Source organism: Actinomycetospora chlora (assembly GCF_039542135.1).
GTDB lineage: Bacteria > Actinomycetota > Actinomycetes > Mycobacteriales > Pseudonocardiaceae > Actinomycetospora > Actinomycetospora chlora.
Map to the genome: position 1 here is coordinate 1 of NZ_BAABHO010000034.1, position 56379 is coordinate 56379.

At 74.1% G+C, this 56379-nt stretch carries 59 protein-coding genes, 2 tRNA genes and 1 pseudogene (1 of these 62 only partly in view); 33 read left to right on the forward strand and 29 right to left on the reverse strand.

Annotation, left to right across the window (positions count from 1 at the left end):
* Positions 1–1046, forward strand: a 1046-nt coding sequence (locus tag ABD994_RS19875; protein WP_345418960.1) for an HAD-IC family P-type ATPase, incomplete at its 5' end; no start/stop codon positions are given.
* Here ABD994_RS19875 and ABD994_RS19880 read toward each other — a convergent pair.
* Complete coding sequence (locus ABD994_RS19880; RefSeq protein ID WP_345419140.1) at positions 1010–1693, reverse strand: response regulator; 684 nt, start codon at positions 1691–1693, stop codon at positions 1010–1012. The two genes, ABD994_RS19875 and ABD994_RS19880, sit on opposite strands and share 37 nt — an antisense overlap.
* Positions 1694–1885: 192 nt before the next feature.
* Positions 1886–2641: pseudogene (locus ABD994_RS19885) on the reverse strand (sensor histidine kinase); the annotation flags it as partial.
* A 240-nt stretch (positions 2642–2881) separates the two neighbouring features.
* Between ABD994_RS19885 and ABD994_RS19890 the strand changes: the two are divergent.
* A complete protein-coding gene (locus ABD994_RS19890; RefSeq protein ID WP_345418963.1) occupies positions 2882–3214 on the forward strand; it encodes a DUF6223 family protein in 333 nt (110 codons plus the stop codon).
* A gap of 463 nt (positions 3215–3677) precedes the next feature.
* On the opposite strand, the gene ABD994_RS19895 is transcribed toward ABD994_RS19890, so the two are convergent.
* Positions 3678–3977: a hypothetical protein gene (locus ABD994_RS19895; RefSeq protein WP_345418966.1), complete on the reverse strand. Its 300-nt coding sequence runs from the start codon at positions 3975–3977 to the stop codon at positions 3678–3680.
* 656 nt (positions 3978–4633) lie between these two features.
* On the opposite strand from ABD994_RS19895, the gene ABD994_RS19900 reads away from it, so the two are divergent.
* The 3 genes from ABD994_RS19900 (at position 4634) to ABD994_RS19910 (ending at position 7329) form a co-directional block, all read left to right on the forward strand.
* Entirely contained in the window at positions 4634–5863 is a 1230-nt protein-coding gene (locus ABD994_RS19900; protein ID WP_345418969.1) for a rep family protein, read from the forward strand.
* 98 nt (positions 5864–5961) lie between these two features.
* Positions 5962–6342, forward strand: coding sequence for a DUF6313 family protein (locus ABD994_RS19905; RefSeq protein WP_345418972.1), 381 nt, complete (start codon positions 5962–5964; stop codon positions 6340–6342).
* A 369-nt stretch (positions 6343–6711) separates the two neighbouring features.
* Entirely contained in the window at positions 6712–7329 is a 618-nt protein-coding gene (locus ABD994_RS19910) for a YegP family protein (protein ID WP_345419143.1), read from the forward strand.
* Positions 7330–7422: 93 nt separating this feature from the next.
* On the opposite strand, the gene ABD994_RS19915 is transcribed toward ABD994_RS19910, so the two are convergent.
* Both ABD994_RS19915 and ABD994_RS19920 read right to left on the reverse strand, forming a co-directional pair.
* Positions 7423–7905: a GNAT family N-acetyltransferase gene (locus tag ABD994_RS19915; protein WP_345418975.1), complete on the reverse strand. Its 483-nt coding sequence runs from the start codon at positions 7903–7905 to the stop codon at positions 7423–7425.
* A 35-nt stretch (positions 7906–7940) separates the two neighbouring features.
* The gene (locus ABD994_RS19920) at positions 7941–8726 is read right to left on the reverse strand and encodes a GntR family transcriptional regulator (RefSeq protein ID WP_345418978.1); all 786 of its coding nucleotides are present in this window, start codon (positions 8724–8726) and stop codon (positions 7941–7943) included.
* 119 nt (positions 8727–8845) lie between these two features.
* Between ABD994_RS19920 and ABD994_RS19925 the strand changes: the two genes are divergently transcribed.
* Genes ABD994_RS19925 through ABD994_RS19960 form a run of 8 tightly spaced genes read left to right on the forward strand, consistent with a single transcriptional unit; the run spans position 8846 to position 12844 of the window.
* Positions 8846–9124, forward strand: a complete 279-nt coding sequence (locus ABD994_RS19925; RefSeq protein ID WP_345418981.1) for a WhiB family transcriptional regulator — start codon at positions 8846–8848, stop codon at positions 9122–9124.
* A gap of 21 nt (positions 9125–9145) precedes the next feature.
* The gene (locus ABD994_RS19930; protein WP_345418984.1) at positions 9146–9556 is read left to right on the forward strand and encodes a hypothetical protein; all 411 of its coding nucleotides are present in this window, start codon (positions 9146–9148) and stop codon (positions 9554–9556) included.
* Entirely contained in the window at positions 9556–9834 is a 279-nt protein-coding gene (locus ABD994_RS19935; protein ID WP_345418987.1) for a hypothetical protein, read from the forward strand. Before ABD994_RS19930 ends, ABD994_RS19935 begins: the two co-directional genes overlap by 1 nt.
* Positions 9831–11078 carry a hypothetical protein gene (locus tag ABD994_RS19940; protein WP_345418990.1) on the forward strand — a complete coding sequence of 416 codons (1248 nt, stop codon included), beginning with the start codon at positions 9831–9833 and terminating at the stop codon, positions 11076–11078. Before ABD994_RS19935 ends, ABD994_RS19940 begins: the two co-directional genes overlap by 4 nt.
* Positions 11078–11308: a hypothetical protein gene (locus ABD994_RS19945; protein WP_345418993.1), complete on the forward strand. Its 231-nt coding sequence runs from the start codon at positions 11078–11080 to the stop codon at positions 11306–11308. The genes ABD994_RS19940 and ABD994_RS19945 overlap by 1 nt, the downstream gene beginning before the upstream one ends.
* A complete protein-coding gene (locus tag ABD994_RS19950) occupies positions 11305–11514 on the forward strand; it encodes a hypothetical protein (protein WP_345418995.1) in 210 nt (69 codons plus the stop codon). The genes ABD994_RS19945 and ABD994_RS19950 overlap by 4 nt, the downstream gene beginning before the upstream one ends.
* Positions 11515–11519: 5 nt before the next feature.
* Entirely contained in the window at positions 11520–11708 is a 189-nt protein-coding gene (locus tag ABD994_RS19955) for a helix-turn-helix domain-containing protein (protein ID WP_345418998.1), read from the forward strand.
* Positions 11708–12844 carry a tyrosine-type recombinase/integrase gene (locus ABD994_RS19960; RefSeq protein ID WP_345419001.1) on the forward strand — a complete coding sequence of 379 codons (1137 nt, stop codon included), beginning with the start codon at positions 11708–11710 and terminating at the stop codon, positions 12842–12844. Before ABD994_RS19955 ends, ABD994_RS19960 begins: the two co-directional genes overlap by 1 nt.
* 38 nt (positions 12845–12882) lie before the next feature.
* On the opposite strand, the gene ABD994_RS19965 is transcribed toward ABD994_RS19960, so the two are convergent.
* Together ABD994_RS19965 and ABD994_RS19970 are read right to left on the reverse strand one after the other, a co-directional pair.
* A tRNA-Ala gene (locus ABD994_RS19965) sits at positions 12883–12955 on the reverse strand.
* An 8-nt stretch (positions 12956–12963) separates the two neighbouring features.
* Entirely contained in the window at positions 12964–13077 is a 114-nt protein-coding gene (locus tag ABD994_RS19970; protein WP_345419004.1) for a DLW-39 family protein, read from the reverse strand.
* 169 nt (positions 13078–13246) lie between these two features.
* Here ABD994_RS19970 and ABD994_RS19975 point away from each other — a divergent pair, with 169 nt between their 5' ends.
* The 4 genes from ABD994_RS19975 (at position 13247) to ABD994_RS19990 (ending at position 16269) form a co-directional block, all read left to right on the forward strand.
* Positions 13247–14458, forward strand: a complete 1212-nt coding sequence (locus tag ABD994_RS19975) for a Tm-1-like ATP-binding domain-containing protein (RefSeq protein ID WP_345419007.1) — start codon at positions 13247–13249, stop codon at positions 14456–14458.
* On the forward strand, positions 14455–15300 hold the full coding sequence (locus ABD994_RS19980; protein WP_345419010.1) for a phosphoenolpyruvate hydrolase family protein: 846 nt from the start codon (positions 14455–14457) through the stop codon (positions 15298–15300). Before ABD994_RS19975 ends, ABD994_RS19980 begins: the two co-directional genes overlap by 4 nt.
* Entirely contained in the window at positions 15300–15743 is a 444-nt protein-coding gene (locus tag ABD994_RS19985; RefSeq protein WP_345419013.1) for an SRPBCC family protein, read from the forward strand. The genes ABD994_RS19980 and ABD994_RS19985 overlap by 1 nt, the downstream gene beginning before the upstream one ends.
* Positions 15744–15858: 115 nt before the next feature.
* Positions 15859–16269, forward strand: coding sequence for a histone-like nucleoid-structuring protein Lsr2 (locus ABD994_RS19990; protein ID WP_345419016.1), 411 nt, complete (start codon positions 15859–15861; stop codon positions 16267–16269).
* Positions 16270–16343: 74 nt separating this feature from the next.
* Here ABD994_RS19990 and ABD994_RS19995 read toward each other — a convergent pair.
* From ABD994_RS19995 to dnaA, 9 genes are all read right to left on the reverse strand, one after another.
* Positions 16344–16417: transfer RNA gene (locus ABD994_RS19995), tRNA-Ile, on the reverse strand.
* A gap of 63 nt (positions 16418–16480) precedes the next feature.
* Positions 16481–17239, reverse strand: a complete 759-nt coding sequence (locus ABD994_RS31705; RefSeq protein WP_425550092.1) for a DUF3566 domain-containing protein — start codon at positions 17237–17239, stop codon at positions 16481–16483.
* 358 nt (positions 17240–17597) lie between these two features.
* The gene (gene gyrA / locus ABD994_RS20005; protein WP_345419019.1) at positions 17598–20108 is read right to left on the reverse strand and encodes a DNA gyrase subunit A; all 2511 of its coding nucleotides are present in this window, start codon (positions 20106–20108) and stop codon (positions 17598–17600) included.
* A 191-nt stretch (positions 20109–20299) separates the two neighbouring features.
* Entirely contained in the window at positions 20300–22321 is a 2022-nt protein-coding gene (gene gyrB, locus ABD994_RS20010) for a DNA topoisomerase (ATP-hydrolyzing) subunit B (RefSeq protein ID WP_345419022.1), read from the reverse strand.
* A gap of 226 nt (positions 22322–22547) precedes the next feature.
* Positions 22548–23084: a DciA family protein gene (locus ABD994_RS20015; RefSeq protein ID WP_345419025.1), complete on the reverse strand. Its 537-nt coding sequence runs from the start codon at positions 23082–23084 to the stop codon at positions 22548–22550.
* Between the two features lie 178 nt (positions 23085–23262).
* Positions 23263–24441, reverse strand: coding sequence for a DNA replication/repair protein RecF (gene recF / locus ABD994_RS20020; protein WP_345419028.1), 1179 nt, complete (start codon positions 24439–24441; stop codon positions 23263–23265).
* A gap of 8 nt (positions 24442–24449) precedes the next feature.
* Positions 24450–25361 (reverse strand): phosphogluconate dehydrogenase (NAD(+)-dependent, decarboxylating), encoded by a 912-nt coding sequence (gene gnd / locus ABD994_RS20025; RefSeq protein WP_345419031.1) that lies wholly within the window; start codon positions 25359–25361, stop codon positions 24450–24452.
* Between the two features lie 42 nt (positions 25362–25403).
* The gene (dnaN, locus tag ABD994_RS20030; protein ID WP_345419034.1) at positions 25404–26642 is read right to left on the reverse strand and encodes a DNA polymerase III subunit beta; all 1239 of its coding nucleotides are present in this window, start codon (positions 26640–26642) and stop codon (positions 25404–25406) included.
* A gap of 730 nt (positions 26643–27372) precedes the next feature.
* Positions 27373–29064 (reverse strand): chromosomal replication initiator protein DnaA, encoded by a 1692-nt coding sequence (gene dnaA, locus ABD994_RS20035; protein ID WP_345419037.1) that lies wholly within the window; start codon positions 29062–29064, stop codon positions 27373–27375.
* Between the two features lie 419 nt (positions 29065–29483).
* Here dnaA and rpmH point away from each other — a divergent pair, with 419 nt between their 5' ends.
* Positions 29484–29627, forward strand: a complete 144-nt coding sequence (gene rpmH, locus ABD994_RS20040; RefSeq protein ID WP_345419040.1) for a 50S ribosomal protein L34 — start codon at positions 29484–29486, stop codon at positions 29625–29627.
* 115 nt (positions 29628–29742) lie between these two features.
* On the forward strand, positions 29743–30108 hold the full coding sequence (rnpA, locus tag ABD994_RS20045; RefSeq protein WP_345419042.1) for a ribonuclease P protein component: 366 nt from the start codon (positions 29743–29745) through the stop codon (positions 30106–30108).
* Here the strand turns inward: rnpA and ABD994_RS20050 are convergent.
* Positions 30098–30886, reverse strand: a complete 789-nt coding sequence (locus tag ABD994_RS20050; protein WP_345419045.1) for an FkbM family methyltransferase — start codon at positions 30884–30886, stop codon at positions 30098–30100. The two genes, rnpA and ABD994_RS20050, sit on opposite strands and share 11 nt — an antisense overlap.
* 156 nt (positions 30887–31042) lie before the next feature.
* On the opposite strand from ABD994_RS20050, the gene yidD reads away from it, so the two are divergent.
* The 7 genes from yidD to ABD994_RS20085 all read left to right on the forward strand — a co-directional run bounded on the left by yidD (position 31043) and on the right by ABD994_RS20085 (position 37332).
* Positions 31043–31453, forward strand: coding sequence for a membrane protein insertion efficiency factor YidD (yidD, locus tag ABD994_RS20055; protein WP_345419048.1), 411 nt, complete (start codon positions 31043–31045; stop codon positions 31451–31453).
* Positions 31447–32727 carry a membrane protein insertase YidC gene (gene yidC / locus ABD994_RS20060; RefSeq protein WP_345419051.1) on the forward strand — a complete coding sequence of 427 codons (1281 nt, stop codon included), beginning with the start codon at positions 31447–31449 and terminating at the stop codon, positions 32725–32727. The genes yidD and yidC overlap by 7 nt, the downstream gene beginning before the upstream one ends.
* A 164-nt stretch (positions 32728–32891) precedes the next feature.
* On the forward strand, positions 32892–33440 hold the full coding sequence (locus ABD994_RS20065; protein WP_425550091.1) for a Jag family protein: 549 nt from the start codon (positions 32892–32894) through the stop codon (positions 33438–33440).
* 64 nt (positions 33441–33504) lie between these two features.
* Complete coding sequence (gene rsmG / locus ABD994_RS20070) at positions 33505–34245, forward strand: 16S rRNA (guanine(527)-N(7))-methyltransferase RsmG (protein WP_345419054.1); 741 nt, start codon at positions 33505–33507, stop codon at positions 34243–34245.
* A 142-nt stretch (positions 34246–34387) separates the two neighbouring features.
* Positions 34388–35272, forward strand: coding sequence for a ParA family protein (locus ABD994_RS20075; protein ID WP_345419150.1), 885 nt, complete (start codon positions 34388–34390; stop codon positions 35270–35272).
* Entirely contained in the window at positions 35269–36423 is a 1155-nt protein-coding gene (locus ABD994_RS20080) for a ParB/RepB/Spo0J family partition protein (protein WP_345419057.1), read from the forward strand. The genes ABD994_RS20075 and ABD994_RS20080 overlap by 4 nt, the downstream gene beginning before the upstream one ends.
* 231 nt (positions 36424–36654) lie before the next feature.
* Positions 36655–37332 (forward strand): GNAT family N-acetyltransferase, encoded by a 678-nt coding sequence (locus ABD994_RS20085; RefSeq protein ID WP_345419060.1) that lies wholly within the window; start codon positions 36655–36657, stop codon positions 37330–37332.
* 12 nt (positions 37333–37344) lie between these two features.
* On the opposite strand, the gene ABD994_RS20090 is transcribed toward ABD994_RS20085, so the two are convergent.
* From ABD994_RS20090 to ABD994_RS20130, 9 genes are all read right to left on the reverse strand, one after another.
* Positions 37345–38505, reverse strand: a complete 1161-nt coding sequence (locus ABD994_RS20090; protein WP_345419063.1) for an N-acetylmuramoyl-L-alanine amidase — start codon at positions 38503–38505, stop codon at positions 37345–37347.
* A 191-nt stretch (positions 38506–38696) separates the two neighbouring features.
* Positions 38697–39023 carry a thioredoxin gene (trxA, locus tag ABD994_RS20095; RefSeq protein WP_345419066.1) on the reverse strand — a complete coding sequence of 109 codons (327 nt, stop codon included), beginning with the start codon at positions 39021–39023 and terminating at the stop codon, positions 38697–38699.
* A 42-nt stretch (positions 39024–39065) separates the two neighbouring features.
* A complete protein-coding gene (trxB, locus tag ABD994_RS20100) occupies positions 39066–40181 on the reverse strand; it encodes a thioredoxin-disulfide reductase (RefSeq protein WP_345419069.1) in 1116 nt (371 codons plus the stop codon).
* A 49-nt stretch (positions 40182–40230) separates the two neighbouring features.
* Positions 40231–40854 carry a hypothetical protein gene (locus ABD994_RS20105; protein ID WP_345419071.1) on the reverse strand — a complete coding sequence of 208 codons (624 nt, stop codon included), beginning with the start codon at positions 40852–40854 and terminating at the stop codon, positions 40231–40233.
* Positions 40851–41480: an RNA polymerase sigma factor SigM gene (sigM, locus tag ABD994_RS20110; RefSeq protein WP_345419074.1), complete on the reverse strand. Its 630-nt coding sequence runs from the start codon at positions 41478–41480 to the stop codon at positions 40851–40853. Before sigM ends, ABD994_RS20105 begins: the two co-directional genes overlap by 4 nt.
* Positions 41481–41559: 79 nt before the next feature.
* Positions 41560–43527, reverse strand: coding sequence for a protein kinase family protein (locus tag ABD994_RS20115; RefSeq protein ID WP_345419077.1), 1968 nt, complete (start codon positions 43525–43527; stop codon positions 41560–41562).
* A 109-nt stretch (positions 43528–43636) separates the two neighbouring features.
* Positions 43637–45571: a murein biosynthesis integral membrane protein MurJ gene (gene murJ, locus ABD994_RS20120; RefSeq protein ID WP_345419080.1), complete on the reverse strand. Its 1935-nt coding sequence runs from the start codon at positions 45569–45571 to the stop codon at positions 43637–43639.
* Positions 45572–45972: 401 nt separating this feature from the next.
* On the reverse strand, positions 45973–48264 hold the full coding sequence (locus ABD994_RS20125; RefSeq protein ID WP_345419083.1) for a DUF6049 family protein: 2292 nt from the start codon (positions 48262–48264) through the stop codon (positions 45973–45975).
* The gene (locus tag ABD994_RS20130; RefSeq protein WP_345419153.1) at positions 48261–48689 is read right to left on the reverse strand and encodes an NUDIX hydrolase; all 429 of its coding nucleotides are present in this window, start codon (positions 48687–48689) and stop codon (positions 48261–48263) included. Before ABD994_RS20130 ends, ABD994_RS20125 begins: the two co-directional genes overlap by 4 nt.
* 181 nt (positions 48690–48870) lie before the next feature.
* On the opposite strand from ABD994_RS20130, the gene ABD994_RS20135 reads away from it, so the two are divergent.
* Positions 48871–50337 (forward strand): CCA tRNA nucleotidyltransferase, encoded by a 1467-nt coding sequence (locus ABD994_RS20135; RefSeq protein ID WP_345419086.1) that lies wholly within the window; start codon positions 48871–48873, stop codon positions 50335–50337.
* A 510-nt stretch (positions 50338–50847) separates the two neighbouring features.
* On the opposite strand, the gene ABD994_RS20140 is transcribed toward ABD994_RS20135, so the two are convergent.
* Positions 50848–52308, reverse strand: coding sequence for an MFS transporter (locus ABD994_RS20140; RefSeq protein ID WP_345419089.1), 1461 nt, complete (start codon positions 52306–52308; stop codon positions 50848–50850).
* 190 nt (positions 52309–52498) lie between these two features.
* Between ABD994_RS20140 and ABD994_RS20145 the strand changes: the two genes are divergently transcribed.
* Entirely contained in the window at positions 52499–53089 is a 591-nt protein-coding gene (locus tag ABD994_RS20145; protein ID WP_345419092.1) for a YqgE/AlgH family protein, read from the forward strand.
* Between the two features lie 128 nt (positions 53090–53217).
* Complete coding sequence (locus ABD994_RS20150) at positions 53218–53706, forward strand: DUF427 domain-containing protein (protein WP_345419095.1); 489 nt, start codon at positions 53218–53220, stop codon at positions 53704–53706.
* A gap of 3 nt (positions 53707–53709) precedes the next feature.
* Here the strand turns inward: ABD994_RS20150 and ABD994_RS20155 are convergent, their stop codons facing one another.
* Positions 53710–53922, reverse strand: a complete 213-nt coding sequence (locus ABD994_RS20155) for a hypothetical protein (protein ID WP_345419098.1) — start codon at positions 53920–53922, stop codon at positions 53710–53712.
* A gap of 4 nt (positions 53923–53926) precedes the next feature.
* On the reverse strand, positions 53927–54598 hold the full coding sequence (locus tag ABD994_RS20160; RefSeq protein ID WP_345419101.1) for a sigma-70 family RNA polymerase sigma factor: 672 nt from the start codon (positions 54596–54598) through the stop codon (positions 53927–53929).
* A 150-nt stretch (positions 54599–54748) separates the two neighbouring features.
* On the opposite strand from ABD994_RS20160, the gene ABD994_RS20165 reads away from it, so the two are divergent.
* The 4 genes in view from ABD994_RS20165 to ABD994_RS20180 are tightly spaced (at most 34 nt apart) and all read left to right on the forward strand, a layout consistent with a single transcriptional unit that may run on beyond the window.
* Positions 54749–55186 carry a helix-turn-helix domain-containing protein gene (locus ABD994_RS20165; RefSeq protein ID WP_345419104.1) on the forward strand — a complete coding sequence of 146 codons (438 nt, stop codon included), beginning with the start codon at positions 54749–54751 and terminating at the stop codon, positions 55184–55186.
* Between the two features lie 3 nt (positions 55187–55189).
* On the forward strand, positions 55190–55621 hold the full coding sequence (locus ABD994_RS20170; RefSeq protein WP_345419107.1) for a hypothetical protein: 432 nt from the start codon (positions 55190–55192) through the stop codon (positions 55619–55621).
* Positions 55622–55655: 34 nt separating this feature from the next.
* The gene (locus tag ABD994_RS20175) at positions 55656–56249 is read left to right on the forward strand and encodes a hypothetical protein (RefSeq protein WP_345419110.1); all 594 of its coding nucleotides are present in this window, start codon (positions 55656–55658) and stop codon (positions 56247–56249) included.
* Positions 56246–56379 carry the 5' portion of an MAB_1171c family putative transporter gene (locus tag ABD994_RS20180; RefSeq protein WP_345419112.1) on the forward strand. It continues 988 nt past the right edge of the window, so 134 of the gene's 1122 nt are visible here — the first part of the coding sequence; the start codon lies at positions 56246–56248; the stop codon falls past the right edge of the window. The genes ABD994_RS20175 and ABD994_RS20180 overlap by 4 nt, the downstream gene beginning before the upstream one ends.

The following is a 56379-nucleotide window of genomic DNA, read 5'->3' on the forward strand; positions in this document are numbered from 1 at the left end:
GCACCGTGGACACCGTGGTCTTCGACAAGACCGGCACGCTCACCCGCGGCGAGCCGACCGTCGTCGACCGGCACGCCGTCGCCGGCCGGGACGGCGACGAGCTCCTCGCCCTCGCCGCGGCCGCCGAGGCCGACAGCGAGCACCCGCTGGCCCGCGCCGTCGTCGCCGCCGCCACCGGGCGCGGGCTCGACCCGCCCGCCGCGACGGACTTCACCTCCGCGCCGGCCGTCGGGGTCTCCGCGGACGTCGACGGCCGCCGGGTCCGGGTCGGCGGTCCCCGCCTCCTCGACGAGACGGGCCTCGACGAGCTCGACGCCGCCCACCCGTGGGGCGAGGACGGCGCCACCGTGCTGCACGTCGTGGTCGACGGCCGGGTCGCCGGCGCGCTGGCCCTCGCCGACGCCGTCCGCCCCGAGTCCCGCGACGCGGTCGCGGCGCTGCACCGCCGCGGGCTCCGGGTCGTCATGGCCACCGGGGACGCCCCCGCGGTGGCGCACGCCGTCGCCCGCGAGCTCGACATCGACCGCGTGTTCGCCGGCGTCCGTCCCGAGGACAAGGCCACCACCGTCGCCACTCTCCAGGACGAGGGACACCGCGTCGCGATGGTCGGTGACGGCGTCAACGACGCTCCCGCCCTGGCCCGGGCGGACGTCGGGCTGGCCGTCGGTGCCGGCACGGACGTCGCCATCGGCTCCGCCGGCGTCGTCCTCGCCGGCGACGACCCGCGTGCGGTCACCTCCGTCATCGACCTCTCCCGCGCCACCTACCGGAAGATGGCCCAGAACCTGTGGTGGGCGGCCGGCTACAACCTGGTCTCGGTGCCGCTCGCGGCCGGTGTGCTCGCGCCGCTCGGGTTCGTCCTGCCGATGTCGGTCGGAGCGATCCTCATGTCGGTCTCGACCGTCGTCGTCGCCCTGAACGCTCAGCTCCTGCGCCGCCTCGACCTCCGGCCGCGCTCCGCGGACCGTGGTCGCGAGGAGCCCCCGGTCGCGTCGCCGGCGGGCGGTGCTCACCGGGCCGGCGGCGAGACCAGGTGGCTCCGGTAGGCGATGACCACGAGCTGGGCGCGGTCGTGGGCGTCGAGCTTGACCATGGCCCGGCCGACGTGGGTCTTCACGGTGGCGTGGCTGATGGTGAGGGCCCCGGCGATCTCGGCGTTGCTCAGCCCGTGGGCGACGAGGGCGACGATCTCGCGTTCCCGGGCGGTGAGCTCGGAGAGCGCGCGGCCGTCGACCGGGGGTGCGCCTCCGGGTCGCTCGACGAGACGTGCGACGAGCCGGCGCGTCGGGCCCGGGGACAGGAGGGCCTCGCCGCCGGCGACCACGCGGATGCCGTGGAGGAGCTGGCGGGGTTCGGTGTTCTTCACCAGGAACCCGGCCGCACCGGCCCCGAGCGCGTCGACGACGTACTCGTCGTGGTCGAAGGTCGTCAGGACCAGGACGTGGACCGCGGCGAGGTCCGGATCGGCGGCGATGCGGCGGGTCGCCGTGAGGCCGTCGACGTCGGGCATGCGGATGTCCATGAGCACGACGTCCGGGCGGGTCCGCCTCGCGAGCTCGACGGCGCCGGCACCGTCGGCGGCCTCGCCGACCACGGCCATGTCGGGCTCGGCGTCGACCAGCACGCGGAAACCGCTGCGGACGAGGGCCTCGTCGTCGACGACGAGCACCCGCACGGGGTCGTCGGCGGTCATCCGGGCGCCGGGAGCTCGGCGCGGACCTCGAACGATCCGGTAGGCGGCGAGGTCGACCGGGGCGGGCAGCGGGGGCCCGTGGCGATCGACGTCCACCTCGACCCGCAGGCCGGCGCCCTCGACGCCGGCAAGCAGGGACGCCAGCCGGTCGAGCCCGGACGGATCCGGCTCGTCCGGGGTGTCGGTGCGCAGGACCCCGAGCACGGACTTCACGTCGGTGAGCCCGGTGTCGCTGAGCTGCTTGACGGCCGCGAGCGCCTCGCGGGCCCGGTCGGGCTGCCGGTCGATCACGTGCAGGCCCATCCCCGCCTGCACGCTGATGGTCGCCAGCGAGTGCCCGACGACGTCGTGGAGCTCGCGCGCGATGCGCAGGCGCTCCTCGGCGACGAGGCGGCGGGCGCGCTCGTCACGCATCGCGGTCTCGCGGGCGAGCTCCGCCCGTGTCGCGACCAGCAGTGCGCGGTAGTAACCGACGGCCGTACCGGCGCTCGCGGCGGTGGCGGCGAGCAGGACGGCGAGCGGCACCACGGCGACGGTGTCGACGTCGTGGAGCACGACGCGGATCGCGACGATCTGGGTCAGCGCGGTCAGGGCCGCTCCGGCCAGTCCCCAGCGCCACCCCCGGGCCGCGGCGAGGGTGTAGCACCCGAGCAGCGGGACCACCGCGACGAGCCGTCCGGGGTAGGGACCGGCGAACCAGGCGAGGACCACCGCGTCGAGCACCACCAGCGACGTGACCGGGTGGCGACGACCGAGGGCGACCGCGGCGGCGACCGTCGCGGCGAGGGCGATCGCCCCGACGTCGAGCGGTCGGGGGGACGGCGCCGACGGCGGACCGATCTCCACGGCCGCGGCGGCGGCGACGAGCACCGCGACGGCGAGACCGGTGACGGCCGGGAGCGGGCGCGCGCCGTCGGGTCGCGCGGCCTCGCGCACGGTGCCGACCATCTGTCCGCCTCCCGGTCCGGGCCCGGGACCCCTGGCGCCCCGCGGCCATCCTGCGCGCCGCCCGCGCGGTGGCGCGTCCGCCCCGCGACGTCTCCCGGCCTACCTCCGCCGCCGTACGAGATACACCGGCGAGCCGACCGTACGACCGCCGCAGCAGCCCGGACAGACGTCAGCCGCCGGACGCCGTCGCGCCCGTCGGCGCCCACGCTGGGCGTCGTCGCACCCACGGGAGGTCCACCGATGCTCACGCAGTCCGTCGCCATACCCGTCGCCGTCGGCGTCTACGAGCTGGGGGTCGGGCGCACCGTCCCGTCCGTCGCCGCCGTCCTGGGGCTCCTCGGGGTGGTCGTCGGCGCCCTGGCCCTGGCTCGTCGGGTCGCGCGGGCCGGCTCGATCGTGGCCCTGGGCCTCGGTGTGCTCGCGGCGGTCGTCGGCGGGCTGCACGCCGCCAACGCCGAGGGTGGCCTGGGGACGGGCAACGGGCTGGCCGGAGCCGTCGTCGCCGTGGCGCTGGGCCTCGTCGCCGCGGCTCTGGGCGTCCTCGCGCTGGCTCGCACGCGAACGTCCGCCTGATCTCGGCGTCGGGACGTCCCGGTCCGAGTGGACGGCGGCTCGAGCGGAAGAGCACCGCTTCGTTCTCGCGCCACGTCCGGATTCTGACGATCTACTCAGCGAGTGTTCCTGTTGGTCACAGCGGTGGAGACGAAGGGAATCGAACCCTCAACCCCCGCCTTGCAAACTCGACAAGCGCGCTGCAGCACGCAGGCCTAACGCGGTAGGCGTACCCCATGAGCAGGTCATCCCGCGCTGCTCGGTGTCAGCCCGTGCCACCTGGTCGTCGCCTCGGTGTGCCCCAGGCGTGCCCCAGGGAGAGAGGTCAGCTCCAGCCGCGAGCGACGGCCCAGAGACTCAGTCCGCGTCCCTGACGTCGGAGTTCGCGCCACGTCCTGATCGTCCGCATGGGCGCGGAGAGTGCCTGCCGAACGCGAGTGCGTCTATCGAACAGGTGTACGACAGAGGATGCAGGGCGCCCGCATCACGATCCGGGCGGGTTGATGGGCGGAAACGGGCCCAGCGTGAAGGTGAAGCTGCTCGTTGTAGGCGCAGGCCGGCCGGGAAAGAAGGTGGTTGTCGTCGTGGCAGCGGGGCCTCCCGGCACCGGGGCGACCGACGGGCCGAAGTTCGCTCCACAGAAGGGCGCGACGATCACGTTGTTGTCCCCGGAGTTGTTGCAGTTGCCATCGCCTTCCGCGGCGGATGCGACTCCGAAGCTGGCGGCGAGCCCAAGCGCGATCGAACTGCCCGCGAGCGCGAGAGCAGCGACTCTCCGGTTCATGTAGCCCCCTCATCTGGTTCTAACCCAGATGGACCAACGACGCGTCTCTCCCCTGAGATACGCGAAGCGGACATCGGACCTGCGATCGGCACTCTCAACACGGCGAACTTCAGGGTCTCTCCCTCGGCGGCGCGGGCTCTGCCCTGCCGGGCCGCCCGTGCGGGTGCAAGCGCTCCCCTCCTCGACAACCGCCGCCTGTGCTGCCTGGTGGCGCTTGCGGCTGTGCGGGCGGTCTGGCAGCCCTCAGGCGCGTCGTCGTGGGTGAGGCCCCGCCCCGACCACCACCACTCCCCCGTCCCGGAGCTCGTCGCAGTCGTGGGCTCTCCTGAGGTCGGTGCCCTGGTCCAGGGCGGAGCGCCTGGCCGCCGGAGGCCGAGCCTGGTCCTGCTCCTGGTCGCCGCCGTGGTCCAGGTCGTCGCTGTCGCTGCCCGGCTGGTGGCCTGGCCCGCCCGGGTCCGCCGCCCCGCCCCCGACGCAGTCATTGGGGGTGCGGGGAGGCGTGGCCCGGCAGGGCCGGGCCACGCCGGCGCGCCAGCGCCGGCTCTGACCGCTGGTGGTGCCCGGTGAGCGGGCGGGTTCTCGGTAATGGGCGAACAGGTCTTCACCAGACCAGGCAACGTCGGGGAGCCAACAAGCGGCTGAGCCCGGGTGAGCGGGTGGCGCAGGCCCAGCACCGACGCGAGACCCGCTGGCAGCGTCGCGGCCAGCTTCGGAAGGTCACGAGCCTGCGGCGGGTGCGGAACTGCGGGGTGCCGCTGGACCCCGAGGGCGGGGTGACGCTGGCGGTCACGAGCAACGCCGACGGCACGAGGACGGCCGGCTACTCGGGGCTGGCATCGTGCGGGTCGGTGTGGTGCTGCCCGCAGTGCGCCGCAAAAATCGCCACCCGGCGAGCCGACGAGTTGTCGACGGTGATGCGCGCGGTCGACGAGGCTGGCGGCTCGGCGTTCCTGCTGACCCTGACGATGCGCCACGACCGGGGCGATCGGCTCGGGCTCACCAAGGACGAGCGCAAGCGACTGCGCCAGCTCGAGGACAACCGCGCCGGCTACGAGGCCGCGAACGCCAACTGGTGGGACTTCGACGAGCACCAGGCCGAAGCCGACGCCATCGAAGAGAACACCCTGCGCCAGCGCAGGGGCTGCTGGGACGTCCTGTCCGACGCCTGGGCTCGGGTCACGTCGGGCGGGGCGTGGAAGGCCGATCAGGAGCTGTTCGGCGGACTGCTCGGCTGGGCGCGGGTCGTGGAGGTCACCGACGGCGACAACGGCTGGCACGTCCACATCCACGCCCTGCTCTGCTTCGGCGCTCAGGTCTCCGCCGAGCTCGTCGCCGGCTCGGTCGGTGCGCGGATGTTCTCCCGCTGGCGCGCGGCGTTGGAGCGCAAGGGCTTCAACGCGTCCGAGGAGCACGGGTGGGACCTGCGCCGGGTGCAGCTCGGCGACGGCGACCTGGCGGACTACTTCACCAAGATCGCCTACGAGGTCACCGGCTCCCACCGCAAGGAAGGCCGCCGAGCCGGCGGCCGCACCCCGATGCAGCTGCTCGCCGACGCCGTCGACGCCCAGGAAGAGACAGCAATGGCGCGCTGGTGGGAGTGGGAGCAGGCCAGCGAAGGCCGACGGCAACTCACCTGGTCCATCGGAGGCCGGGACTTGCGGAAGCTCGCCGGGCTCGGCGCAGAGGTGACGGATGATGAAGTCGTGGCTGAGGACCTAGAAGGGGAGGTGACTCTCGAGTTGACCTCGAACGATTATTGCGTCTTACAACGGACGCAGAGGGAACCTGAGTTGCTGGCCGTCGCCGAGATGGGCGGGCTGATGGCCGCAAGAGGCTGGCTCAGAGCCCTTGGGCTTGGGCGATCGGATGAAGTAGACCGGCTGTAGGTGCTTTATACAGTCGGCCCTTGCCGTCGTGACGGCTACCAACGGTTAAGATCTAGCTCCGCCACAGCCGTAGCCATCACGACGCAGGGACCACCAGCATGGATGACGACGAGGTGGGTCCGCCTCCGAAGGAGAGGGCTCCCGCCGCTGTCCGTCGCTGGTGGAGATCTCAAGGTCACCGTGAGGCGTTCGGTGTTTGGATCATCCGGACAGCAGCACCTCTCTTGATCGCGTTCGCGTTGCTCTACGTCGCAGGCGGGCTATTTCTTGGTTGGGCAGCGGCGTTTGATGTCACGACAGGGATAAAGTCGCCGAGCGAGGCTTCGTTTCCACCTCTTGCCTATCCGCTAGCCGTAGCTGGGTGGCTGTTCGCTCCAGGACTCTCGGGCGCCGTTGCTGGCTACATCGTCACCAACGCCATCAGCACCCGGAGAAAGAGAAGCCTGACGAAAATCTTTCCTGACCGGGATAGCGAATGAGCAAGAGTCTCATTCCGTTGCTCTCAGACCTCTGTTTCCGCAACCCGCACGGGATTACGAGATCATTCCCACTCAAGCTTGTCCAATTGCACGGCGGTTCTTGGGACGATGCACAGAATCACTGGGAACTCCTGATGCAGGAGGTATTGAACTCGGACGCCGTCGAAGAAAATGCGACGGGCGTAGACAAGCTGTTCGTGCAGCCGTCTTGGTAGTAGACTATCCACAGTTCAATGAACTCTGCCCCATGTGTGCACTCGAGCGACGCCGAGAGAAAGGGGGTTCGCCATGAACGACGATGACATCCCAACTTCGACCGAGGCGCCCGATCTCCGCGCTCCCGGGACTTTTAAGAGTCTTGTTTGTGAGATGCTTTCTGGTGCTTTTCCCGAACGCGAGGACAGATGGGTAGACCGAGAAGCGACGGAGCTCGTTGACGTCGTCCGTAGAGCGGCTGCTCGCGCACGGCGCCGAGGGGAGCGGCAAGCTAGCCCTTCAAACCGTCCGGTTCGAGCTGCTGCGCGGGGTCGGGCGGCCGAGACCACCCAGGCTCCTCGCCCAGCCGGCGAAGCTCGTCGGCGGCGTGCAGGAAAGTTCGAGGTGTACGAAGATAAGTCCGGGAAATTTCGCTTTCGTCTCAAGGCATCCAATGGGCAAATTGTGGCGAGCGGCGAAGCCTATGAGAGCATGGCAGCCGCGCGCAGGGGCGCCGAGGCCGTAGCACACGCAGCAGAGACCGCCCCGAGCATTCCGGACTCATCGGGAAACGAAACGCGCGGACCTGAGCCGCGAAGCGGTGTTGGTCGATTCGAGGTTTACCAAGATCGAGCCGGGAAGTACCGCTTCCGGCTCAAGGCTAGTAACGGTCAGATCATCGCCTCGGGTGAAGCGTATGAGACACGTGCTGCCGCGATCAAGGGTGCGGAATCCGTGAAGAACGCTGCTACGGGCGCAAAGTCTCAACGAAACCAGCGCAGAAAAGCTTGACACCACGCCACCGTCGCTCCCTGCAACGTGTTCCGCTCGCGAGGTCCTGGTCGTGCAGGTAGAAGGTCGGCAGCACGAGGCCCTAAGGCGTTGTCATTCCTCGGACGGCACGACGTTCGACCTCGAAACAGGCCGCTGAAAGAGGGTTCCCGACGGTCGCCAGGGAGCGTCGACGGTCCGGACATGGGTCCAGCCGTGCGTCTTGTAGTAGCGCTGGAGACCGATGTTGGAGCGGTAGCAGTCGAGGCGGACATGGTCGTAACCGAGAGCGCCGGCGAGCCGCTCGACCCATCTCGTGAGCTCCTCGCCTAGTCGTCGGCCAGCGTGTTCCCTGGCGACGATCATGCGATGGACGTAGAGGGCGCTGTCCGGGTCGTCCTCGGGTCGCCAGAAGTCGGGGTCGGCGAAGGTGTCGACTGTGACGGTGGCGATGATCCGGCCGCTGTCGTCCTCGCCGACGAAGACGTTGCCCTGCTCGATGTCGCCGCGGACCTGCTCAGCACGGGGCTCCCACTGCCACTGGTCCACGCCCTTTCCTGCGAGCCAGCGGGAGGCCTCGCGGAAGAGGTCCAGCACGGCGTCAAGGTCATTGGAGCCGGCGCTACGGACGATCACCGTTCAGTGTCTCTCTCGTGCTTGGTCGGGCGGGTGCGTTCGAAGGCGATGAGGTGGCGGTCGCCGGGGAGCACGTTGCGGACGACCCGGACGGGCCGGCCGTCGTCGGTGTAGCCGGTGACGCGGTGCATGGCGACCGGGACACCCAGGCCGATCTCGAGTCGGCTGGCTTCGTCCGGGGTGGGCATGCGGACCTCGATCTCGTCCACGGCGTGGGTCTGCTCCGCGCCGAGCTCGGCGAGCACGACGTTGGCGCCGCGGCCGATGTCGGCGGGGTGCATGATCTCGCTGCCCTGCACCAGCTCGAGCGGGAAGTACGAGTCGTTGGTGTTGAACGGGGTGCCGTCGAGGTAGCGCACCCGCTTCCGGATCACCACGGTGTCGGTCTCGCCGAGCCCGAGGCGCGCGGCGACGTCGGCAGGCGGGGTGGCCAGCTCGACGGCGATGGTCTGCGAGGGCTTGCGGCCCAGCTCGACCTGCTCGTCCATGAACTGGTCCAGCTCACGGTGCAGGGGGCGCTCCCGCCACTCCTTCTGCGGGCGGTAGGTCAGCCGCTCGATCTGGCGCACGAAGTGCCCGCGCGGGCGCTCGGACACCACCAGGCCCTCGTTGACCAGGACCTGCATGGCCTGGCGCACGGTGGCGCGGGTGACGCTGTAGTCCGTGGTCAGGGACTGCTCGGTGGGCAGCTTTGCGCCGGCGCCCAGCTCGCCGCTCTGGATGCGGGCGCGCAGGTCGTCGGCGATCCGCTGGTAGATCGGGCCGGCGCCTCTGCTGGTCATGCCGCCAGTCTGGCCCTGTTACCGAACATTGTCTAGGCAATCTGCTCCGTCTACTTGACGTGAGCGAAGTGGCACACCAGGCTCTCCAACGTCTGCATTGTCTAGTCAATGAGGTCGACATGGAGCCCTGGACCGACCGGGCGGCGTGCCGAGACGCCGACCCGGACCTGTTCTTCCCGGTCACCGAGGACCGGACCCGCCGCGCCATCGCCGGCCAGGTGGCCCGCGCCAAGACCGTCTGCGCCCGCTGCCCGGTCTGGAGCACGTGTCTGTCCTACGCGGTCGAGACCCGCCAGGACCACGGCATCTGGGGCGGACTGACCGCCACCGAACGCCGCCGCCTCGCCCGCGGCGGCACCGAGACCCGCACCCGCCAGCAGCCGCCCGACGCGGCCTGACCCATCGAAGGAGCACCACCGATGTACGAGCTGAACGCCCCCATCAACGCCACCCGGATGAAGGCCGTCGCCACCGGCTACTGCCAGCAGCTCGAGCGCTGGGAGGACGGCCCCACGGGCCGACGCAGCACCGGCCTGCCGCTGCTCGACGACGCCAGCGGTGCCCCGATCACCATCCACGACGTCATGCTCCCGACCGGGCGCGACGGGCGCCTCGAGCTGCACGGCGTCCGCGTCATCGGCCACGAGGTCCCCGACCTCGAGCCCTACACCGAAGTCGAACTCGAAGACCTCAACGCCCGCGTGCGGCCCGCCCGCAACGGCGCCAAGGGCATCGAGGTGTCCTTCTCGGCCACCGCCATCCGCCCTGCCAACACCGGAGGCGTCCGCCCGGCCCGTAGGACCGGCGGCGACGAGACGGCGGCGGCCTGATGGCCGCCCCCGCCCGACCTCCGCGCGCCCGTGTCCAGGTCCGCACCGCTGCCCTGCTCGACGAGCTGGTCCTGACCTGCCGCGCGGCCAGCTGCGTCGAGCAGTGGACCCCGGCCCCCATCGGCGACGACTCCGGCGACGGTGTCGTGCAGCTCTCCCTCGAGCGCTGCCCCGTCTGCGGCTCCTCGACCTGGGAAGTCACCCAGGTCCAGGTCGCCGCCTCCCCCTCCCGCGCCCGCCGCCAGCGGGCCCGCACCCACCGGAGCAGCCGGTCATGACTACCAAGACTCTCGACCGCACCCGCCCACCTGCGGCCGGCCGCTGTCGCCCACCCGGCTTCGTCGCACGCTGGCGCGCCCGCCGCGCCGAACGCGACGCGTGGGCCGCGCACCACGTCTTCGCCCAGGGCATCACCGCCGAGTTCCGCGAAGCCTGCACCGCGCTGCGCCTGTGCCAGTACGTCTCCGTCGCCGCGGGGCTGACCGTGCGCACCCCCCGCGTCGGCGCCGTCCACGGCGGGCCGCCCATCACGCTGACCGTCGAGCTGATGGCCGGCCAGGAACCCGCCGACTTCACCAGCAAGGAGAACGGTCCTCGGCTCGCGCACTCCCTCGGCGGGCACGGCCTGCGGGTCGAACCTCTCGCCGGGCGGTGGGTCCGGCTCATCGTGCTCAACCACGACCCGCTGCGCGACGGCTTCGGGCTCCCCTCGCTGGCCGTCGCGTCCGGCGCGGAGCCGGTGATCCTCGGGCGCACCGAGGACGGCACCACTCTCGGCCACGCCTTCACCGAGGCCGGGCATCTTGGGGCTCAAGGTCAGAACGGGTCGGGCAAGTCGGCGCTGTTCTACGGGCTGCTCTCCCAGGTCGCTTCCGCTCCCGACGTCCTCGTGGCCGGCTCGGACATCACAGGGCTGCTGCTCGGCAAGGCGTGGGACGGCACCGCGCACCGCGCTCATCAGGTCGTCGGCACGCACGACCTCGACGCGCACGCGGTGCTGCTCGAGGACCTGGTGGCCGAGATGGACCGCCGGCTGGCCACGATCCCGGCGCGGCGGGACAGGATCGAGCCGACCCCGGCCACCCCGACGGTGCTCGTGGTGCTCGAGGAGTTCCCCGGCCTGCTGCGCGCCGCCGACGGGCTCCCCAAGCCCAAGCGCGGCGAGGGCGTCCCAGTCGGTGAGCGCATCCGCTCGGCGGTGCTGCGGCTGCTCTCGGAGGGCCGCAAGGCCGCATTCCGGGTCCTGATGCTCGCCCAGCGCTTCGAGGCCACCGCCGTCGGCGGCGGCTACGCCCGCGACCAGTTCGCCCTCCGGCTGTCGTTCCGGGTGCCGGCCGATTCCCTGGAGATGCTCCACGGCGCCGAAGCCCGCGCGCTCGGGCCCGAGCACGCCAACGCCGCGCCCGGGATCGCCTACCTGTCAGGTCTTGGCAGGGATTGCGAACGCATCCGGGTGCCCTACCTCGGTGAGTATGGCGACTACGTCGACCGGATCCGGGCCCACGGACGGCGGGCCGCCTGATGAACCTCATCGCCATCGTCATCATCGCGGGCCTCGTCACAGTGCTGCTGGTCAAGAGCCACAAGGCCGCGCCCGCGCTGGTCTCCGGGGTCGTGACCCTCGTGCTGCTATTCGCTGCCTTCCCGACCCTCGGACCGGCTGTATCCAGCAGTGCCGGCGAGTTCGCCCACCAGCTCGGCGGCGCCGCCGACCGGGCCGCCAACGTTCCTGACGACGGACAGCAGCCGTGACCGCCCGCGAGGACGTCGCCGCCTTCGGCAGGAACGTCGACGCCCTGGTGCGGCCGCTGGCCGGGCTCGACCTCGGCCGCGAGGAGCGCCGCGCCATCACCGCGGCTGCCTGCCTCGACTCGTCCACCGCCACCAACCTCGCTGGGCTGCTGTGCCGAGCCCGACAGGCCCGACCACTCCGTACGACCACCACGGCAAGGAGCTGAGAGATATGGAGCCACTGACCTACACCGTGGACGATGTCGCCGCTCTGCTCGGTGTCGCCCGGGGCAAGGCGTACGAGCACGTGCGCTCCGGGGCGATCCCGTCGATCCGCATAGGCAAGCGGTACCTGATCCCGCGCGAGCGCTTCCACGCCTGGCTCAACGGAGAGACGTCCTCGCCCAGAGGCGCAGCCTGATGGCCGACATCGACGACCGGTGGCACCGCAAGACACAGGACGGGCCGGTGCGGACCGACCGCTACGGCCGCGGCTCCCGCTGGCTCGTGCGGTGGCGCGACCCCGACGGCTCCCAGCGCAAGAAGGCCTTCCGCCGCAAGACCGACGCCGAGGGCTACGCCGCGTCCGTCGAGCACGACATGCGGTCCGGCTCCTACATCGACCCGGGAGCCGGTCGGCTGCTCGTCGGTGAGTGGGCTCGCGACTGGCTCGCTGCTCAGGGGCACCTGACGCCTTCGACCTACGACCGGTACCGCGGCGCGATCGAGAACTACATCGTGCCGCGCTGGGGCACGACCCGGCTCTCGTCGGTGCGCCACGCCGAGGTGCAGAAGTGGGTGACCCAGCTCGGCGCCACGCTCTCGCCCAGCTCGGTCGACAAGGTGCATCGCGTCCTCTCGCAGGTCATGGCGTGGGCGGTCACCGACGACCGGATCACGAAGAACCCGGCGGCCGGCATCCGCATTCGTCGGCCGGCGCTGCCGGACCACCGCTACCTCGACCACGCGTCGGTCGCAATGCTCGCGAAGGCGTGCGAGGACTACGCGCCGCTGGTGCGTCTGCTGGCCTACACCGGGCTCCGCTGGGGTGAGGCGGCTGCACTCCGGGTCAGGCGGGTCGACCTCGGGCGCCGGCGCCTGGCCGTCGCGGAATCCGTCACCGAGGTCAACGGCCGACTGGTCTGGGGCGCGCCCAAGACCCACGCCCGCCGCACGGTCCCGCTGCCGCGCTTCCTCGTCGCGGACCTCGAGCCGCTCGTGGAGGACAAGGAGCCGGACGGCCTCGTCTTCACGGCGCCGGCCGGTGGCGTTCTGCGGGGACGGAACTTCCGACGCAACACCTTCGACCCGGCCGTGCGGCTCGTCGGTCCGGCCGGCTTCCACCCGCACGAGCTCCGGCACACCGCGGCGTCCTTGGCGATCGCCTCGGGCGCGGACGTGAAGGTCGTCCAGCAGATGCTCGGCCACAAGACGGCGACGCTGACGCTCGACCTCTACGGCCACCTGTTCCCGGACCGGCTCGATGACCTCGCCGACCGGATGGACGCCGCCGTGAGTGCCCCAGATGTGCCCCACCAGGGGAAGGAGGACGGTTGATGTTTCCCGTGGAACACATCAGTGCAGGTCAGGATGGGTGGAGACGAAGGGAATCGAACCCTCAACCCCCGCCTTGCAAAGGCGGTGCTCTGCCAATTGAGCTACGTCCCCGAGGGGTGTCAGGACGAGGTGGTCGCCTCGTGCCAGACGTCGCGGGTGGGTCGCTGATCGCGTCGGCGCCGCAGCACCACGGCGGCCCCGGCGGCCAGGGCGAGCGTGACGAGTGCCTTCACCGCACCCCTTCCCGTGTCGACGCGGCCCACGGTACCGCAGCACCGGCACGCGCCCGACGTCGTCGCCGGCGAGGGGCGCCCCCGGCCCGGTAGATCGACCGAGGGTGCCCCTCGCTCGAAAGCGCGGTAGGACTCACGCGGACGACGGCATCGAGGACGGGAGCGACCGATGGGCTCGACCGGCCGTGCCTACGTGGTGGGCACGTTCGACACGAAGGGCGAGGAGCTGCGCTACGTCGCGGGGCTCCTGCGGGACGCGGGCCACGCGGTGACCACCGTGGACGTGGGCACGAGCGACGGCGCGGCGAGCACGGCGGACGTCGGACCGCACGACATCGCCGGAGCGGACGCCTTCACCGGCGACCGCGGCAGCTCGGTCTCGGCGATGAGCGCCGCGCTCGAGCAATGGCTGCCGACCCGCGACGACGTCGCCGGCGTCATCGCGCTCGGCGGCTCGGGCGGCACCGCGCTGGTGACGCCGGCGCTCCAGCGCTTGCCGGTCGGGACGCCGAAGCTGGTGGTGTCCACGGTGGCCTCGGGCAACGTCGCGCCGTACGTCGGGTCCGTCGACCTGACGCTCATGTACTCGGTCACCGACGTCGCCGGGCTGAACCGCATCAGCCGGACGGTGCTCGCCAACGCCGCGCACGCGCTCGGCGGGATGATCGGCGCCGAGGCGCCGGCCGCGCAGGAGAAGCCGGCGCTCGGGCTGACGATGTTCGGGGTGACCACGCCGTGCGTCACCGCCGTGACCGACGCGCTCGACGGGCAGTGGGACTGCCTCGTCTTCCACGCCACCGGCACCGGCGGGCGGGCGATGGAGAAGCTCGTCGACGACGGGCTCGTGGCGGCCGTCGTCGACGTCAGCACCACCGAGATCGCGGACATGGTCGTCGGCGGCGTCATGGCCGCCACCGAGGACCGGCTCGGGGCGATCGCGCGGTCGGGGATCCCCTGGGTCGGGTCGGTCGGCGCGCTGGACATGGTCAACTTCGGGGCACCGGACACCGTGCCCGAACGGTTCCGCGACCGGACGCTCTACGAGCACAACGCCCAGGTGACGCTGATGCGCACGACGCCCGACGACTGCCGGGCGGCCGCGACGTTCCTCGCCGACGGGCTCAACGCCTGCCCCGGCCCGGTCCGCCTCGTGCTGCCGACCGGCGGGGTGTCGGCCCTCGACGCCCCGGGCATGCCCTTCGCCGACCCCGAGGCGGACGCCGCGCTGTTCGACACCCTGCGCGAGCGGTTCCGGACCACCGACGACCACCGGCTCGTCGAGAGCCCGCACCACGTCAACGACCCCGAGTTCGCCGCCACGCTGGTCGCCGCGCTCGGCGAGATCACCGAGATCACCGAGAACACCGGAGGACGCCCGTGACCCGCGCCGAGATCCTCGAGCGCCTGCGCGCCAAGGTCGAGCGCGGCGAGCCGATCGTCGGCGGCGGCGCCGGCACCGGCCTCTCCGCGCGCTGCGAGGAGGAGGGCGGGATCGACCTCATCGTCATCTACAATTCCGGCCGCTATCGCATGGCGGGACGCGGTTCGCTCGCCGGCCTGCTCGCCTACGGCAACGCGAACGACATCGTCGTCGAGATGGCGCGCGAGGTCGTCCCCGTCGTCGACCACACGCCGGTCCTCGCGGGCGTGAACGGCACCGATCCCTTCCTCATCCGGCACCGCTTCCTGCGCGAGCTGCGGGATCTCGGGTTCGCCGGCATCCAGAACTTTCCGACCGTCGGGCTCATCGACGGCACCTTCCGGGTGAATCTCGAGGAGACCGGGATGGGCTTCGACCGGGAAGTCGAGCTCGTCGCCGCAGCGCACGAGGAGGATCTGCTGACGACGCCGTACGTCTTCTCCGCCGACGACGCCCGCGCGATGACGCAGGCCGGCGCGGACATCGTCGTCTGCCACATGGGACTGACCACCGGCGGATCCATCGGCGCGCAGACCGCGAAATCGCTCGACGACTGCGTCGCCCTCACCGACGAGTGGGCCACGGCCGCCCGCGAGGTGCGCGACGACGTCCTCGTGCTCGTCCACGGCGGGCCCGTCTCGTCGCCCGACGACGCCGCGTACGTCCTGTCCCGGGCGCGCACCTGCCACGGCTTCTACGGCGCCAGCAGCATGGAGCGCCTGCCCACCGAGCGGGCCCTGACCGCCACGACCCGCGAGTTCGTCGAGCTCCGCCCCGCATCCGCCCAGCAGGAGGACCACTGATGCCCGAGACCATGGCCAGCGCCGTCATCCCCGCCGACCCCGGCACCGTGTGGCGGGTGATCCGCGACTTCGACTCGCTGGCGTCCTGGGTGCCGGCCATCTCGGCCAGCGAGCTCGAGGGCGGCGCCCGCGCCGACCAGGTCGGCGCCGTGCGCAAGCTGACCCTCGGCGACGGGGGCATCGTGCGCGAGCAGCTGGTCGCCCTCGACGACCGCACGCACACGCTGACCTACGCCATCCTCGAATCGCCGTTCCCGGTCCAGGACTATCGCGCCACCAGTCGCGTCTACCCCGTGACGTCGACCGGAGAAAGCTTCGTCGCCTGGTCGGTCGTCTTCGACTGCGACCCGGCGGAGGCCGAACGGCTCAGTGAGTTCTTCGCCACGGATGTGTTCGCCAGCGGACTGGAGGGACTGGTCGCCCATTTGTCGTCCGGGTCGTGACGCCGAACGCCACGATTCGGGTCCCCCGCGTCCGGGGCGCGATTTCTTTGCTAATCTCGCAGCGAATGGACGACACATCGTCGGTTCGATGACGTAGTGAGGAGTCACGCCCGCCATGGCGCAGAAGACCATCGTCACCCTGGTCGACGACCTGACCGGGGAAGAGGCCGAGGACATCACCACGGTCGAGTTCGCACTCGACGGCGTGACGTACGAGATCGACCTCGACGACAAGAACAGCTCGAAGCTGCGCGACGCGCTCGCCGACTACATCGCGGCCGCGCGCCGTACCGGTGGCCGCCGGTCGGCCGGTGGCGGCCGTCGCCGTTCCGGCGGCGCAGGCACGGGCACCCCGCGGGCCACGTCCCCGGGCGGCTACGACCGCGAGACCTCGAAGCAGATCCGCGAGTGGGCCAAGGCCCAGGGCTTCGAGGTGTCCGACCGCGGCCGCGTGCCCAACAACGTCGTCGAGGCGTGGGAGGCCCAGCGCAAGGGCTCCGACCAGGCCGCCACCTTCTCGGGCTGAGCCGGGCACGCACGACGACGGCCCCGGAGCGCGACGCTCCGGGGCCGTTCGTGTCTGCTGTGGTGTCCGGGGAGTGGGCCCAGCTGGATTTGAACCAGCGACCTCGTCGTTATCAGCGACGCGCTCTAACCAACTGAGCTATGGGCCCCGCGAGGTGTGGACGTCACGGTACCCGACCGTCACCGGACGACCCGCACCCGCCCCGGGCCCATCAGTCGCGCTCGGAGAGCGTGACCTCGATCCCGCCCGCCACGTCGGCGGAGATGTTGTAGATGAACGCCGAGACGCTGGCCAGCGCCGTGAACAGGATGATGTTCACGACCCCGATCACCGCCGCGACGCCGAAGACGCCGCCCGCGGTGATCAGCTCGCCGTTGCCGCCGGCGTCGGACGTCAGGTCCTGGTACGTGCCGTTGAGCTGCGCCCAGACGCCCATGCCGTCGAGCACCGCGTAGAGCACGCCGACCGCGAACATCCACACGAAGAACAACGCGACACCCAGCACGAGGGCGAGCTTGAGCACCGACCACGGGTCGAAGCGGCGCACCTGCAGGCTCGCGCGCCGCGGCGCCTTGCCGGTGCGGGGACGACCGGCCGAGAGCTCGGCGACGTCGTCGGGCTCGCGGCGCGGCTCCTCCTCGTCCCGCCCGCGCAGGCCCAGCTGCTCGGGCGAGAGCTGGTTGGTCGGGGCGTCGATGCCCGACGCGGTGGTCGCCCCCGTGCGGCCCGCGGGACCGCCCTCCCCGGTGCTCGTCGGCCGGGCGGTGCCGGACGCGGGACCCATGCGGACCGACATCGGGATGCCGCCCGACGGCGGGCCGACCTGGCCCTCCGCCGGCCGACCCTGCGGACCGGGGCCGCCCGGACGCGGGAAGGGACCCGACGGCGGGTGCGGCCCGCCCGGGCCACCCGGACCCGACCGGGACGGACCACCGGCGGGCGGCCCGGCCGGGCGCCCCCCGGCGGGCAGGGGACCCGACGGCGGGCCCGTGGGCCCGGAGGACGCCCCACCGCGCTGCCACGGCGGAGGCGGGCCGGCGGGGCCGGACGACGACCCGCTCGCCGCGCCCGAGCCCGACCCGGACCCCTCGCCGGACTCCCGGGACTCCCCGGCCCCCGGCCCGTCCGGGGCCGCCTCGCCGTCGTCCTCGACGGCCGCGACCCGCGTCGTCGACGATCCACCCGACTCCGCGGGACGGGCGACCTCCTCCGTGCTCGTCCGGGTGCCGCCGGTGCCCGACGACTCCGAGTCGCTCGCGGGGTCCGGGTCGTCCGGCTTACTCGGTGTGCTCACGGCTGGACTCGTCTCGTCGGTCGGTGACGGTCGGTCACGGCTGGGGCTGGGTGGTCGACCCGCCGGCGTCGGGGTCGGCCGCGTTCTCCGCGTTGCGCGCGATGGCGAGCAGCGTGCCACCCTCGCCGAGGTTCATCAGACGCACGCCCTTGGTCTGGCGGCCCGCCTTGCGGACCTCCTTGGCGGTCGTCCGGATCACCCCACCGCTCTCGGTGATCGCGTACAGCTCGTCGTCGAGCTCGACGATGAGTGCGCCGACCAGCGTGCCGCGACGACGGTCGTACTGCAGCGTCAGGACGCCCTTGCCGCCCCGGTTCTGCACCGGGTACTCCTCGATCGGCGTGCGCTTGGCGTAGCCGCCGCCGGTCGCGACCAGCAGGAACGTCCCGTCGCGGACCACGCCGAGCGAGAGCAGCTCGTCACCGCTGTTGAACCGCATGCCCGTGACACCCGACGTCGCCCGGCCCATCGGCCGCAGGGCGTCGTCGGTGGCGGTGAAGCGGATCGACTGGCCCTCGGCCGAGACGAGCAGGAGGTCGTCGTCGCCCGAGCACAGCACGGCGCCGACCAGCTCGTCGTTCTCCCGCAGGTTGATGCCGATGAGCCCGCCGGAGCGGTTCGAGTCGAAGTCGACCAGCCGCGACTTCTTCACCAGGCCGGCCTTCGTCGCGAGCACCAGGTACGGCGCCGCGGTGTAGTCCTGGATGTGCATGACCTGGGCGATCTGCTCCTCCGGCTGGAACGCCAGGAGGTTCGCCACGTGCTGGCCGCGGGCGTTGCGGTTGGCCTCGGGAAGCTCGTAGGCCTTCGCCCGGTAGACGCGGCCCTTGTTGGTGAAGAACAGCAGCCAGTCGTGCGTGGAGCAGACGAAGAAGTGGGAGACGATGTCGTCCTGCTTCAGCGTCGCGCCCTGCACGCCGCGGCCGCCGCGCTTCTGGGTGCGGTACAGATCGGTCTTGGTGCGCTTCGCGTAGCCGGTGCGCGTGATCGTGACGACGATGTCCTCGACGGCGATGAGGTCAGCGTCCGCGACCTCGCCGTCGTAGCCCACGAGCCGCGTCAGGCGGTCGTCGCCGTACTTCTCGACGATCTCGCCGAGCTCGTCGCGGACGATCTGCCGCTGCCGCTCGGGCCGGGCGAGGATGTCCTCGAGGTCGCGGATGGTCTCCTCGATCTCGGCCAGCTCGTCGAGGATCTTCTGGCGCTCGAGGGCGGCGAGGCGCCGCAGCTGCATGTCCAGGATCGCCTGCGCCTGGACGTCGTCGATGTCGAGCAGCTCGATGAGGCCGGCGCGGGCGACGTCGACGGTCTCCGACGCGCGGATCAGCGCGATGACCTCGTCGAGCGCGTCGAGCGCCTTGGCCAGACCGCGCAGGATGTGGGCCCGCTCCTCGGCCTTGCGCAGGCGGTAGCGCGTGCGCCGGACGATGACGTCGATCTGGTGGCGGATCCAGTGCCGGATCATCTGGTCGAGGCGCAGGGTGCGCGGCACGCCGTCGACGATCGAGAGCATGTTGACGCCGAAGCTGTACTGCAGCTGCGTGTGCTTGTAGAGGTTGTTCAGCACGACCTTCGCGACGGCGTCGCGGCGCAGCGTGATGACGATGCGCCGGCCCACGCGGTCCGACGACTCGTCGTTGATCTCCGAGATGCCCTGGATGCGCCCGTCGCGCACCAGCGTCGCGATCGACTCGATGAGCGAGTCCGGGTTGACCTGGTACGGCAGCTCGGTGACGACCAGGATCGTGCGGCCCTTGGCGTCCTCCTCGGCCTCCACCACCGAGCGCATGCGGATCGAGCCGCGGCCGGTGCGGTAGGCCGCCTCGATGCCGTCGGTGCCGACGACGAGGCCGGCGGTGGGGAAGTCGGGGCCCTTGATGCGCTCCATGAGGGCCTCGAGGGTCTCCTCCTCCGAGGCCTCGGGGTTGTCTAGGGCCCACGTGGCGCCGGCCGCCACCTCGCGCAGGTTGTGCGGGGGCATGTTGGTGGCCATGCCGACCGCGATGCCGGCGCTGCCGTTGATCAGCAGGTTGGGCACGCGGCCCGGGAGCACCGACGGCTCCTGGGTGCGGCCGTCGTAGTTGTCCGCGAAGTCGACGGTCTCCTCGTCGATGTCGGCGAGCATCGACATCGCGAGCGGGGTGAGGCGGCACTCCGTGTAGCGCATGGCGGCCGCCGGGTCGTTGCCCGGCGAGCCGAAGTTGCCCTGGCCGTCGATCAGCGGGTAGCGCATCGACCACGGCTGCGCGAGGCGCACGAGGGCGTCGTAGATCGCGGAGTCGCCGTGGGGGTGGTAGTTCCCCATGACGTCGCCGACGACGCGGGCGCACTTGACGTAGCTGCGGTCCGGCCGGAAGCCGGAGTCGTACATCGAGTACAGGACGCGGCGGTGCACCGGCTTGAGCCCGTCCTCCACCAGCGGCAGCGCCCGGCCCACGATGACCGACATCGCGTAGTCGATGTAGGAGCGCTGCATCTCCTGCTGGATGTCGACCGGCTCGATGCGGTCGCCGGACCCACCGGGAGGCAGGGTCGTCTCGGTCACGCGCTCACCTTCCTGGGCGCCCTCACCCGGGCGCCGGACTCAACCGATGCTATCGGGGCCGGGGGTCTCCCCCCGGCTCCCCCGGGCCACCGAGACCGGCGTGTTCCCGCCGGTCAGCGGGTGTGCCCGGGGTTCGGGACGAAGCGGGCGGTTCCACGGGAAACCACGCCGCTCGCGTCCCTGGACCTCGACTAGACGTCGAGGAACCGCACGTCCTTGGCGTTGCGGGTGATGAACGAGCGGCGGGACTCGACGTCCTCGCCCATGAGCACGCTGAACAGCTCGTCGGCGGTGGCCGCGTCGTCCAGCGTGACCTGCAGCAGCATCCGGGTCGACGGGTCCATCGTCGTCTCCCACAGCTCCTTGGCGTTCATCTCGCCGAGGCCCTTGTAGCGCTGGACGCCGTCGTCCTTGTTGATCTTTTTGCCGGCCGCGCGGCCGGCCTCGATCAGGCCGTCGCGCTCGCGGTCGGAGTACGCGAAGTCGGGCTCCGCGTTGCGGCCACTCCACTTGATCTTGTAGAGCGGCGGCTGCGCGAGGAACACGTGGCCGTTCTCCACGAGCGGGCGCATGAACCGGAAGAGCAGGGTCAGCAGCAGCGTGCGGATGTGCTGGCCGTCGACGTCGGCGTCGGCCATCAGCACGATCTTGTGGTAGCGCAGCTTGCTGAGGTCGAACTCGTCGTGGATCCCGGTGCCGAGCGCCGTGATGATCGACTGGACCTCGTTGTTCTTGAGGACGCGGTCGATGCGGGCCTTCTCGACGTTGATGATCTTGCCGCGGATCGGGAGGATCGCCTGGAACATGGAGTCGCGACCGGACTTGGCCGAGCCGCCCGCCGAGTCGCCCTCGACGATGTAGACCTCGCTGCGCTCCGGGTCGTTGCTGCGGCAGTCCGCGAGCTTGCCGGGCAGGCCGCCGAGGTCACCCGCCGTCTTGCGGCGCACCAGCTCGCGCGCCTTGCGGGCGGCCAGCCGGGCCTGGGCCGAGCCGACCGCCTTGTTGATGATGGTCTTGGCCTCGGCCGGGTTCGCCTCGAACCAGTCGGAGAGGTGCTCGTTGCAGACCTTCTGGACGAACGAGCGCACCTCGGTGTTGCCGAGCTTGGTCTTGGTCTGGCCCTCGAACTGGGGCTCGGCCACCTTCACCGAGACGATCGCGGCGAGGCCCTCGCGGATGTCGTCGCCGGTGAGCGCCGGGTCCTTGTCCTTGATGAGCTTCTTGTCGCGCGCGTAGCGGTTGACCGTCGCGGTCAGCGCGGAGCGGAAGCCCTCCTCGTGGGTGCCGCCCTCGGTGGTGTTGATCGTGTTGCAGAACGTGTAGACGGACTCGGAGTAGCCCGCGTTCCACTGCATCGCGACCTCGACCTGGTGGCCGGTGCCGTCGGCCTGGAACCCCACCGGCTTGCGGTGGATCGGCTCCTTGGCGTGGTTGATGTGGGCGACGAAGTCCTCGAGGCCGCCCGGGTAGTGGAACGTGCGCTCCTTGACCTTGGACACGTAGCCCTCGGCGTCGGGCGCCTCGTCGAGCTCCGCGCCCTCGGGGTCCTCGCCCTCGGGCTTGCGCTCGTCGCGCAGCACGATCGTCAGGCCCTTGTTGAGGAAGGCCATCTCCTGGAGGCGCCGCGAGACGGTCTCCAGGTTGTAGGTCGTGGTCTCGAAGATCGTCGGGTCGGCCCAGAACGTGATCGAGGTGCCGGTCTTGCGGGTCTTGCCGGACGCGACGAGCTCGCCGGGCACCGAGTGGTCGTAGTGCTGCGTCCAGATCTGGCCGTCGCGGTGGATCTCGACGTCGAGCGCCGTCGACAGGGCGTTGACCACCGAGATGCCGACGCCGTGCAGACCGCCGGAGACGGCGTACGACTTGTCGTCGAACTTGCCGCCCGCGTGGAGCATGGTCAGCACCATCTCCACGGCCGGCTTCTTCTCCACCGGGTGGGTGTCGACCGGGATGCCGCGGCCGTCGTCGACCACCGAGATGCCGCCGTCGGCGAGCAGCGACACGTGGACGTAGGTGGCGTAGCCGGCCATCGCCTCGTCGACGGAGTTGTCGACCGCCTCCCAGATGAGGTGGTGCAGACCCCGCTCGCCGGTCGATCCGATGTACATGCCGGGCCGCTTGCGCACGGCCTCCAGGCCCTCGAGGACGGTGATGGACGAGGCGCTGTAGTCCCCGTTGTTCTTCTTCTGGGCCGAGTTCTGTGCGGCTGCCACGAGCTCTGGTGTCTCCCTCGCGTGGACGCGACCCCCCGCGCGTCGCGCGCGCGGGCGGTCCAACTGCCTCCATTCTACCGGGTCGCTCCCCGCAGAACGGCCCGGGCACGCGGCTCAGCGCGTCACAGCGCGGCGAAATCGACATCGGGAGGGTCCGACCGCCCGCGAGGCACCCCCGACGGCCCTCGCGCGGGTCTCCGGGAGCCGTGAGACGCCCTGCGCGCGCTCAGCCGTACGTGTCGCGTGGCCCCCGGCCGGAGACGTGCCGCGGCCCGCGACGCCAGCTCGGGGCCGCCGGTCCGTGGATGCGCATGGTCGTCACCACGCCGTCGCCGAGCCCGGCGGCGAGCCGGCCGATCAGCTGGCGCTGCAGCAGGCGCAGCTGGGTCGCCCAGGCGGTGGAGTCGGCCGCCACGGTGAGCACCCCGTCGCGCAGGGACTCCGGACGGGCGTGCTCGGCGACCTCGGCGCCGACCAGCTCCACCCAGCGCCCGAACACCGCACCGCCGGCCAGCTGCGGGGCCCAGCCCCGGTCGCCGGAGAGCCGCGACGCGAGGCGCCCCAGCGTCTGCGGGTCGCGCTCGTCCGCGCCGGCCCCCGACCAGCCGCGCCGCCGGGGCCGTCCCAGCCCTCCGCCGCCACGGCGCACGGGCTTGCGGACGCCCGCCGCCCTGGCCGCGGCCCGGCGCGCGGCCGTCGCCTCCCGGGCGGCCGCCAGGGCGTCGCGGGCGAGGTCGGCACCGCGTCGCGGCGGGTCGGACACGGCCGGTGACCCCTTCTCGCCGGCGTCCGGATCGTCCCGATCGGGGGTGTGGACAGCGTCACGCGGGCGCCCTCCCTGCTCCGGCGCCGGATCCGGGGACGGAGGACCGCCCGCGACCGACCTGTCGACCGAGTTGTCCACAGCGTCCACAGGTCTGTCCCCAGAACCCCCTGCAACATCACGCGTCCGGCTCACCAGAACCACCCCCTGTCGTCCGTAACGCCGGCGCCATCTCACGCACGGTGCCCGATTCGACCACGTAGCGTGCACCCTGCAGGTCGTCCGGGACGTCGTCATCCACCGCGGCCGTGACCAGCACCTGCTCGGCACGGGCGGCCGTCCTCGCCAGGGCCCGGCGACGGCGGACGTCGAGCTCCGCGAACACGTCGTCGAGCACGAGCACGGGCTCCGAGCCCTCCCCGCGCAGCAGCTCGAAGCCCCCGAGGCGCAGCGCGAGCGCGAGCGACCACGACTCGCCGTGGCTGGCGTAGCCCTTGGCCGGGCCCTCGCCGAGCGTGAGCTCGAGGTCGTCGCGGTGCGGCCCGACGAGGCAGACGCCGCGCTCGATCTCCTGGTGCCGCCGGCGGCGCATCTCCTCGAGGAGCATCTCCTCGACCGCCGCCGCGTCCGGGGTCGCGACGTCCGGGGCGCCCAGCGCGTCGATGTCCCCGACCTTGGAGCGGTACCGCGCGGCGACGGGCTCCGACTCCGGGGCGACCTCGGCGTAGGCGGCGGTGACGTGCGGGGCCAGGGCCGCGGTGAGCTCGAGGCGCCCGGCGACCAGCACCGCCCCCGCCCGGGCCAGGTGGGCGTCCCACACGTCGAGCGTGCTCGTGTCGCCGCGGGCGTTGCGCGCGGTCTTGAGCAGCGCGGAGCGCTGGCGCAGCACCTTGTCGTAGTCCGCCCGCGCCCCCGCCCAGCGCGGCGCACGGGCCACCAGGAGGTCGTCGAGCAGGCCGCGGCGCTCGCTCGGGTCGCCACGCACCAGCGCGAGGTCCTCGGGGGCGAACACCACGGTCCGCACGATGCCGAGGATCTCGCGCGGGCTGCGCACCGGCGACCGGTTGACCCGGGCACGGTTGGCCCGCCCGCTCGCGATCTCGACCTGGACGGTGAGCTCGCGGCCCTCGTTGACCGCGACCGCCCGCACCGTCGCCGACGAGGCCCCGCGGCGGATCAGCGGCGCGTCCCCGGCCACGCGGTGCGACGACAGCGACGCGAGGTAGCCGATCGCCTCGACGAGGTTGGTCTTGCCCTGGCCGTTCGCCCCCACCAGGACCGAGACGCCGGGCGCGAAGGTGAGCTCGGCCTGCTCCCAGGAACGGAAGTCGGTGACCGACAGCGCCCGCACGTACACGGTGCGGCTCAGCCCCCGGTGGGCGGCTCGTTCGCGGCCTCGCCCGACTTGTGGGTGGCATGGCCGCCGAACTGGGCGCGCAGGGCCGCGACGGCCTTCATCGCCGGGGAGTCGACCTGGCGCGAGGCGAACCGGGCGAACAGGGCCGCCGAGATCACCGGCGCGGGCACCGCGTGCACGATGGCCTCGTCGACCGTCCAGCGGCCCTCGCCGGAGTCCTCGGCGTAGCCGGTGATCTGGTCGAGGTGCGGGTCGGCCTCGAGCGCGCGGACCATGAGGTCGAGCAGCCAGCTGCGCACCACCGTGCCGCGGCTCCACGCCTTCATCACCGCGCCGACGTTGTCGACCGGGCCGCCGGCCGACAGCAGCTCGTAGCCCTCCGCGTAGGCCTGCATGAGGCCGTACTCGACGCCGTTGTGGACCATCTTCGCGTAGTGCCCCGCGCCGACCGGGCCGGCGTGCACGAAGCCCTCCTCGCGCGGGCCCTCGGGGCGCAGGGCGTCGAACACCGGCATCAGCCGCTCGATGTCCGCCGCGTCGCCGCCGGCCATGAGCCCGTAGCCCTCGGTGCGGCCCCAGACCCCGCCGGAGACCCCGCAGTCGGCGTAGCGCACCCCGCGGGCGTCGAGCAGCTCGGCGTGCACCGTGTCGTCGGTGAACTTGCTGTTGCCCCCGTCGACCACGAGGTCGCCCGGCTCCAGCAGGTCGGCCAGGTCGCGGACCGTCGAGTGCGTCGGCTCGCCCGCCGGGATCATCAGCCACAGCGTGCGCGGCGCCGCCACCGCCTTGACCAGCTCCTCCAGCGACGCGACGTCGCCCGAACCGTCGTTGGCGTAACCGATGACCTCGTGACCGGCCGCCCGGAGGCGTTCGGCCATGTTGCCGCCCATACGTCCGAGTCCGACCATCCCGAGCTGCACGTCTGGGTTCCTCTCGTGGGGTGCGGGCCGGCCAGCGCCGGGTCAGCCCGGCAGGCGCACCGGCATCAGCAGGTACAGATACCCGGGACGGGGCTCCGGGAGATCGTCGGCCGTGTCACCCGGGCCCGGCTCGACGGCCGTGGCCCCGCCCTCGGACGGTGCGCCCTCGACGGCGTCCGCGCCGCCGCCGGCGTCCCCGGGCGGCGTGGCCGGCCGCAGCAGCGCGGGCCGGCTCGGCGTGGTGAACGACAGGTGGGCGTGCTCCGCGCCCAGGGCACCGAGGCCGTCGAGCAGGTAGCCGGGGTTGAACGCGATGGTCAGGGGCTCGCCCACGAAGCGGCAGGAGATCTCCTCCTCCGCGCTGCCCTCGTCGTCGCCGCCCGCGGTGAGGCGCAGGGTGTCGTCGGCGAACTCGAGGCGCACCTGCGTGCCGCGCTCGGCCACCAGCGACACGCGCTTGATGGCCTCGACCAGCGGCGCGATCTCGAGCACCGCCGCCGACGTGTGCTCCTTGGGCAGCAGCTGGCGGTAGCGGGGGAACTCGGCGTCGAGCAGCCGCGTGGTGGAGCGACGGCCGCCGCCGGCGAGGCCCAGCAGGCCGTCGCCGCGCGCGAGCGCGAGCTCGACGCGCGAGCCCGACGACGTCAGCGTCTTGGCCGCCTCGGAGAGCGTCTTGGCCGGGGCGAGGAGCGCGACCTCGCCGGACTCGCCGGCGCCGGCCGTCTCGCCCGGCTCCCAGGTGAACTCCCGGACCGCGAGGCGGAAGCGGTCGGTGGCCGCGAGCGTCAGCGTCGTGCCGTCGATCTCGATGCGGATGCCCGTGAGCATCGGCAGCGTGTCGTCGCGGCCGGCGGCCACGGCCACCTGCGAGACGGCCTGGGCGAAGACCTCGGGGGCGAGGGCGCCGGCGACCGGCGGCATGTCCGGCAGCTGCGGGTAGTCCTCGGCCGACATCGTCGGGAGGCTGAACCGGGCGTTGCCGCAGGCGATCGTGGCGCGCGGCCCGTCGACCGTGACGTCCACCGGGTGCGGGGGCAGCGCGCGGGTGATGTCGGCGAGCAGGCGACCCGAGACCAGCGCCCGGCCGGCGTCGCCCACCATCGCCGGGACCTCCACGCGGGCCGAGACCTCGTAGTCGAACCCCGAGACCGTCAGCGCGCCGTCGCCCTCGGCGTCGAGCAGGACACCGCCGAGGACCGGGACGGGTGCGCGGCTCGGCAGGCTGCGGGCGACGAAGGCCACGGCGTCGGCGAGTGCGTCTCGTTCGACGCGGAACTTCATCGCGGGTCCTCCCCCTGGCGTCCGGCTCCCTGCGGGCGTCGTGCCCCGGCAGGGGACGGACCCCGGCGCGGGCCCATCACGGTAGAGCCTGCCGCAGGGGTCCGACACTCCGGCCCCGTGGTCGATCCGAGCCGATCGGGGTACCCGCCCGGTAGGTCTCGGGCCGGTCTCGGCGCCCGTCCACACACGTTCTTCTCTGGAAGTTCTCCCAGAAGAGAAAGACAGCAGTACCAGTAGGTCCTGTGCGTGGTGTGGAGCACGGGCGTCGTCGCTGGTCGGGCGGCCGGATCCGGTGTGGACACCCCGGCGTCGGCGGTCGCCGGATCCGGGGACGGATCGGCGTGTCCCGTGGACAGCCGCGAACCCGGCCTGCTCGTCCCGGCGGCTTCCACCGTCGCGATGTGGATATCCACAGACTTGTCCCCAGCTGTGGGTCGATCGGGAGTCGAACGATCGCGGTGTGCTACCGGCCCCGGTGCTCGGCGCCGACGGGCGGCGTCTCGTCGCGCGGCGATGGCTCCAGTGGTCACGCTGGGTCGCTCACGTGCGCCGGAATCTCGACGGAGCGTGAGATTTCGGCGGCCGGGTAGCGGGGTCGGGCGGCGCGAGGGACTCCGTGGCTGCCCGAGGCGGAGCGAGGGCGTCCCTCGCTCCCTCGGGGCGCGCGAGCGGGGAGTTCGCGCGCGTCGAGGCAGCGAACCGCCCGTTCGCTGCTCCAGGGTGACGGGTGTCAGCCGCGGGCGCGCTGCTTGATGCGCGCGGTGAGCTCCTGGACCTGCTCGTAGGTCCGGCGGCGCTCGGCCATCTCCTTGCGGATCTTCTTGTCCGCGTGCATGACCGTCGTGTGGTCGCGGTTGCCGAACATCTGCCCGATGCGCGGCAGGGACAGGTCGGTGAGCTCGCGGCAGAGGTACATGGCGATCTGGCGGGCCAGGGCGAGCGCCTTGGTCTTGCCGGGGCCGCAGAGGTCGTCGATCGACACCGAGTAGAACTCGGCGGTCACGGCCATGATCGTGGGCGCGGTGATCTCCGACTGGCGGGAGTCGGGGATGAGGTCGCGCAGGACGATCTCGGCGAGCTGGAGGTCGATCGGCTGCCGGTTGAGCGACGCGAAGGCCGTGACGCGGATGAGCGCGCCCTCGAGCTCGCGGATGTTGCGCTCGATGCGGTCGGCGATGAACTCGAGGACCTCGGGCGGCGCGGCCATCCGCTCGCCGGCGGCCTTCTTGCGCAGGATCGCGATGCGCGTCTCGAGCTCGGGGGGCTGGATGTCGGTGATCAGGCCCCACTCGAACCGCGTGCGCAGCCGGTCCTCCAGGGTCTCCAGCCGCTTGGGCGGCCGGTCGGAGGACACGACGATCTGCTTGTTCGCGTTGTGCAGCGTGTTGAAGGTGTGGAAGAACTCCTCCTGGGTGCCTTCCTTGCCCTCCAGGAACTGGATGTCGTCCACCAGCAGCACGTCGACGTCGCGGTAGCGGCGCTGGAAGGCGATCTTCCGGTCGTCGCGCAGCGAGTTGATGAAGTCGTTCGTGAACTCCTCGGTGGACACGTAGCGCACGCGCATGCCGGAGAAGAGGCGCTGGGCGTAGTGCCCGACGGCGTGCAGCAGGTGCGTCTTGCCGAGCCCGGAGTCGCCCCAGACGAACAGCGGGTTGTAGGCCCGGGCCGGCGCCTCGGACACCGCGACGGCCGCGGCGTGGGCGAAGCGGTTCGAGGCCCCGATGACGAACGTGTCGAACGTGTACTTCTCGTTGAGCCGCGTCTGCGAGCGCGGGGCGCCGCGGGACGGGTCCGGCCCGGTGTCGCGCATCCCCCCGACCGGCTCGCCGGGCCCGCGCGGGGCCCAGATCTCGTGGACCGCGGCGAGGCCGTCGCGGACCTCGTCGACCTCCTCCTCGGGGTGGGCGCGGTCGGGGTTGTGCGTCACCCGTCCGACCCCGGCGGCCGCGGCGATGGCCTCCGCCCGGTGCGAGGACGTCGGCGACGACGCCGAGGACGTCGCCGCGAGGTAGCCGGTGTCCGGCCGGCCGTGCGGGTGGTGGCCGTCGGCGGACGGGTCGCCGGGCCCGTGCCCGTCGTCCTCCGGGCGGCTGCCGACGCGCGGCAGCGGCGCGGTGGAGGGACCGATGTCGGCGGCGGGGCGGGCGCTGTGGTCGACGCGGACCGCGAGCGAGACCGGGCGGCCGATGTGGCGGGACAGCGCGGCGACGATGGGGTCGCGCAGCGCCCGCTCGATGGCCTCCTTCGCGAACTCGCTCGGCGCGGCGAGCAGCGCGGTGTCGTCGAGCAGGCCGAGCGGGCGGGTCACGCGGACCCAGGCGCGCTGCTGCGGCGACAGGGTGGCCCCGTCGGCGGAGCCCGCCGTCAGTTCCGCGACCACCTGGCCCCAGGTGTCGTCGAGGTCGAAGAGCTGGTCCGACATCCGGCCACCCCCTCTGTCCCTGTGCCCGGCGTCCGGGGCGGCGTCGTGCGGCGCGTGACCCGTCGGCGGGCGCGCGCGTCCACAGTCCTGTCCACAACTGTGCACGACGACGCGCAGGCGGTGACGTGCGGGTACGAAGGGCGCCCCCCAGCGCCCTGACACGGTGGCCCATCCGGCGGCACGACGATCCCCGACCGCTCGGGGTCCGCGTCTATCGACGGGAGGAGGACGCTAACAAGCCTCCGGCGCGGGCCACAACCTCCCCCGGACGGCGGTGGCGCCCGATCGGCGACCGGCCTGCGCGGTGGCGCGGGGGCACCGGCTACCCTGGTCGTGACCGGATCCGGCGCCCGACGGGGTGGCCGGCACCCATCGTGGCGTCGCGTTCACGCGGCGCGCTCGGAGCAGGAGTTTCTGTCGTGGCCAAGGGCAAGCGCACGTTCCAGCCGAACAACCGTCGGCGGGCGAAGACCCACGGTTTCCGGCTGCGCATGCGGACGCGCGCCGGCCGTGCGGTGCTCGCCGCCCGCCGCCGCAAGGGCCGCGAGACCATCAGCGCCTGATCCGCGCAGGCGGGCCCGACCCCGCCGGACCGACACCGACGGGACCGCTCCGCACCGTGGACGCGGTCCCGTCGTCGTGTCCGGTGTCGCGTCGGGTCGCCCGCACGACCGCGCCGTGCTCCCCCGTGACCGCCGGATCACCCGGCCCCAGGACTTCCGCCACGTGCTGCGCCGTGGCCGTCGCGCCGGGCGTCGCCACCTCGTGGTGCACGCCGTCGTGGCGCCGCCAGGCCCGGCCGGGTCGGTGCCGCCGGTGCACCCGGCGCGCGCCGGGCTGGTCGTCGGCCGCGCGGTGGGCCCGGCCGTGACGCGACACCGCGTGAGCCGCCGGCTGCGGCACCTGCTGCGCCCGCGGCTCGAGGTCCTGCCCGCCGGCACCCAGCTCGTGGTGCGGGCGCAGCCGGCGGCTGCCGACGCGACCTCGGCGCAGCTCGGTGACGACCTGGACGCGGCGCTCGCGCGCCTGCGCCTCACGGACTGAAGAGGTAGTTGCGCTCGGTGTCGACGATGCCCCTGACCGGCCGCCACGCCCCGGCCCAGACCGACGCGTGGTACCCGAGGCCCGTCAGCCGCGTGAACAGGTCCGCCGCGGCGATCCCGTACTTGCGGGTGTGCCGGTCCTCGATCTCGAGCAGGAGGTGCGGGCGGTGAGCCGCGAGCGTGGCCGCCGCGCCGTCGACCAGGGCGCCCTCGGCGCCCTCGACATCGGCCTTGATGAGCGCGACCCGGCGCAGGCCGAGGTCCGCGACCAGGCCGTCGAGGGTCTCGACGACGACGGTCTCCAGGCGGTGCCCGCCGAACTCGCGGTTGGGGCCGGCGTCGCGGGCGCCGGCGGTCAGGTAGGCCCGGCCGTGCACGGGCAGGCCCCGCCGGAGCGGCACCGAGAGCGCCTCCCGTCCGGGCGCGGCGCCGAGGGCGAGCCGGTGCAGGTGCACCCATCCCAGCCCCGCGGCCCGCACCCCGAGCCCCAGCGCGCGGTGCGCCCCGCGCTGCGGCTCGACCGCGTGCACGGCGCCGGTCGGCCCGACGAGGTCGGCGAGCACGTGGGTGTAGAGGCCGAACTCGGCGCCGACGTCGAGGCAGACGTCGCCCGGGCCGACGAGCTCCGGCAGCCCGAGGATCTCCTTCTCGACGACGGAGCCGCGGCGGGCGGCGGCGGCGAGGACACGGTGCACGGCCCGCGCGCGGCGGGCCGGGCCCTCCGGCGTCCCGGCCGACGCGCTCCGTCCTTCGGAGGAGGGCCGTCCGTCGATCGACACGGCGCGGATGCTCCCACGGCGCAGCGACCGACCCTCGCGGGCGGTCGCTTCCCGGCCCGCGGACGGGCACCATGGACGGGACCGGAGCCGGCGCGCACGGCTTCCCCGGCTCTCCGGGGACGCGCCGCCCGGACCCCGACGAGGAGGACCGCATCGGTGGAGGACCGAGCACCGGTGCGGACCGCGCCGGGTGATCCGTCCGCGACGGCGCCGCCCCCCGCGGCGGAGGCGACGCCGGTGCCCGACCGCGCCGGGCGGCCGTCCGTGGCGGTGCGCGCGCTGCTCGTGGTGCTGCGCTTCTACCAGCGGTGGATATCGCCGATGTTCCCGCCGTCGTGCCGGTTCTACCCGAGCTGCAGCACCTACGCGATCGACGCGCTGCGCACTCACGGGGTGCTCGTCGGCACGGGGCTGACCCTGGTCAGGGTGGCCAAGTGCGCGCCCTGGCACCCTGGAGGCCTGGACCCGGTGCCGCCACGCGGTGACCGGACGTGGTGCGGGTGGCCCCGCCGCGCCGCCGACCCGGGGGCCGAGGGTCCCCACACCGAGGAGCGAGAGCCGTGCTGAACTTCATCTACTACCCCGTGTCGGCCATCATGTGGTTCTGGCACGAGGTGTTCGGCTTCGTCCTCGGACCCGCGAACGGCTTCGCCTGGGCGCTGTCGGTCATCTTCCTGGTCTTCACCCTGCGCGCGCTGCTGATCAAGCCCTTCATCAGCCAGGTCCGCTCCATGCGGAAGATGCAGGAGTTCCAGCCGCAGATCAAGAAGCTGCAGGAGAAGTACAAGAACGACCGCACCAAGCTCGCGGAGGAGATGCAGAAGCTCCAGAAGGAGCACGGCGTCAACCCGCTGGGCGGCTGCCTGCCGCTGCTCGTGCAGCTGCCGGTGTTCATCGGCCTGTTCCACGTCCTGCGCGGCTTCCAGCCGAACTTCCCGTACAACTACGTGTTCGACCGCGCGGACATCGAGTCGTTCACCAACGCCGACATCTTCGGTGTCCGGCTGAACGAGGCGATCGCCGGCGGCATGCAGTCGCTGGGCCACATCTCGTTCAACTTCGGCAACTTCCAGCCGCACGTCCTCCCGGTGGCGCTGCCGCTGATGATCGCCGCCGCGATCGCGACCCACTTCACCGCGCGCGTCTCCCAGCAGCACCAGAGCCCGGCGGCCGCGGCCAACCCTCAGGCCGCGATCATGGGCAAGATCACGATGTGGCTGTTCCCGGCCGGCCTGCTGGTCTTCGGCGCCTTCTTCCCGGTCGCGATCCTCATCTACTTCCTGAGCCAGAACACCTGGACGCTCGGCCAGCAGTTCCTCATCTACCGCAAGATCGCCCGCGAGGAGGAGGAGAAGCGAGAGCAGGCCCGCGAGCAGCGTGACGCCCTCGCCCCCCGCCCCGGGCAGAAGCCGCAGCGGCAGCGCGCGGCGACCGACGTGGACGTCGTGGACGCCGAGCCGGTCGACGTGGACACCCCGGCCGACGGGGCGACGGACGGGACCCCGGCCCCGGGCAAGGCCCCCCGACCCGGGGCGAAGCCCGGCGGCAAGAAGGGCCCGGGCAGCTCGGGGAACTCCGGCAACGGCTCGGGCAACGGCTCGGGCAACGGCGGTGGCAACGGTGCCGGCGGCCAGCGTCGCGCCCCGGGCAAGGTCGGTCCGGCACGCGGCGGGAACGCCCGCTCGTCGGGCAGCGCGACCCCGGGGAAGGTCGCACGGGCCAACGGCGGCGGCGCCCCCCAGGGCAACGGCGGCGGGGGCAACGGCGGCGGTGCGGCCAACGGCAAGAACGGGCAGCTCGCCTCGTCCGGCCAGGGCAAGCGGCCCAAGAAGAAGAAGTAGCCCGCGGGTGGCGGGCGCCCACGCAGGGCGCCCGGCCACCGCGAGCCCGTCCGGTCCTGCGCGCGACCATCCGCGGCGCGGACCGGACCCACGGACCCGCACGCGCGCGACGTCGGCGCGGCGCGTGCCAGAGACGGCCCCCGGGCCGGGCGGAAGGAGACGGCGTGTCGGAGACGGTGGCGTCGCAGGACGAGGTGGGCGAGGCCGGCGCGGCGGCGGAGGACGCCCCGCGGGCCGAGCGCAGCTCGGAGGACCAGCTCGTCCGAGAGGGCGACATCGCGGGTGACTACCTGGAGCGGCTGCTCGACATCCTGGACTTCGACGGGGACATCGACCTCGACGTCGAGGCCGGGCGCGCGGTCGTCAGCGTCGACGGCGGCAAGGACCTCGAGAAGCTCGTCGGTGCGCGCGGTGACGTCCTCGAGGCGTTGCAGGAGCTGACGCGCCTCGCGGTCCAGCAGTCGACCGGGTCGCGGAACCGCCTCATGCTCGACGTGGCCGGCTGGCGCTCCCAGCGCCGCTCCGAGCTGACCGACCTCGGCCGCCAGGCGGCCGAGGAGGCCAAGGACACCGGCCGGAGCCAGAAGCTGCGGCCGATGACGCCGTTCGAGCGCAAGATCGTGCACGACGCTGTCGCGAACGTCGGCGGGGTCCGCAGCGAGAGCGAGGGCGAGGAGCCCCGCCGTCGCGTCGTGGTCCACCCCGAGGGCTGAGGCACCGTGACGACGGAGCTGTTCCACGTGGAACACGGCGATGAGCACGACCCACGGTGAGCCCGTGGAGGACGCCGGAGGCGCCGGCGGGACCGGCGCCGAGGACGTCCCACCGACCCCCGCCGAGGCGGTCGCCGTGTTCGGTGACCGCCTTGCGGCAGCGGAGCGGTACGTGGCGCTGCTCGCGGGGCCCGGTCTCGCGCAGGGCGTGATCGGCCCCCGGGAGGTCCCGCGCCTCTGGGCGCGCCACGTGCTCAACAGCGCGGCCGTCGGCGAGGTCCTGCCCCGCGACGCGACGGTCGTCGACGTCGGGTCGGGTGCCGGGCTCCCGGGCGTCCCGCTCGCCCTCGCGCGTCCCGACCTCGCGATCACGCTCCTCGAGCCGATGGCCCGGCGGGTCGCGTGGCTCGAGCACGTCGTGGCCGAGCTCGGTCTCGACGTGACCGTGGTGCGCGGGCGGGCCGAGGAGCGCGAGACCCGCCGCCAATGCGGCGAGAGCGACGTCGTGACGGCCCGCGCGGTGGCCCCGATCGGCCGTTTGGCGACCTGGACGCTCCCCCTCGTGAGGGCGGGTGGGACCCTGGCGGCGATGAAGGGTGCGAGCGCGGCCGACGAGGTCGCCCGCGACCTCAAGGAGATCCGTGCGGCGGGCGGGGCGGAGCCCCGCGTGGTGCGCTGCGGCGTGGGAGACGCAGCGACCACCGTCGTGCTGGTAAGTCGGAGCGAGCGACGCGGCCACTCCCCCGCCGGAGGCCGCTCGCGCGGCAGGAAGGATCGTGCCCGTGACCGATCGACCGATGTCTAGCCGTCCGGTTCCACGTGGAACGTCGGGCGGCGACCGGCCCTCGGCCGAGAAGGTGCGGGAGGCGGTCAGCGACGCGGCCAACAGCGCCGGTGCCGGCGTCCTCGGGGCCGGCGAGGTGCTCTACCCCGGCGGTGACGAGGGCATGACCCCGATCGCCGAGGAAGCCGCCCGCGCGGCACGCGTGCTCCACCCCGAGGACCACCGGCTCCCCCGGCCGGCCGAGCGCCGCGTCATCACCGTCGCGAACCAGAAGGGCGGCGTCGGCAAGACCACGAGCGCGGTCAACCTCGCCGCAGCCCTGGCGCTGCACGGCGCGCGCGTGCTCGTCGTCGACCTCGACCCGCAGGGCAACGCCAGCACCGCGCTCGGCGTGGACCACCGCAGCGGGACGCCGTCGATCTACGAGGTGCTGCTCGGCGAGCTGACGATCGATCAGGCCGCCGCGGTGTGCGAGCGCTCCGAGGACCTGCTGTGCGTGCCGGCGACCATCGACCTCGCCGGCTCGGAGATCGAGCTCGTCTCGATGCTCAACCGCGAGTCGCGCCTCAAGAACGCGCTGTCCGACGACGCGCTCGACCGCCTCGACGTCGACTACGTGATCATCGACTGCCCGCCGTCGCTGGGCCTGCTCACGCTGAACGCGATGGTGGCGGCGCCCGAGGTGCTCATCCCCATCCAGTGCGAGTACTACGCGCTCGAGGGACTGAGCCAGCTCCTCAACAACATCGCGCTGGTGCAGTCGCACCTCAACCCCGGGCTCCACGTGTCGACGATCCTGCTGACCATGTACGACGGCCGGACCAAGCTCGCCGACCAGGTGACCTCCGAGGTGCGCAACCACTTCGGCGAGGTCGTGCTGCGCACCGTCATCCCCCGCAGCGTCAAGGTGTCCGAGGCGCCGGGGTTCGGCCAGACGGTGCTGACCTACGACCCCGGGTCGCGGGGCGCCATGAGCTACCTCGACGCCGCCCGCGAGTTCGCGGCGCGCTCGGTCGTCCGGCGGCAGACGGTGGAGGGGGCACGGTGACGGAGCGGACGGACACGGAGCGGAGCGGAGCTGGACCAGTCAAGACCGAACGACGCGGGGGTCTGGGTCGCGGGCTGGCCGCGCTCATCCCGACCGGCCCGCCCGAGACCGAGGCGACGCCCGCGTCCCGCCCCGGGATGGGTTCCCGGGCGACCGACGTCGTCTTCGGCGCCCGGCGCGGCGGCGAGGCCGACGAGACGTCGACCGCGGCGGCCGGCACCGGCACGACGCCGCCGGCCACGGAGGTGTCCGGCGGGGTCTCCGGCGGGGTCTCCGGCGGGGTCTCCGGCGGGGTCTCCGGCGCGGTCTACCGCGAGGTGCGCCTCGACGGGATCCGCGCCAACTCCCGCCAGCCGCGGCAGGTGTTCGACGAGGACGCCCTCGCCGAGCTCGAGCACTCGATCCGCGAGTTCGGCCTCCTGCAGCCGATCGTGGTGCGCGAGCTGCCGGCGCCGGAGCCGTCCCCGGACGGCGGGCCGACGCGCACCCACGAGCTCGTCATGGGCGAGCGCCGCTGGCGCGCGGCGCAGCGGGTCGGGCTCGAGCACATCCCGGCGATCGTGCGGCACACCGCCGACGACGCCCTCCTGCGCGACGCCCTGCTGGAGAACATCCACCGCGTCCAGCTCAACCCGCTCGAGGAGGCGGCGGCCTATCAGCAGCTGCTCACCGAGTTCGACGTGACGCACGAGCAGCTCGCGGACCGGATCGGGCGCAGCCGGCCGGCGATCACCAACACCATCCGCCTGATGAAGCTGCCCGTCGCGGTGCAGCGGCGGGTCGCGGCCGGGGTGCTGTCCGCCGGCCACGCGCGGGCCCTGCTCGGCCTCGACGACCCGGGCGCCCAGGAGGAGCTCGCGGCGCGGATCGTCGCGGAAGGGCTGTCGGTGCGGGCGGCGGAGGAGGCGGTCACCCTGGCGCGCGGCGGGAGCCCGCCCGCCAAGCGGGCGCCCGCGCGGCGGCCCATGCGTGCGCCGGGCCTGCAGGACCTCGCCGAGCGCCTGTCGGACCAGTTCGACACCCGCGTCAAGGTCGAGCTGGGTCAGCGCAAGGGCCGGATCGTCGTCGAGTTCGGCTCGGTCGACGATCTGGAGCGCATCGCGCGCCTGATGGGACGGGACCCCTCGGCGGGCCCTCCACCCCAGGATTGATCGTCGCGGCGCTCAGCGTCGATCTGGGGGCGCCCTGAGATCGACGGAGAGCGAGGGCCACCCCGGGACCGCTCGGGCCTCCCCCGGGTGGAGGGCGGGTTCGTCCACCCGGGGGACCGTGATCGGCAGGACCGGAGGCGGGGCCGGTAGCCTCGCCGCGGACCCGGTCGGGACGACGCGGTGCACGAGGTGCGCGCGACGGCCAGGCCAACGTCGGGGAAGGCGGGACGCGTGTCGCGGAGCTGTGTCGGGGTCACCCTCGACAACATCGAGGAGCTGCCCAAGCAGTGTCGCCGCTGCGTGTACTGGGAGATCCCGCCGCACCTGTCCGACCAGGCGGAGGAGTTCGGCACCGTCGAGCTGGAGAAGGAGGCGTGGGTCTCCGGCGTGCTCCTCGAGTGGGGCTCGTGCGGGCGCATCGCCCACGTCGACGGCGTCCCCGCCGGCTTCGCGTTCTACGCCCCGCCCAACGTCGTCCCCCGCGCCGCGGCCTTCCCCACCGCGCCGGTGTCCCCGGACGCCGTGCTCCTCTGCGGCCTGCACGTGCTGCCGGACTTCGCCGGCGAGGGCGTCGGGCGCCTGCTGGTGCAGGACGTGGTCCGCGACCTCACCCGTCGCGGCGTCAAGGCCGTCGAGGCCTTCGCCGACGACGCCGACCGCCCGCGCGCCGAGGCCCACGGGCGCACCGACGAGGACACGCCGACCTGCGTCCTGCCCGCCGCCTTCCTGCGGGCCGTCGGCTTCAAGACCGTGCAGCCGCACCCGCGCTGGCCGCGGATGCGCTACGAGCTGCGCACCGGCTTCAACTGGAAGGAGGACGTCGAGGCGGCCATCGCCCAGCTCCTGGGCTCGGTGACCATCTCGACGGCCCCGGCCGCCGCGCCGGCCCCGGCGCGGGCCGGCTGGTAGGAGCGGGGGTCCTCAGCGCGCGGCGGCCGGACGGTTGGCCTCGCGCTGGAGGACCTCCGCCCAGGTGAACGTGCCGGTGGGCTTGTCGTCCTGGCCCAGCAGGTAGAGGCGCTTGACGGCGACGAGGATCCCTTCGGCCACGACGTCGCGGAACCCCGGGTCGAGCAGGGCAGCCCGATCACGGTCGTTGGTGAGGTAGCCGATCTCGACGCGCACCGCGGGCATCCGCGTCAGGCGCAGGAGCTCCCAGGGGCGGCCGTGCACCCCGCAGTCGAGCATGCGGGTGCGGGCGAGCAGCTCGCGGTGGATGAAGCCGGCGAGGGCCTCGCCCACCGTCGACGTGGCGCCGCTGCCGGTGCCGAAGTGGAACGCGGCGAGACCGTTGGCGGCCGGGCTCGCGTTGGCGTCGACGTGCAGCGAGAGCACGACGTCGGCGCCCGCGGAGTTGGCGAACCCGGCGCGCTCGGCGTCGGTGGGGCAGTCCTGCGGGCCGTGGGAGAGCAGGGCCTCCATGCCGGCGGCCGCCATGCGCCCCTCGAGGCGACGGGCGATGTCGCCGACGAGGCCGGCCTCGGTGACGGCGTCCGCGCCGCTGCCCACCGACACACCCTGGTCGGCGCCGCCGTGGCCGGGGTCGATGACGATCCGCTTGCCGGACAGGCGCGGGCCGGCGCGGTGCAGCCGCTCCTGCTCGCGCAGGAGGCCGGGACGCCCGCCGGTGACCTTGCGGCCGAGGTAGCCGAGGTGGCGCAGCGTGCGGGGCCCGCACATGCCGTCGGGGCTCATGCCGTAGTCGCGCTGGAAGCTGCGCAGCGCCTGCTCGGTCTGCCGGCCGAAGACGCCGTCGGCGCGCCCGGAGTCGTACCCGAGCTCGAGCAGGCGTTCCTGGAGGGCGAACACGTCGTCGCCCGTGAGCGGCGCCTGCGTGTTGAGCAGGAGCATCCGGTCGCCCAGCGACCAGCGCGCGTCGCGCAGGGCCCGGTAGGTGGCGGGGCCGACGATGCCGTCGGTGATCAGGCCCCGGTGCTGCTGGAAGATGCGGACCGCCTGCTCGAGCTGCTCGTCGAACAGGGCGGGACCGGGACCGGTCGGCTCGAGGATGCCCATCTCCTCGAGTGCTGCCCGGACCTCGGCGACCGGCGGGCCGGCGTCACCGCGGCTCAGCAGCTGCATGCACTTCGCTCCCGTTGAGGACGGAGGTGTCGTCGCGCTTCACTGGAGCCTCATTGTGCCCTGTCCGGAGCGTCACGCCGTGCAGCGGGGCACCGCAGCGGGTCACGGTTCGGGCTCGCCGGGCCTACACACGACGGCGCCGGGCGTCCGTCACGGTGGACGGGCGCCCGGCGCCGGTGCGGGGTGCGGACTCAGCCGATGACGTCGGAGAGGTCGTCGAGCAGGACCGACTTCGGCTTCGCGCCGACGATCTGCTTGACGGGCTTGCCGCCCTGGAAGACCAGCAGGGTCGGGATCGACATGACCTGGTAGTCACGCGCGGTCGCCGGGTTCTGGTCGATGTCGAGCTTGGCCACGGTCAGCTTGTCGCCGTGCTCGGCGGCGATCTCCTCGAGCACCGGGGCGACCATCTTGCAGGGGCCGCACCAGGTCGCCCAGAAGTCGACGACGACGGGCTTGTCGCTGCCCAGGACCTCGTCGGCGAAGGTGGCATCGGTGACGTTCACGGGCGCGCTCATGGCGGGCTTCCTCTCGGGGCTGTCGGTCGGGGTCGAGAACGGTCAGGAGGGGGCGGGGACGGCGTCGCCGGCGGGCTCGGTGGAGCCCTCGTCGACCGAGCCACCCGTCGGGCGGGTGCCCGATCCGGCCGCGGGGCCCCCGTCGCGGGCGTGGATCGAGTCGAGCTGGTCGACCTCGGCACCGTCGACGCCCGGGGTGGGCGGCGGCGCGGTGTCGCGGCGGTTGTCCGGCTGCTCGGCGAGCCAGCGCTCGGCGTCGATGGACGCCTGGCACCCGCTGCCGGCCGCGGTGATGGCCTGGCGGTACGTGTGGTCGACGAGGTCGCCGCAGGCGAACACGCCGGGGATGTTGGTGCCGGTGCCCGGCAGGGCGACGCGGACGTAGCCCTCGTCGTCGGTGTCGACGACGTCGCGCACCAGGCCCGAGCGGGGGTCGTGGCCGACGGCGACGAAGAAGCCGGTCACGGCCAGCGTCTCCTCCTCGCCGGTCACGGTGTTCCGGATGCGGACACCCTCGACGGCGTTGTCGCCCAGGACCTCCTCGACCACGACGTCCGTGCGGATCGTGATCTTCGGGTCCTGGCGGGCGCGCTCCAGCATGATCCCGGAGGCCCGGAACTCGCTGCGCCGGTGCAGGATCGTCACCGACCGGGCGAAGCGGGTGAGGAAGGTCGCCTCCTCCATCGCCGAGTCGCCGCCGCCGACCACGACGATGTCGTGCTCGCGGAAGAAGAAGCCGTCACAGGTGGCGCAGGCGCTGACACCGCGGCCGAGCAGCTTCTCCTCACCGGGCACGCCGAGGTAGCGGGCCTGGGCGCCCATGGCGAGGATGACCGCGCGGGCGGAGTACTCGCGGCCGTGCGCGCGCACCGTCTTGACGTCGCCGGTGAGGTCGAGCGCGTCGACGTCCTCCGGGCGCAGCTGCGCACCGAACCGCTCGGCCTGCCGGCGCATGCGGTCCATGAGCTCGGGTCCCTGGATCTCCTCTGCGAAGCCCGGGTAGTTCTCGACGCCGGTCGTGGTCATCAGGGCACCGCCGAACTGGCTGCCCTCGAAGACGACGACGTCGAGCTGGGCCCGCGAGGCGTACACGGCGGCCGTGTAGCCGGCCGGGCCCGAGCCCACGATGATCACGTCGTGGATGGTCTGGTCGCTCACGTGGGCGTCAACGTCGCGGGGGACCTCAGGATTCCCCACCGGGCGCCGCCTACCGGCCGACGAGCGTGTCGGACACGGTGAGCGGTGCCCCGGCCGCGCAGCCGGGCTCGACGACGAGCAGCCGGAACCGCGCGGCCACCCCGGTGGGCAGCACGAGCAGCACGCCCTCGCGGCCGTCCACGACGACCTGCCGCGCCCCTATCGGGCGGACCCCCGCGGCGACGCCGTGCGCGGCCAGGCAGCCGCCGAGGCGCCCGGCGTCGGCCAGCGGCCCGTAGTCGGACCTCCCGAGGGCCGCGCGCAGGCCGGCGGGCCCGTCGCCGGCCGCGAGGACGGGTACCTCGGGCGCCGTGGGAGCCGGCGGCGCCGCGGTCGGGGCGGGGGGCAGCGCCGGACCTGAGGTGACCCACGTCACGACGAGGACGGCGGCCGCCGCGGCGGCGAGCACGACGGCGAGCACGCGGCCGACGATGGGGGTGCGGCGGACGGGAGGCGGCGCGGCCTCGGCCGCCCGTTCCCGCGCCAGCGCGGCGTCGACGTCGGCGAGCAGGCCCGGCGGCATCGCCGGCGTCCGCGCGCCGTGGGCCGCGAGGTCGGCGCGCGTGCGCTCCAGCGCCTCCCGCGTCGCGGTGTCGGGCAGCGAGGGCAGGTCCGGTCCGTCGTCCGTGGTCACGATCCGCCTCCCGTCCCGTCGCTCGTGGTCGCGTCCGTCGTGGGTTGGACGTCGTCGGGCGCCCGGGCGTTCCCGCGATGTGCGGGCGCGGCGGGCTGGAGGTGGCCGAGCAGGCCCGCGAGGCGCCGGCGGGCGCGGTGGCACCGGCTCTTGATCGTGCCCTCGCGGACGCCGAGGATCGCGGCGGTCTCGGGGATCGAGAAGCCGTGGACGTCGACGAGGACCACGGCCATCCGCTGGTCGTCGGGCAGGGTGGCCAGGGCGTCGGCGACCGTGAGGCGGGTCAGGTGGTCGTCGATGCCGTCGCGCGGCGCGGGCAGGTCGTGCCCGGCCAGCGGCTCGGTGGCGCGCCTGCGACGGCGCCGGATGCGGTCGAGGCAGGCGTTGACGACGATCCGGTGCAGCCACGTCGAGACCTCGGACTCGCCGCGGTAGCGCGGGGCGCTGCGCAGGGCCGACACGAACGTGTCCTGCACGGCGTCGGCGGCGTCCTCGCGGTGGTCGAGCGTGCGGTAGGCCAGCAACCACAGCCGCTCGGCGTAGCGGCGCACGATCTCGTCGAACGCGCCGGCCTGCCCGGCGATGTGCGCGGCGAGGAGCTCGCGGTCGCTGCGCGGATCGGGCACGCGGCGGACGGTAGACGCCGACGGCGCGGCGCCGGTGCGGTTCGGTGAAGCTCGTGCGGACCGGGTTCGTGCGGACCGTTCAGGGACCGGCGCGCTGGATGGTCACGTCGGCCAGCTCGCTCGCGAACTGGTTGTCGTCCTGCTCCTGCAGCGCCGTGATCCAGATGAGCAGGTTGCCGGTGGGCGGCGCGGCCTGCAGCGGGATCTGCAGCACGTCGCCCTGCACCGTGCCCGCGCCGAGCAGCTGCGTCTGGGCCAGCGGGACGTCGGCGGCCGGCGCGGACCGGATCTCGATGCGGGTGCCCGGGCTGGGTGAGCGGATCGTCACGGCGGCCACCTGTGCGGGCGCGGTGAACGTCGTCATCATCCCGATCCCCGGCTTGAGCGCGGGGAGCTGCTGGCGGTAGTCCGAGGTCGACCACGTGGTCGACGGGTCGTTGTCGGCCGCGCGGTTGATGCGTGTGGGGTTGTCCGGGCTGCCCGCGGGGCTGTAGACCGCGACGCTCGAGAGCTGCACCGGCCCGCCCGGGGTGGGCGCCGGCGTGCTCGGGGGCGGGGACGAGGGCGGGGCCGCCGACGCGGCGCTCGGGGCGGCGGGCGTCTCCGGGATGACGACCACGGGCGGCGCCGAGGAGCCGCCGCCGGCCACGACCGAGATGACCTGGTACGTCACGAACCCGAGGATGGCGAGCGTGGCGACGATGAGCGCCGTCACCCCGATGCGCAGCTTGCGCTTGCGGTCCGGGTCGGTGCCCGGCTCGGGAGCGGCGTCGTCGTGCCACACCTCGGTCGGGTCGTCGGCGTCGATGGTCTGCCCGTCCTCGAGCACCGGCAGCAGCACGCCGTCGTCCTCGAGGCCCTCGCGCATCTGGGTGACCAGACGGTGCACGGCCGCCGCCGTGCGGATGCCGCCGTCCTCGTCGAGCGTGCGGTCCACCAGCGCCGCGAGCTCCACCGGCAGGTCGGGCCGCAGCTGGCGGGCGGGGACCGGGTTGCCGTCGGGGCCGTGCGGGGCCGCGCGCAGCCCGGCCGGCGGGCGGGCGCCCTCGGGCCCGGGCCAGCGGGCGGTGAGCAGCAGGTAGAGCAGGGCGCCGAGGCCGTGGACGTCGTCGGCGTTCGTCGCGTCGCCGCGGGGCATCGGGAACGCGAGACGGGTGGCCGCCCGCGCGCTCACCCGGACCCGCTGCGGGTGGTCGAGCCCGAGGACGAGCCCGGACCGGTGCGCGGCGGCGACGGCGTCGGCCAGGGGCTGGATGACGCGCAGGGCCGCGCTGGGCCGCAGGGGGCCGTCGGCGACGAGCTCGGCGAGGTCGCGCCCCGGCGTCCACTCGGCCACGGCCGCACCGAGCACGCCGGTGGGCAGCGGGCTGCCGCCGGGCCGGACGACGTCGAGGATGCGCGCGGCGTGGGGGTGCTCGAAGTGCGCCGTGCGGGTGGCCCGCGACAGCGCGGCGGAGGCCTTGGCGTCGCCCTGCCACGAGCCGACCAGCAGCGTCACGGCGACGTCGCGCTCGAGCATGACGTCGCGCGCCTTCCACAGGGCGGCATCGGCGTCCCGGTCGCGGCCGACCTCGGCGACCAGCCGGTAACGGTCGGCCAGCAGCGTGCCGGGCATGAGCGCCCCGGACGCCGGGAACGGGCCGGAGCCGGGTCCGGTGCGCGCCGGGCCGCGGGGCGGGCGCCGGGGACCGGCCGGGAAGGGGCCCGACGGCGGTCCGGGCGGCCCGGCGGGTGCCCGCGGCGGGCGGGCGGCGGTGCCGTTGCTGCCGTTCGTGCCGTGGCTGCCGTTCGTCCCGGTACCGCCGTTGGTGCCGGGGCCGCCGGGAACCTCCGGCGTGCGGGCGACGTGGGTGGTCGGGCCGTCGATGCCGACACCGGTGGCGCGGGACGGGTGGGGCGGGACGGGCGGGGCCTCCACGCCGTCGAGGGCCTGGGTGGCCTGGGTGGCCTGCGTGGCCTGGGCGCCCTCGGCGGTGCTCTCGGACGCGGCCGGAGCCCCGGGCGCGGGGCCGGTGGTCGTGCGCTCCCCCGACGGTTCGCCGGCCACGTCCTCACCTCCCCCTGGAATCCGCCCGAGCGTACGGGACTGCGGCGTCGACTCGGGGGACGCGGTGCCCGCAGCGGGGTTGCCCGTCACGTCCGGTCGAACCCTCGGATCAGGCCACCGGGGCCCGTCCCCGACCCGCCAGACGGCGTAGTCGCGACACCACGGGGTCGAGCTCGGGGACGCGCAGCAGGCGCATGGCGACCACGACCACGACGAGGAACACCGCCGAACCGACCACCAGGACGAGCCAGGCCCGCAGGACGATCGAGGCGCCGCCGCCGAGGACACGCTCGAGCAGGGTGACCGCCAGCAGCGCGACGAGCACCGCGACCACGGACGCGAGCAGCGTCAGCACGAGCGTGCGCAGGACGCGCCGGGTGTCGAGGTGGCCGAGCCGCACCCGCAGCCAGACGTTCCCCACGACGAGCCCGACGACGAACCCGAACGCGTTGACGGCGGCCAGCCCGAGGACGACCTGCTCGGGCGGCAGGAGCACCGGGCAGAGGTACGCCATCGGCACCTTGATGGCCGTGATGACGACCATGATCAGGGTGGGTGTGCGGGCGTCGTTCATCGCGTAGAACACGCGCATCTGGAGCATGACGACGGCCATCGGCACCAGCCCGAACGCCGACGCGGCCATGGCGCCGCCGAGCGCGGCCGCCCCCTCGGGGCCCGAGCGCCCGACGCTGAACAGCGCGACGCCGAGCGGGGACCCGAACACCGTGAGCAGGGCGCTCATGGGCAGCAGCGTCACGGTCGACAGGCGCGTGCCGAGCGACAGGTCGCTGACCACCTGGTCGATGCGCCCGTTCGCGGCGGCGGCGCTCATCCGCGGCATCAGCGCGGTCAGCAGCGACACGCCCAGCACGCCGTAGGGCACCTGGATCAGCAGCCACGCGTAGCTGTAGATGGCGGGGCCACCCTCGTCGGACCCGGAGGCGACGCGCGTGATGGCGGCCAGCCCGACCTGGCTGACGAGCACGTAGCCCACGACCCACGCCGCGAGCCCGCCGAACGCCGAGAGCCGCTGGTCCCAGCCGAAGCGCCACTTCCAGTGGAACCCGACGCGGCGCATCGCCGGCACCATCACCGCGGCCTGGGCGACGATCCCGAGCGTGCTGCCGATGCCGAGCACCAGCAGCTGGGTGGTCGAGATGCCGTCCGGCGGTGAGGGCAGGACGGCGTAGACGCCGAGCGCGATCAGGGCCACCACGTTGTTGAGCACCGGCGCCCACGCCGCGGGCCCGAAGTTCGCCCGCGAGTTGAGGATCGCGCCGAACAGGGCGCCCATGCCGTAGAAGAAGATCTGCGGGAGCAGCAGGTAGGCGAAGTCGACGGCGAGGTCGACGTCGACGTCCGCGGCCAGGTAGGGCCGGATCAACAGCGGCGCGGCGACCACGGCGAGCGTCGTGGCCACCAGGAGGCCGACGGTCGCGCCCGAGAGCAGCTTCTGGGCGAACGCGTCCCCGTCGTCCCCGTCCTCCTTGGCGGCGCGGACGAGGACCGGGATGACGACGCTGGTCAGCACCCCGCCGAGCAGGAGCTCGAAGATGATGTTCGGCAGGGTGTTGGCGACGTTGAACGAGCTGCCGACGAGGTTGAGCCCGACGATCGCGGTGAGCCCGAGCGTGCGCAGGAACCCGGTCAGGCGGCTGACCAGCGTCGCGACGGCCATCCCGCCCGAGACCTTGACCAGGGCCTTGTCGTCGCGGCCCGCGTCCTCGGCGGGGGCGCGCGGGGCCGGGACGGCCGAGGCCTCCTGCTCGAGCGGGGGCCGCGGGAGCAGGACGGTCTCGTCCGCCGCCCCGGCGAAGCTCCACGACGCGAGCGGGGCCGGGCGCCCGACGCGGACCGTCCGCGCGGCGGCCGAGGGGATGACCTCGGTGCGGTGCGGGTCGAGGTCGGCGGCCTCGACCGCGGCGGTGGGTGCGGTGACCCCGATGGTGGAGGCCTCGGCGCCGGCCGCGGGGGATCCCGGCGGGCGCGCCGGCGGCCCGCCCCGCGGGACGGGCCGGGTGGCGTCGGCCGGGCCGGGCGGCACCGGTCCCCGCGGCGGTCGCGGTGGGACGGGACTGCCGGGTCCGCCGGGTCGGCCGGGTCCGCCGGCCTCCGACGCCGGCGGGTCCTGCGGTGCGCCGCGGCGGCCCCTCGGGGGCGGCGGGCCGGTGGGTGGCGGGCCGGTGGGCGGCGGCGGGGGCGGGGGCGGCGGGACGGGCGGGCCGGGGGCTCCGGGACCGCCGGGCGGCACCGGCGGCCGGACGGGTCCGGCCGCGCCACCGGGCGGCACCCCCGGGGGGACACCGGGTGGGACACCGGGAGGAGGACCGGGCGGGGACCCCGGCGGCACGGGTCGGTGGGCCGGCGGCGCCGGGGGCGGCACGACGTCCGGTCCGCCGTCGTCCGCGGGCGCGTCGTCGCGCCGGCGGTCGGGCTCGGTGGGGCTCACCGTCTCTGCAGCTCGCGCGTCGGGAGGTCCTGCGGGTCCGCCGGGGACCGGGGGTCGTCCCGGCGCCGGCGCCGGGACCTCCGGTCGCGCCGGGCCGCCCGCACCCGGCGCGCGATCCGCACGCTCGCCAGGATCACCAGCACGACGGCTGCGGACGCGGTCAACCACACCGTGATCGTGCCGTAGGCGGTCGAGCGCAGCAGCAGACGAGCCGTCGGTCCGAGGGGTTCACCCTCCGGTGTCCGGGCCTGCGCGTCGACGGTGAACTGGCCCGCGCGGGTCACCTCCACCTCGACCTGCACCTGGCGGCTGCCGAACGCCGGGACGGTGATCTCCGGCAGCGGGGCGGTGCGCAGGCCGGGCGTGGGCTCGAGCACGACGTCCACCCGGACGGCCACCGGCAGCCGGTTCTCGACGGTGAGCAGCAGCGGGGCGTCGTTGGAGCCCAGCGAGTAGGAGCCCGAGGGCTGGGCGACGCGCACGAGCGAGCGCAGCTCCGCGTCCTGCGCCTCGACCGCGCCGACCGCGGCGTCCTGCCCCGCCGGGTCCCCGCGCCGGGTGGCGGACAGCGCCCGCAGCACGCAGTCGGTGAGGGGCTCCACGACGTCCGTGGGCGACGGCGCCCCGACGCCGTCGCGCTCGGTGGCGGCGAGGAGCGCGCGCTGGCGGTCCAGGACCTGCCCGGCCCGGGCGACGACGGGCTCGGTGACGAGGTCGTCGGGGTCCTCGGACGAGGGAGACGCGGCCGGCAGGGGCGTGCCCGCGCCGACCCCGCCCACCAGGGTGCCGAGGTCGACGGGGCGGGCGAGGCCGAGCCGGGTGAGGTCGTCGACGGTGCCGAGCAGGGTGGCCGCCTCGTCGGGCCCGGCGGCCCAGTCGCGTGGCGGGGCGACGACGTCGAGGGGCGGGGCCTCGTCCGCCGGGGTGTCCTGCAGGGCGCGCAGGGCGATCGCCCCGATCGCGTCCTGCGCGGCGAGGGCGCCCGGCGTGCCGGCCGGACTCGTGGACGCCTCGGTGTCGTGGGGGCCGAGGGCATCGGCGGTGACGCGGTCGACGGTCACCGCGGCCGGGCCGGTCGGGCCCGGGAGGCGGGCCAGCGCCCCGGCCGGCGCGTCGCCCTCCAGGGAGCCGGGGTCGAGCACGACCGCGCGGGTGCCGGCGGCGGTGAGCTCGCCGAGGGTGCGCGCGTCGACGACGCCGTCGGCGGGCCAGACGGTGTCCGGGACGGGGGCGACGCCGAGGAGGTCGGCCACCCGCCGCGTGCCGGTGGTGAGCGCCGAGGCGGTGAGGCCGATCAGGCCCCCGCGGGCGGTGGCGACGAGGTCGGTGTCGGCGTAGGGCAGCGCGGTCACGCACCGGCCGCGGGCCTGGGCCTGCACGGCGGCGAGCCACCGGCCGGCCGCCGCGGCACCCGCGCCCGGCCGGGTGCCGCCGTCGGGGGTGCGGACCTGGTAGCCGCCGCTCATGGCCCGGGCGGTCTCGAGCAGGTCGGCGTCCACGGCGAGGCAGACCGAGCGGGCCGCGGCCGAGCCGGCGGGCGCGGCCCGGCCGAGGGCGTCGACGAGGCCGGCGAGCCGCCCGCCGGGCGCGAACGACGTCGCGAGGTCGTCGTCGCCGAGCAGCGTCGGTGCGCCGGGGACGACGGGCAGGCGCCGTGGCCGGTCGGCCAGCGGGTAGAGCACGGCGACCCCGGCCGCGCGGCCCACCGCGGGCGCCGCGACCGGGCCGCGGCCGGGGACGCCGACCACCGGCAGCAGCAACCGCACGGCGCCGAGCCGCGACGACCCGGTGCTGCCGAGCCCGCCGGTCGCCTCGACGCGCAGAGGGACGACGCCCGGGCCGTCGAGCCCGAGGCCGTCGCGGCCCAGGGGCAGGCGCAGGGTGAAGGGCGCGTCCGTGCCGGGGGCGACGGTGGGCGGGGCCGTGACCTGCGCCCGGACCGGGGTGGTGGGCGCGTCGCCGTCGAGGGCGCCGAGCGCGGCCCGGTCGCCCGTCAGCGCCGTGCCGCGGGCGAGGCGCAGGGTGAGGCCGCGGACCTCGACGGCCGAGCGGTTGGTGACGTGGCCGGTGACCACCAGGTCGCCCGGCCCGTCCGCGGTGACCAGCCGGGGGGCCAGGGTGTCGAGGACGACGGTGACCGGGGGGTCGTCGGCGTCGGGCGGCGCCGCGGGGAGGGCCTGGGCGCCCGGCGCCAGGAGCGCGAGGAGCACGCCGACCAGGGCGAGCACGAGAGCCGCCGCGCCACCGCGCGACGGTCGGGTTCCCCGCGGGCGGCGGGGACGGCTCACGCCGACTCCTCCAGGATCTGGGCGGCGCGGCGCACCAGGCGGCGCTCGTCGGCGTAGGCCAGCCGGCCGTCGAGCTCGGCGAGGGGCACCCAGGCCACCTCCGTGACCTCGACGTCGGCGTCGGAGAGCTCGCCGCCGTGGGCCCGCAGCAGGTAGTGGTGCACCGTCTTGTGGATCCGGCGGTCCTCGGCCACGAACCAGTAGTCGATGCTGCCGAGGAACGCGCGCACGGACGCGATGATGCCGGTCTCCTCCTCGACCTCGCGCACCGCGGCCTGCTCGGCGGTCTCGCCCTCCTCGAGGTGACCCTTCGGCAGCGACCACAGCAGGCGTCCGCGACGGTCGAGGCGCCCGATGAGGGCGGCGCTCGCGCCGGCGGCGTCGACGACGAGGCCACCCGCCGAGGTCTCGTCGACCGTGCGCATCCGCCGCCGGGAGCCCCGTCGGCGCCGGTCGCCGGACCGGCGGGACGGGGTGGACACGACCGCGATCGTACGGCGCCCGCCCGGTGACGGGGATCTGTCGGCGCTGTGTCGGGGTCGTGTCGGGGTCGTGTCCCCTCCGGTGTCCGGGTCGCCGCCGCGGCGCGCGGTACGCTGCCCTGTCGTGCCCGGACCCGCGCCAGCCCCTACGTCCACGACCGGCGCCGATCACGCGGCGGTGGTCGAGATGCTGCGCTACGCCCCCGTGGCCGACGAGCTCGCGCGGCGCTTCGCCGACGCCGGCCACCGCCTCTACCTCGTCGGCGGGAGCGTGCGTGACGCGCTGCTCGGTCGCTCCTCGGGCGACCTGGACTTCACCACCGACGCCCGCCCCGACGTCATCCAGCGGCTGGTGTCCGGGTGGGCCGAGGCCGTCTGGGACACCGGCATCGCCTACGGCACGATCGGGGCCGCGCGCCACGGCGTGACCTGCGAGATCACGACGTTCCGGGCCGACGCCTACGACGGCGTCACCCGCAACCCCGTCGTGGCCTTCGGCGACACCGTCGAGGGCGACCTGGTCCGGCGTGACTTCACCGCCAACGCCATGGCGCTCTCGCTGCCCGACCGCACGTTCGTCGACCCCTACGGCGGGCTCGCCGCCCTGGCCCGGGGCGTCCTGGACACCCCGACCGACCCGCGCACCTCCTTCGGCGACGACCCGCTGCGCCTGCTGCGCGCCGCCCGCTTCGTCTCCCAGCTGGGCTTCGACGTCGCGCCGCGGGTGCGCGAGGCGATGGCCGAGATGGCGCCCCAGCTGGCCCGGATCACCGCCGAGCGGGTGCAGGCCGAGCTGTCCAAGCTTCTGCTCGGCGAGCACCCGCGCCGCGGGATCGAGCTCATGGTCGACACCGGGCTCGCCGACGTCGTGCTGCCCGAGGTCCCCGCGATGCGCCTCGAGATCGACGAGCACGCCCAGCACAAGGACGTCTTCGAGCACTCGCTGACGGTGATGGAGCAGGCGATCGGCCGCGAGACCGACGGCCCCGACCTCGTGCTGCGCCTGGCCGCGCTGCTCCACGACATCGGCAAGCCGGCCACCCGGCGTGTCGAGCCCGGGCGGCGGGTCAGCTTCCACCACCACGAGGTGGTCGGGGCCAAGATGACGCGCAAGCGGCTGCGCGAGCTGCGCTACCCGAAGCAGGTCGTCGAGGACGTCGCGCAGCTGGTGTTCCTGCACCTGCGCTTCCACGGCTACGGCAAGGGCGAGTGGACCGACTCGGCGGTCCGCCGCTACGTCACCGACGCCGGGCCGCTGCTCGACCGCCTGCACCAGCTCGTGCGCTCGGACTCCACGACGCGCAACAAGCGCCGCGCCGCCGCGCTGCAGCGCTCCTACGACGACCTCGAGGAGCGGATCGCGCGGATCGCGCAGGAGGAGGACCTCGCCCGGGTACGGCCCGACCTCGACGGCAACGCGATCATGGAGCTGCTCGGGATCCCGCCCGGACCGCTGGTCGGGCGGGCGTGGCGCCACCTCAAGGACGTCCGGCTCGAACGCGGACCGCTCGACGACGACGAGGCGCGCGCGGAGCTGCTGCGGTGGGCAGCGGCCGAGGGCGTCGGGACCGGGACGGAACCGGAGAGCTGACGCCGGCGTCGAACCCGGTGTGAGCCTGAGCTACGTGTTCGGCACCGGGTCCGGCCCGGTGCACCGGCACTCCTCGCCCGCCGACCTCGACCTCGGCCCGCCGGGCGCGCGCGACGCCGTGGCGCTCGACTTCGACGGCGACGGCCGCGTCGACGACGCCCTGTGGGACGCCGACGGCGACGGCACCGCCGACCACTCGCTGCTCGACCTCGACGACGACGGCCGTCCCGATCACGCGTACACCGACCCGTCGGGCCGCGGGCTGTGGGACGCCCCGGCCCCGCTCGACACCACCCCGGCCGCGGTCGCGGCGCTGCACTGGAGCGACGTCCGCGGGCGCTCGGAGCAGGCCGACCCGACGCTCGACACCGACGGCGACGGGGTGCTCGACGGGGCGGCCGTCGACGCCGACCACGAGCCGGGCGACGAGGTGGTGTGCGACCTCGACGGCGACGGGCGCGCCGAGCAGCTGCTGGTCGACGCCGACCACGACGGCCGCGCGGAGCTGGCCTACCTGTCCTCGTCGGGCGAGCCGTCGGGGCGCTGGGACGTGCTGCTGGTCGACACCGACGGCGACGGCGCGGTCGACGCCACGGTGGCCGAGGGGGCGGACGCCTGGGTGCCGCCCTGATCCCCCGGCTCGTCAGGGTGCCGGGCACCGGCGCGCAGCGCGAGCTCGTGGATCACCAGACCGAGCAGGTAGATGCCGGCCGCGAGCGCCAGCAGCAGCGGCGAGCGCCCGCTGCGCGGCGCCAGGAACGCCGCCCCGGCCACCGAGGCCACGTAGGTGACGTTGAAGGTGGTGTCCGAGAGCGAGAACACCCGGCCGCGCGTGGCGTCGCCGACCTCGGTCTGGACCGCGGCGTCCGAGCACAGCTTGATCGCCTGGCCCACGAGACCGAGCACGAACGACCCGGCGAGGATCGTCGGCAGGGTCATCGGCAGCCCGAGGCCCAGCAGGGCGACCGCGGCGAGCACGAGCATGATCCGGATCGTCACCGTGCGGCCCACCCGCGCCGTGAGCCAGGGCGTCACCACCGCGGCGACGCCGAGGCCGGCGGCCACGGCGGCCACCACCTCGCCGAGCCCGGCGATGCCCGCCTTCAACGGCCCGACGTCGGTGAGCGAGTTCCGCATCAGCAGCAGCACCACGAGCGTCGTGATGCCGAACGCGAGGCGGTGCGCGGCCACCGCCCCGAACGCGCCCAGCACCCCCGGTGCGGCGCGCGCCGCGCGGAAGCCGTCGGCCAGCCCGGAGGCCACCGCGCGCAGGGCCTGCGCGGCCTCGCGGCGCTCGTCGGGCCCGAGCGAGCCCCGCGGGATGCGCGTGGCGACGAGCACGATGAGCACCGAGCCGACGGCGGCGACCGCCGTGGTCCACGCCGCGTCGGTGTCGTAGGGCCCGATGAGGCCGCGCAGACCGATCGCGCACCCGGCCCCGATCGCGGCGGCGACCGCCCCCGCGGTGGTGACCAGGGAGTTCGCGCCGATCAGGTGCTCGTCGACGACCACGTGCGGCAGCGCCGCGGAGAGCCCGGCCTGGATGAACCGGCTGACCCCGATCGTCGCGAGGGCGCCGAGGTAGAGCGCCGGCCCGCTGACGCCGGCCAGCACCACGCCGGCGGTGAGCAGCGTCAGGACCCCGCGCAGGGCGCCGGCGACGACGAGGACCCGGCGGCGGTCCCAGCGGTCGAGCAGCGCGCCCGCGAACGGGCCGACGATCGAGTACGGCAGCAGCACGGTGGCCAGCCCGAGGGCGACCATCACGGGGTCGGCCTCGCGCTCGGGGCTGAACAGCACCAGGCCGCCGAGCGCGGCCTGGAAGACGCCGTCGCCCCACTGCGCGGCGAGCCGGACGGTCAGCAGCTTGCCGAAGCCGGGGTGGACGAGCAGCTCGCGCAACCGCGCGACGGGCCGGGTCGACCGCGCGCTGGGGACCGCGGAGGCGGTCGAAGCGGGCGCGGCGGGCACGAGCGCCCACGCTACGCGCTCGTGACCGGCGCCGGTCCGGCGCTCCGTGACCGGTTCGTGCCCGGGTGTCACGTCCGCGTCTGCCCGCTGCTCCGGGCCGTGACGACCGGGTCGGGCTGGGCCGACCGTGCTCGCGAACACCCCGACCGCGCCTGCCCGCCGCCCGCGCGCCGGTGCGACGATGGGGTGCGTGGCCAGTGGTGTGGGTGAACATCAGCAGGCCGAGGTCGAGGCGGGGACGCTCCTCGTGGCCGCCCCGACGCTCACCGACGCGAACTTCGCGCGGTCGGTCGTGTTCGTCATCGACCACCGCCCGGCCGGGACGCTCGGCGTCGTCCTCAACCGGCCCAGCGAGGTCTCGGTGGCCGACGTGCTCCCGACGTGGGGCCCGCACACCACCACCCCGCACGCGGTGTTCGTGGGCGGGCCGGTCGAGCAGCGCACGGCGCTGTGCCTCGCCGCCCTGCGCACGGGCGAGGACCCGGCGCGCACCGGCGGCGTCGTCGGCGTGCGGGGACCCGTGGCGCTGGTCGACCTCGACGGCGACCCCGAAGACCTCGCCCCCCGCGTCCGCGGCCTGCGCGTCTTCGCCGGCTACTCGGGGTGGGACCGCGGCCAGCTCGACGGCGAGATCCGCCGCGGCGACTGGTACGTCGTCCCGGCCCTGCCCGACGACGTCCTCGCCCCGCCGGGCTACGACCTCTGGGGCGGCGTCCTGCGCCGCCAGGGCATGCCCCTGGCCCTCGTCGCCACCCACGTCGCCGAACCCCGCCGCAACTGAAGCCGCCCCCCTCCCGACGAACGAACGGCACTCTCGCTGCTTCCGTAGCAGCGAACTCGCCGTTCGTTTCCCCGGCCTCGCCGCGCTCGGCCGCGCCGATGCCTCCGTCCGGGCCTAGCGTGGGATGCGTGCGACGCGTCGAGCCCGGTCCCGGGCAGGAGTCGGTGTGGGACTACCCCCGTCCCCCGCGGGCCGAGGCCGTGCGGCGGCGGGCGGTGGTGACCCACGCCGGCACGGTCGTCGCCGACACCGACGACGTGGTCCGCGTGCTCGAGACCAGCCACCCGCCGACGTGGTACCTGCCGCGCACCGCCTTCGCCGAGGGCGTGCTGCGGCCGGCGCAGCGCCGGACGGTGTGCGAGTGGAAGGGCACCGCCCGCTACGTCGACGTCGTCGTGCCCGGCGCGGCGCCGCTGACCGACGTCGGCTGGTGGTACCCGGAGGACGCGGTCTACCCCTTGCTCGCCGACCGCGTGGCGCTCTACCCCGCCCCGTTCGACGAGATCACGCTCGACGGCGAGCGCGTCGAACCCCAGCCCGGCGGCTTCTACGGCGGCTGGATCACCCACGACGTCGTGGGCCCGTTCAAGGGCGGGCCGGGCACCTGGGGCTGGTGAGCCTCAACGGTCCGGACGCCGCCGGGCCTCCTCGGCGAGCGCGCGCTCGATGCGCGCGGCGACGTCGGCGGGCATGCCCTCGCCGCGGACGCGGCGCAGGACGCCCTCGGCGACGTCGAGGTCGCGCAGCAGCGCCGCCGCGGCCGGGTCGTCCGCGATCCGCTCGTGCACGTCCGCCTCCTCGTCCGGCGACAGCGTGCCGTCGCGGAGGGCCACGAGGTCACCGGGGGCGACCGGGCGTGCGGGTCGGCGCTCCCTGCTCATCGTCGGTCTCCGGGCCGGCGGCGCCGGCGCTGTCGTCTCGGGGGTGGGACTGCGCGGGGAGCCTATTCGGTCCCGCGAACCCGGCCTCCCGCAGCGCGACGGCCACCGCGACCTTGGCCCGCGCCCGGCGGCTCTTCACCGTGCCCACCGACACGCCCAGCTCGCGGGCGACCTCGTCGTACGCGAAGCCGATCATGTCGATGCGCACGAAGCACTCCCGCTGATCGGCCGGCAGCGACGCCACGACGTCGCGCACGACGGCCTCGTCGGCCCACCCGCGGACCGGGTCGGCCACCGCCACCCGTCCCGGCGGCACGTCCTCGATCGGCTCGGTGCGCCGGCGGTCGCGGGCGGCCACGCGGTCGAGCACCACCCGCGTCACGACGGTGTGCAGCCACGTCACGACCTCGGCGTCGCCGCGGAAGGTGTGCGCGAGGCGGAACGCGCGCAGCAGCGCGTCCTGCACGGCGTCCGCCGCCTCGTCGGGGTCGCGCAGCATGGCGCGCGCCGTGCGCCAGAGGCGGTCCTGGTGGCGGCGGACGAGCTCGGCGAACGCCCCCGGTGCCCCGGCGACGTGCGCCGCCAGGAGCGCGCGGTCGTCGCCGGGCGCCTCGTGGTCGGTGCTCATCGTGGGCCGTTCGCTCGGGTGCGTTCGCCGGTCACTGATGAGCAACATAGCGAACAGCTACACGGTCAGCGCAAGGACAGCGAACAGATGGTCCGCCCGTACGCTCCTCTGGCAGGATCGCCCCGGGGTCGGACGGCGGGAGGGGCGTACGTGACGCAGGAGGACGCCGGCGGCGGACCCGTCCGGCCGGTGTCGTTCGCCGAGAAGCTCGCGCGGCTGGTCGACGTCGTGCACCGGCCCGGCGAGCCGCCGATGACCGACCGCGCGCTGGCCCGCCGCATCCAGGAGCAGGGCGGATCGGTCTCCGCGGCCTACCTGGCCGAGCTGCGCACGGGCCGCAAGACCAACCCGAGCCTCGACCACGCCCGCCAGATCGCCCGCGCGTTCGGCGTGCGCCCCGCCTACTTCCTCGACGACGAGGTGGCCGAGCAGGTGGACCGGGAGCTCGACCGGCTGGAGTCCCGGCACCGCAGCGCCCGGCTGCAGGAGCTGGCGGCGCGCACCGCGGGCCTCGACGACCGGGACCGCCGGCTGCTCGCCGAGCTCGTCCAGAAGGAGCTGGACAAGCACGGCACCGAGGAGCCGTAGCCGGTGGCGTTCGCCGCGCGGCTCGACGTGCTGCTCGCCGAGGTGCCGGTCGTGCCGGGCGGCACCGCCCGCTTCGGGACGGAGGACGTCGTCCGCGCCGTCGCCGCGGCGGTCGACGGCGGGCCCGGGCGGGAGGCCCGTGACGTCGCGCGGGCCTGGCTGGCGGCCGCGCGGGGTCCGCAGGGCCCGTCGCCCGTCGACGACCGCCCCGCCCTGGCGGCGCTCGGGGCGCTGTTCCGGGTGCCGCCGGAGTACTTCTCCGACGACGCCGTCGCCCGCGCCGTGCAGCAGGGGCTGCGGGTGGCGCGCGAGGCCGGTCGCCGCGGGTTCACGGTGGTCGGCCCGTGCCGCACGCGGCCCCTCCCGCCGGCCGCGGTCGCCGACATCACGGCGAACCTGCTGCGCGTGCCGGACGATGATCGGGACGTGCTGTGAGGGCACCGGGACCACGAGCCGAGGAGGTCGTGTCGTGCGCGCGAGCCACGCGCAGCTGCGGGCCATCGCCCGGCGCACCCTGCGCCGCCTCGACCTCGCCCCGCCGCTCGATCCGCGGGAGCTGGCCGCCCGTCTCGGCGAGGAGCGCGGGAAGCCGATCCACCTCGTCCCCAGCACCGAGCTGCCGCCCGCCGCGGCGTTCGGCGTCACCGGCGGCGACGAGTCCCGCGACGTCGTGCTCTACGAGGCCCGGACCAGCGCCACGTCCCAGATGCTGATCATCCTGCACGAGCTCGCGCACATCGTCCTCGAGCACCCGCGCTCGGCCGTCGACCACTCCTTCCGCGCGGACCGCGACGATGACTACGAGACGTTCTCCGCCGACGTCCTCGCCGAGCTGGTCGGCCCGCCGCCCACCGATCCGGAGCCCGGCGCCCGGTGGCCCTGGCGACGCGGGCAGCCGGCGGAGGACGCGGCCCCGCCGTCGCTCTACGCCTCGGACATCGAGTGGGAGGCGGAGACGCTGGCCACGATCCTGCTGACGTGGGTGCCCGGGTACGGCAACTACGTCCCGCCCCGCCAGGTGAGCCCGCTCGAGCAGGTGCTCGGCGACGACGGGGCGTGGTGAGCGTGCCGCCCCTCGCCACCGAGGCCCTCGTGGTGATCGCGGTCTACGCGATCGTCTGGCAGGGCTACAAGCTGCGGCGGCGCATCAACGGGTTCGCGCACGTCGCCCTGCTGGTGTTCGTCCTCGGCAC

Excerpts from the sequence above, each read along its gene's own strand:
- ABD994_RS19905 (WP_345418972.1), top strand. The coding sequence starts at position 5,962 with ATGGATGACGACGAGGTGGGTCCGCCTCCGAAGGAGAGGGCTCCCGCC.
- ABD994_RS19985 (WP_345419013.1), top strand. The coding sequence starts at position 15,300 with ATGCCCGAGACCATGGCCAGCGCCGTCATCCCCGCCGACCCCGGCACC.
- ABD994_RS19895 (WP_345418966.1), bottom strand. The coding sequence starts at position 3,977 with ATGAACCGGAGAGTCGCTGCTCTCGCGCTCGCGGGCAGTTCGATCGCG.
- ABD994_RS19930 (WP_345418984.1), top strand. The coding sequence starts at position 9,146 with ATGTACGAGCTGAACGCCCCCATCAACGCCACCCGGATGAAGGCCGTC.
- trxA (WP_345419066.1), bottom strand. The coding sequence starts at position 39,023 with ATGAGCGCGCCCGTGAACGTCACCGATGCCACCTTCGCCGACGAGGTC.
- ABD994_RS20090 (WP_345419063.1), bottom strand. The coding sequence starts at position 38,505 with ATGCAGCTGCTGAGCCGCGGTGACGCCGGCCCGCCGGTCGCCGAGGTC.
- ABD994_RS20160 (WP_345419101.1), bottom strand. The coding sequence starts at position 54,598 with ATGAGCACCGACCACGAGGCGCCCGGCGACGACCGCGCGCTCCTGGCG.
- ABD994_RS19935 (WP_345418987.1), top strand. The coding sequence starts at position 9,556 with ATGGCCGCCCCCGCCCGACCTCCGCGCGCCCGTGTCCAGGTCCGCACC.
- ABD994_RS20130 (WP_345419153.1), bottom strand. The coding sequence starts at position 48,689 with ATGCGCACGGTCGACGAGACCTCGGCGGGTGGCCTCGTCGTCGACGCC.
- dnaN (WP_345419034.1), bottom strand. The coding sequence starts at position 26,642 with ATGAAGTTCCGCGTCGAACGAGACGCACTCGCCGACGCCGTGGCCTTC.
- ABD994_RS19945 (WP_345418993.1), top strand. The coding sequence starts at position 11,078 with ATGAACCTCATCGCCATCGTCATCATCGCGGGCCTCGTCACAGTGCTG.
- ABD994_RS19955 (WP_345418998.1), top strand. The coding sequence starts at position 11,520 with ATGGAGCCACTGACCTACACCGTGGACGATGTCGCCGCTCTGCTCGGT.
- ABD994_RS19940 (WP_345418990.1), top strand. The coding sequence starts at position 9,831 with ATGACTACCAAGACTCTCGACCGCACCCGCCCACCTGCGGCCGGCCGC.
- ABD994_RS20075 (WP_345419150.1), top strand. The coding sequence starts at position 34,388 with ATGACCCCGATCGCCGAGGAAGCCGCCCGCGCGGCACGCGTGCTCCAC.
- ABD994_RS19990 (WP_345419016.1), top strand. The coding sequence starts at position 15,859 with ATGGCGCAGAAGACCATCGTCACCCTGGTCGACGACCTGACCGGGGAA.
- ABD994_RS19910 (WP_345419143.1), top strand. The coding sequence starts at position 6,712 with ATGCTTTCTGGTGCTTTTCCCGAACGCGAGGACAGATGGGTAGACCGA.
- ABD994_RS19975 (WP_345419007.1), top strand. The coding sequence starts at position 13,247 with ATGGGCTCGACCGGCCGTGCCTACGTGGTGGGCACGTTCGACACGAAG.
- ABD994_RS19960 (WP_345419001.1), top strand. The coding sequence starts at position 11,708 with ATGGCCGACATCGACGACCGGTGGCACCGCAAGACACAGGACGGGCCG.
- ABD994_RS19925 (WP_345418981.1), top strand. The coding sequence starts at position 8,846 with ATGGAGCCCTGGACCGACCGGGCGGCGTGCCGAGACGCCGACCCGGAC.
- ABD994_RS19880 (WP_345419140.1), bottom strand. The coding sequence starts at position 1,693 with ATGACCGCCGACGACCCCGTGCGGGTGCTCGTCGTCGACGACGAGGCC.
- ABD994_RS19890 (WP_345418963.1), top strand. The coding sequence starts at position 2,882 with ATGCTCACGCAGTCCGTCGCCATACCCGTCGCCGTCGGCGTCTACGAG.
- ABD994_RS19920 (WP_345418978.1), bottom strand. The coding sequence starts at position 8,726 with ATGACCAGCAGAGGCGCCGGCCCGATCTACCAGCGGATCGCCGACGAC.
- dnaA (WP_345419037.1), bottom strand. The coding sequence starts at position 29,064 with ATGTCGGACCAGCTCTTCGACCTCGACGACACCTGGGGCCAGGTGGTC.